This window comes from Variovorax sp. Varisp41 (genome assembly GCF_047325085.1).
Lineage (GTDB): Bacteria > Pseudomonadota > Gammaproteobacteria > Burkholderiales > Burkholderiaceae_C > Variovorax.
This window is the reverse complement of the sequence record NZ_CP168540.1, coordinates 2,212,549-2,270,219: the sequence shown is the minus strand read 5'-3', so window position 1 is coordinate 2,270,219 and position 57,671 is coordinate 2,212,549. Positions and strand designations below refer to the sequence as shown.

The following is a 57,671-nucleotide window of genomic DNA, read 5'->3' as shown; positions in this document are numbered from 1 at the left end:
GCCCGCATGCGGCCAGGGCACGTGACTGATGAGGTTGCGGCGGAACCAGTCGATGGGCCGGTCGGTGGCGAGGCGGTTCACCGCGGTCGGGTTGATGCGGCAGTCGACCGGCCCGGCCATCAGCGTGAGGCTGCGCGGGGTGGCGGGGTTGTCGTCCTCGGCCATGAGCGCGGTGGCGGCCAGCGCGGCCACGCAGGGCTGGCACACCGCGACCATGTGGACGCCGGGGCCGACGGCCTCGAGGAAGGCCATGAGCTGCAGCGTGTAGTCGTCGAGGCCGAAGCGGCCCTGCCACAGCGGCACGTCGCGCGCGTTGTGCCAGTCGGTCAGGTAGACGTCGTGGTCGCGCAGCAGGGTGCGCACGGTTTCGCGCAGCAGGGTGGCGAAATGGCCCGACAACGGTGCAACCAGCAGCACGGGCGGGTGCGTGGGATGGTCGCCGTCCTTCCTGAAATGCAGCAGGGTGCCGAAGGGCGCGCTCAGCGCCACCTCCTCGTGCACCGCGACCTCGTCGCCGTCGACCGGCACGCTGGCGATGCCGTAGGGCGGCCGGCTGTGGGTGAGCCGCATGCGCGAGAACACCTCGCACTGCGCCGCCAGCCGCCGCTGCATGGTGCGCTCGCTGCCGTCCTGCCAGAGCGCGCGCGCCATGTACTGGGAGGCGAGCCGCAGCGGGGAGAGCAGGTCGGCCTGGTTCTGGTAGACGCGGTAGAGCATGGTTGTGGTGCGTTGCAGTGCCAGAGGCAAGTTGCGGGCCAAGGCCGGGCGCACCGGGATGGAACGGGTGGCACAGGGCTTGCACGTCTCAGGCCACCGGCGGCGCTTGCCGGCACCAAGGAGCACACCCGATGGCCAAACCCGTTCTCACCATCAGCAGCAAGAACTACGGCGCCTGGTCGCTGCGCGGCTGGCTGATGTGCAGGCTGGCGGGCCTGGACTTCAGCGAGAAGATCATCCCGCCCGACGACCCGGCCATGAAGGCCGAGATGCTGCTGCTGTCGTCCTCGATGCTGGTGCCCTCGCTGCAGCATGGCTCGGTGAAGGTGTGGGACACGCTGGCGATCGGCGAGTACCTCAACGAGATCAAGCCCAAGGCCGGCCTGCTGCCCGCCGACGTGGCGGCCCGCGCCCACTGCCGCGCGATCTGCGGCGAGATGCATTCGGGCTTCGCGGCCATGCGCGGCGCGCTGCCGATGAACATCAAGGCCCGGTTCAAGAACTTCAAGGTGTGGTCGCGCGCGCAGGCCGACATCGACCGCATCGTGGCGATCTGGCGCGAATGCCTCAAGGCCTACGGCGGCCCCTACCTGTTCGGCGAGCAGCCGGGCATCGCCGACGCGATGTACGCGCCCGTGGTCACCCGCTTCCTGAGCTACGACGTGGCGCTCGACAGCGCCTGCACGGCCTACTGCAAGCGCGTGATGGAACTGCCCGCGATGAAGGAGTGGGTGGCGGCGGCGAAGCAGGAGCCCGACGAGATCGACGAGCTCGACGCGGAGTTCTGATTCAGCCCGGGGGCGGCGCCGGCTCGAAGCCGGCCTGCCGCAGCTTGCGCTCGATGCCCTGCGCGGCCGCCTGCAGGTCGGCCAGGTGCTGCGCCACCATCTCGCGCTCGCTGCGCACCGCGGGCAGCCAGGCGCAGCTGATGCAGCCGACCACGCGTTCGTCGAGCCGCACCGGCACCGAGATGGCGCCGAAGCGGTCGGGCGAATCCATGCTGGTGGCGGTGGGGTCGCGCGACACGTAGCCCTGGGCGCGCGCGTTCGCCACCATGCGGCGCACGTTCTCGGGCCGCCGCGCGTCGCGGTCGACCTGGTGCGGTGAACGCGCGAGCGCCGCGAGAAGCTGGCGCCGTTCGTCCTCGGGGCAGAAGGCGAGGTAGCAGCGCCCGAGCGATGACATCAGCATCGGCGGGCGAAAGCCCAGCACCCGGTAGTTCACGGCCAGCCCGTTGATCGGGCGGTGCGCGTCGAGGATCAGCATCGCGCTGCCGTCGCGCACGCCGAGGTCGGTGGGCCAGGGCACCTTGCGCTGCAGCGTGGCGCGCGGTTGCGCCGCCAGCGCCGACAGCCGCGCGCGCCACTCGACGAGCGGGCCCGGGGCACCGGCGGCCGAGGTCGGCACGTAGCGCTTCTCGAGTTCGTTGCGCTCCACCCAGCCGGCCTGCTGCAGCGTCTTGAGGATGCGCAGCAGCGTGGCCTTCGACAGCCCGGTCTGGCGGCTGAGTTCCGACAGCGTGGCGGCCGAGGAGCGCTGGATCGCGAGCATCACCTCGAGCCCGCGGCGCAGCGCGTCGATGGATTTCACGCCCTGCGCGCCCTGGGTGTCCGACATGCCGCGGCCTTCCGAAGTGGTTCACTCAGTGAAACTATATCTTGGGGCCCCGCGCCCGGCTTCCTACATTGCACTGGCCCCGATCCCGTGGCTCCACGCACAGGCAAGAAAGGAAAGCCCATGATGAATCCACTCCGGCGCCGGACGATGGCGGCCGCGACGCTGTTCTCGGCGCTGAGCGCGTTCGCCGCCACCGCCGAGACCTGGCCCGCGCGGCCGATCACCATCGTCGTGGCCTACCCGGCCGGCGGCGACACCGACGCCATCGCGCGCACCTATGCCGAGAAGCTGTCGCAGCGCGTCGGTCAGCCGGTGCTGATCGACAACCGGCCCGGCGCGAGCGGCATGATCGGCAACGCCTGGGTGGCGAAGGCGCCGGCCGACGGCTACACGCTGCTGTTCACGCCCAGCACCTTCCCGATCGCGCAGCACGTGCTCAAGGCCGGTCCCGGCGTGGCGCACGACGTGGTCAGGGACTTCACGCCGATCGTGAAGACCGGCGACATTCCGCTGCTGCTGGTGACGGCGCCCTCGACCGGCCTGCAGAGCGCGACCCAGCTCGTGGCGGCCGCGAAGGCCGGGCGCGCGCTGACCTACGGCACGCCCGGCGCGGGCTCGCCGATGCACATCGCGGGCGAGCTGTTCAACCGCGACGCCGGCATCGCGCTCGTGCATGCGCCCTATCGCGGCGTGGCGCCGGTGGTCAACGACGCCCTGGGCGGCCATGTGAGCGTGGGCTGGATCACGCCCGGTGCCGTGGCCAGCCACATCGCGGCCGGCAAGCTGCTGCCGCTCGCGGTGGCGCAGCGCCAGCGCGCGGCCCTGCTGCCCACGGTGCCCACGCTGTACGAGCTCGGCTGGCGCGACGTGGACCTGAACGCCTGGATGGGCCTGCTCGGGCCGCGGGCGATGCCCGAGGCGATCGTGCAGGCGCTCAACGCGCACTTCAACGAGATCCTCCGCATGCCCGAGGTGCAGGCGCGCATGGCCACGCTGGGCATCGAGCCGGTGGGCGGCGCACCCGCCGTGCTGGCGCGGCAGATCGCGCAGGACGACCAGCGGTTCGGCCGGCTCGTGCGCGAGTTCGGCATCCGTGCGGATTGACCAGGAAACAGGAGACGACGATGTTGAGCGAAGAGAAGAACCGCCTGCTGACCGAAGTGGGCCCCGGCACGCCGATGGGCGACTACCTGCGCCGCTACTGGCACCCGGTCGCCGGTGCGAGCGAGTTCGACGCGCAGGCGGTCAAGCCGCTGCGCATCCTCGGCGAGGACCTGGTGCTCTACAAGGACCTCGGCGGCCGCTACGGGCTGGTCGACCGGCGCTGCCCGCACCGCAATGCCGACATGGCCTACGGCTACGTCGAGCAGTGCGGGCTGCGCTGCAGCTACCACGGCTGGCAGTACGACGCGGGCGGGCAGTGCGTGCACCAGCCCTTCGAGGAGACGCTGGATCCGGGCGCGCGCATGCGCCGCAACACGCGGATCAAGGCCTACCCGGTGCAGGAGAAGGCCGGCCTGCTGTGGGCCTACATGGGGCCGCAGCCCGCGCCGCTGCTGCCCGACTGGGAGCTGTTCAACTGCGCCAACGGCTTCGCGCAGGCGGTGTTCGCCGAGATCCCGTGCAACTGGTTCCAGTGCCAGGAGAACTCGATCGACCCGGTGCACTTCGAGTGGACGCACAACAACTGGACCACGCGACTGCAGGGCGAGGAAGGCCCGTACGTGCCCACGCACCTGAAGCTCGCGTTCGAGGAGTTCGAGCACGGCTTCGTCTACCGGCGGCTGCGCGGCGGCGAGCGCGAGGACAACCCGATGTGGACCGAGGGGCGCGTCACGCTGTGGCCCAACGGCTTCTTCCTCGGCCATCACTTCGAATGGCGCGTGCCGATCGACGACCACCACACGCTGAGCGTGCTGTGGGTGCTGAGCCGCGTGCCGACCGAGCAGGAGCCCTATGTGCAGGAACGCATTCCGTCGTGGTACGGGCCCACCCGCGATCCGGTCACGGGCCGCTGGATCACCAGCCACGTCGCCAACCAGGACTTCGCCGTCTGGGTGGGGCAGGGTGCCGTCACCGACCGCACGCGCGAGAAGCTCGGCCAGAGCGACAAGGGCATCGTGATGATGCGGCGCCGCTTCTTCGAGGAACTGGAGGCGATGCAGGCCGACCCGGCGCACGAGCCCAAGGGGCTGATCCGCGATCCGCGGAAGAACCGCGACGTGTTCCTGCCCTCGGCCTGTCGCGAGGAGATGGCCAAGGGCCTGCCGCGCCGGGAGCTCGCGGCGCATCCCTTGCTCGGCCCCTATCTCAAGGATTTCTTCGGCCAGGCCGGGCAGCCCGAGGCGGTGCGCGCGGCCTACGAGCAGGCGATCGGGCAGAAGGTGGAGGGTGCGCGCTTCTTCAAGGTGCACGGCGCGGCGGAGGACGCGCCGTCCCGGTCAGTGCCGGAACATCCTTAGGTCGAGCGCGCTCTCGTTGCCCAGCCACATCGCGTGGTCGGTGTGGTCGGCGAGGTCGTTGCCGGTCACGCCGTGCACGAACACGTCGAGGCCGTCGCGGTGGCTGTCGAGCCAGCCGATGACCGCGTCGAACTCGGCCGCGTCGAAGGCGAGCTGGCAGCTCCAGTGCGGATGCGGGCCGACCGGGCGCTCGTGCACCCGGCCCACCACTACCATCAGCTCGCGGCCCGCCTGCTCGCACAGCGCGCGGGCCCGGGCCACGGTGGCGGGGCCGAAATAGACGTGGGCGTGGTACTGCGGGTAGAGGTTCTCGGGGCGGCGCGGCATGGTGGGGCGATTGTGGCGCCGGCGCGGATCACCTGTCGTTGGGAAGGTCGTCGGGCAGGCGGAAGCTGCCGCTGTAGCGGAACACGTCGCCGAACCAGCGGTGGCGCAGCAGCATCCGCATGCTGAAGGCGTCGGGGTCGCGCGGGTCGGGCCGTTCCTCGACGTAGGCCGTGCCCAGCAGCAGGCCCAGCGGCAGCGGGATGCGCAGGCGGCCCAAGCGCCAGACGTAGCCGCGGTCGCGGAACACCAGCGCACCGTCCTCGGCGCTCACCGCCAGGCGCATGCCGATGCCGAAGCGCACGTACTCGATCACCAGCGCGCCGTCGGCCGCGTCGTGCTCCATGTGCGAGCGGAAGTGGAAGGGCGCGCGGCCCGCGAAGCGGAAGATGCGGTCCCAGTAGAGGTGCGGGTCGTCGGGCCGGCAGCGGTAGTGGACCTCGATCGGCACCTCGCGCCCGGTGTAGGGCACGAGGGCGCCGAACAGCCGGCCGAAGGGCATCAGCAGCGCGGCCCAGGGCGCATGGTGGACCTCGTGCATGGTGCCGCGCACGCAGACGTGGTCGTTCGAATGCGGCGCCATGGCGTAGTGGCGGCGGATCGCGTCGCCCAGCCGGTCCCAGGCGGGGCCGAGCGCTTGCTGGAAGACCGGGCGGGTGTCGTGGCTCATGGGCGGATCATGGGGCCGGTGTGCGCATCGGCGGTCGCCGTGGCTTCGCTGCGGGCCTTGTAGAAGCGCAGGATGTGCTCGGAGAAATCGCCGAGCAGGAACTGCGCGAGGCGGTCCGCGTACCAGTTGAAGCGGGTGCTGACGCGCCACGAGACGTCGAGCCGCAGCTCGGTGCCGCCGTCGCGCGGCACGAGCGTGTAGCCCGACTCGCGCAGGTCGAAGTAGTGGCCGCCGATCATCACGTGGTCGTCGAGCGCGCCGGCCGGGAAGGAGTCGGGCGCGAAGCGGTAGCGCCAGCGCACGTGGCGCGCCGGTTCCCACTCGGTGACCAGCTCCTCGAAATGCACCTGCTTCTGCCAGCGCACCATGCGCACGCGGCCCTCGGGCGTCTCCTGGGTCACGCCCGACACCGGCATCGGCACGCCGATGCGGTAGGCCCAGGCATCGCCGAGCTCCTCGGGGCGGATCGCGCCCGCGTTGTTGATCTCGTGCCACACGCGCTCGGGCGGTGCCGCGATGAACAGGGTGCGCGCGGTGGACGAGAGGCGCTCGGGGTTCGGGAACTGCGGCTCGATCGCGCCCAGCACCAATGGCAGCACCGCGAAGCTGTAGAGCGCGGGCTTCGGCCAGTTCGTGACGCGGCAGACCAGCCCCATCGCGAAGCCGCCGAGGCTGCCCATGACGGCGAACACCGGCACGACCACGATCGCGCAGATCAGTCCCTCGATGAAGACGAACAGCGTACCCAGCACGAACAGCGCGGTCGACAGCCAGGGCGCGACCAGGTAGTAGGTCCAGCTGCGGCGCTCGATGCGCTCGGCGACGTAGATCGTGACCGCGCCGCACAGCGCGGGTGCGAGGAAGATGAAGGTGCCCAGCATCGCCGAGTAGCCGTGGCCCGGCGCGCCGCTGAACGCGAGCCGCAGCACGAAGGCGATCGCCGCGCCGGCGAGCATCGGCCAGAACCAGCGAAAGGGCAGGCGGCGCTTCGGCGGATCCCCGGCGGGAGGTGCGGGGCCATCGATCGGAGCCAGTCCGGAGAACCGGGTGTCGTCGTCGGGTTCGTTGCGCATCGGGATCCTTCTCCTCTTCGGTGTGTGTGCGGGTGCGGGCTCAGTCGGCGCGCCGCGTGGCGCTGACCATGCAGTAGTCGAAGTCGCGCCAGAACATGCCCAGCGCGAGCGCGCAGTAGCTGGCCACGATGTGCTTGCGGCGCCAGGGGCTCAGGCGTCCGCGCGCCTTCCAGAGCTCGGCCAGCGTGAAGCGGGTGGCGAGCGCGGGGATGTGCAGCGCGCTCGGCGCGACGCGCCAGCGCAGCGAGCGCACGTCGATGTCCTCGAAGCCATGTTCGCGCAGCGCGGCCACGAAGTCCTCGCGCACGGCCAGGGTCGGCACGGCCCAGCTGTCGGCCCACAGGCGGTGCAGCCAGCGCGCGAGGCGGCCGGGCTCGCGGCGCAGCAGGAAGCCGTCGACCACCACCAGCCGCGCGCCGGGCTTGAGCAGGCGCGCGGCCTCGCGCACGAAGTCGGCCTTGGCGGTGCCCTCGGCATAGCAGGCGCTCTCGAGCGCCCAGGCGCCGTCGGCCTGCGCGGCCGGCAGGCCGGTGCGCGTGTAGTCGGCCTCGAGGTGCGCCATGCGCTCGGCCACGCCGGCCTGCGCATCGAGGCGCGCGGCGATGCGGTTCTGCACCGCCACGTTGGTGACGGTCACGGCATAGAGGCGGCGGTCGTCGCCGACCAGCGTGCGCGCGGTGGCGCCGGCGCCGCAGCCCAGGTCGAGCACGCAGTGGCGGCCGTCGTCCGTGGGGCGCTCGCCGAGCCGCAGCGCGCGGCCGACCTCGCGGTTCATCTCGACCAGCATGCCTTCGCGGCGCAGCGGATTCAGGCCCGCGCGCCAGTAGCCGAAGTGCATGTTGTAGCTGGGGCTCCAGGCGCCGTAGTCGGTGGCGACCTCGGTGAAGTAGTCCTGCGTGTCGGCGCGGCTGACCGGGGCCGGGGCCTCGGCGGTGTGCGGCAGGCGGAAGTCGGGCTGGAAGACGCTGGGCATGCGGTGAACTCCTGGTGGGGGAATGGGGGGCGGACGTCAGAGCCGGCACTGGCCGTCGACGCAGGTGCGCGAGGCCTTCGCGGCCGGGCCGGCGAGCAGGGTCACGAACCAGCCGGGCAGGCGCTGGCGGTTGCGCGCCAGCGCGGCATAGGCGCGGTCGGCCAGCGGCGCGACCAGCGGCAGGTCGAGCAGGGCGCCGCCGCTGGGCAGGCCGACCGCCTCGCGGCAGGCGCGGATCGCGTGCACGCCGACCTGCACGCGGCCGGCCGCATCGACCACGTGGATCGCGGTCATCAGGGCCTCGCGCGGCGCCGGGCCGGCCTCGAAATCCGGCGGAGAGCAGTCGACCAGAACGAGCCGCGCGACCGCGTCGCGCGCCTTCATCGCGCCCATTTCGGCGCTGCACAGGCGGCAGGTCGCGTCGTAGTAGACGGTCAGCGGGTAGGCGATGGCGGTGGAGCGGGACATGGTGTTCTTCGTTCTCGATATTTCTGTCAAAACAGAAATGAATGGGCAAAAAAAGAGCCGGCCTCAGATCATCGGCAGGCTCGCATGGTGGGCGTCGGGATCGTCCTTGCCAGTGGCGGGCGCGGGCGCGTCGCCACGGACGAACTTCTGCACGCTCGCGCCCAGCGTCAGCACCTTGTCGAGCGTGCCGGGCGACAGCCGCAGCATCTCGTCGGCCCAGGTGGCGAGCTTGGCCATCAGGTCCATGGTGGAGCGGATGCGGTCCTGCGCATCGGCCGATTCCTTCTGGAAGTCGGGGCTCGCGACGATCTCGCGCAGCATGCGGATGGTGGGGTCGAACTCGCGTTCCTTGCGCTCGCGCACCACGGTGCGGAACAGCTCCCAGACGTCGACGCTGGTCTCGAAGTAGTCGCGCCGGTCGCCCAGCATGTGGGTGACGCGCACCAGGTTCCAGGCCTGCAGTTCCTTCAGGCTGTTGCTAACGTTGGAGCGCGCCACGCCCAGGGTGTCGGACAGCTCCTCGGCATGGATCGGCTTGCCGTGCACGAACAGCAGCGCATGGATCTGCGAGACGGTGCGGTTGACGCCCCACATGGAGCCCATCTCGCCCCAGTGGAGGACGAACTTGCGTTGGATGTCGGTGAGTTCCATGCGCTGGAGTCTAGGACTTCCGAAATTTCTGTCAAGAAAGAAATTAAAAAATTGCCAAAGGCTGAGCGAATGGTGAAATACTGTATGTTTAAACAGTATCGAGATCGCGAAGGAGTCGCGCCATGCCACCCGCCGCCCACATCCCCATCCATGCCATCAAGGGCCGCGGCGCCGCCACGCGGCTCGCGCACCGCTTCTCGAAGGACGAGCGCGATGCCTTCGACGACGGCTGGGGCACGCTCGAGGAGAACGCAGCTGAAGCCGACGAGCTCGAGCCGCTGGCCACCGAGGTGCGCTTCGAGGACGTGAAGTCGGCCATGAACGAGAACGACTCGCCCGACATCTACTTCGACCGCTCGATCAACCCCTACCGAGGCTGCGAGCATGGCTGCATCTACTGTTTCGCGCGGCCCACGCACAGCTACCTCAACCTCTCGCCGGGGCTGGACTTCGAGACCAAGCTGATCGCCAAGCGCAACCTGGTCGAGGTGCTGCGCCGCGAGCTGGGCCGCAAGAGCTATCGGCCCAGCCACATCGCGATCGGCACGGCCACCGACTGCTACCAGCCGATCGAGCGCGAGCTGCGCATCACGCGCTCGCTGATCGAGCTGCTGTCGGAGGTCAACCACCCCTTCGGGCTGGTGACCAAGTCCAGCGCGATCGAACGCGACCTCGACCTGATCGCGCCGGCCGCCGCGCGCGGCCTGGCGGCGGTGTACGTGACCGTGACCACGCTCGACGGCGAACTCGCGCGCAAGCTCGAGCCGCGCGCCGCGGCGCCGCACCGGCGGCTGCGCACCATCCGCACGCTGGCCGAGGCCGGCGTGCCGGTGGGCGTGAGCGTGGCGCCGCAGATTCCGTTCGTGACCGAGGACATGGAGCAGGTGCTCGAGGCGGCCTGGGAGGCGGGCGCGCGCAGCGCCTTCTACACCATGATCCGGCTGCCCTGGGAGGTGGCGCCGCTGTTCAAGCAGTGGCTGGCGCTGCACTACCCGCAGCGCGCGGATCGCATCATGGCGCGCATCCACGACGTGCGCGGCGGCAAGGACTACGACGCCGACTTCGCCACGCGCATGAAGGGCACTGGCCTGTGGGCCGACCTGCTGCGCCAGCGCTTCGAGAAGGCGACCGCGCGCATCGGCTTCAACCGAGAGCGCATCGCGCTCGACCTCAGCGCTTTTCGGCCACCTGGCGCGCCGGGGCAGGGCAGCCTGTTCTAGATGCGAGCGCGGCGTCCGCGTTGCCGTCGCCGCACCAGTCGCCGCCCAGTGCCTTCACGAGGAACACCGAGGTCAGCAGCCGCTGCCCCTGCAGCTGCGCGGCCTGGCGTTCCACCGTCAGCAGCGACTGCTGCGCGGTGATCACGTCGAGGTAGGTCGAGGCACCGCCCTCGTAGCGGCTGTTGGCCATGTCGAGCACGCGTCTCGCGGCGGCCACGGCCGACTGCGCCTGGGCGGTGGCGCGCTCGAGCGCCGCGAGGCCGTCGATGCCGTCCTGCACCTCCTGCATCGCGGTCAGCACCACGCGGCGGTAGTTGCCGACGGTGGCGTCGTAGCCGGCCTTCGCGAAGTCCACGCCCGCGCGCACGCGGCCGCCGTCGAACAGCACCTGCGTGGCCGACACGCCCACCGACCACAACAGGCTGGGCGCATCGAACAGCGACTCGATCAGCCGGCTGTCGACGCCGACCGTGGGCGCGATCAGGATGCTCGGATAGAAGGCCGCGGTCGCCACGCCGATCTGCGCATTGGCCGCGGCCATCGCGCGCTCGGCCGAGGCCACGTCGGGCCGGCGCTCGAGCACGTCGGAGGGCACGCCCAGCGGCACCGCGGGCGGGCGGATCTCGCGCAGGTCGGTCGCCAGCGCGAACGAGGGCGCGGGCGTGCCGGTCAGCGTGGCGAGCGCATGCTCATACTGCGCGCGCTGCTTCTTGAGCACGTCGACCTGCGTCAGCGTGGTCTCGAGCAGCGCCTGCTGCTGCGCCACGTCGAGGCCCGAGACGGCGCCCAGGTCGTGGCGCGCCGTCACCAGCTCGAGCGCGCGCCGCTGCAGCGCGATCGAGCGCGTCAGCACGTCGAGTTCGATATCGGTCGAGCGCAGGTTGAAATAGCTGCTCGCCACGTCGGCCGACAGCAGCAGCCGCGTGTTGGCGAGGTCGGCCGCCGACTGCTCGGCCGAGGCGGTGGCACCTTCCACGCTGCGCTGCACGCGGCCCGCGAGGTCGAGCTCGTAGCTGGCGTTGAGCGAGAGCGCGAAGTCGTTCTGCACCGTCGACGAATTGGCGGTGTTGTAGTTGGTCAGCGGCCGGTTGGCCGAGATCTTGAGCCGCGAAGCGCGCGTGCCCAGGCCGAGCTGCGGGTACTGCGCGGCCGAGCTCGAGGCCAGCGTGGCGCGCGCCTGCGCGAGCCGCGCGCCGGCGATGGCGAGCGTGGGGCTGCCGGCCACGGCCTGGTCCTGCAGCGCGTCGAGCTGCGGGTCGCCATAGCGCTTCCACCACGGGCCCTTGTCGGCGATGTCGCTGGGCGTGCCTTCGCGCCACGGCGCCTCGAGCTTCCAGCTCACGGGCAGCGGGGTTTCGGGCGCCTTGTAGTCGGGGCCGACCGCACAGCCCGCGGCCAGCATCACGGCGGCGAGCGCGATCGCCGCGAGGGCGGGACGGCGCATGCTCACGCGGGTTCCTTCTTGGCCGCCGCCGGTGCTGCAGCCGGTGCCGCGCCGGGCTTGGCGCCATCGGCCGGCGCATCGGGCGCCACCGCGACCATGTCGCCATCGGCCAGCGAGTCGGAGGGATTGAGCACCATGCGGTCGGTGCCCGCGAGCCCGTCGACCACCTCGACGTTCTCGCCGTAGTTGCGGCCCAAGGTCACGGGGCGCAGGCCGACGCGGCCCTGCGCATCGACCACCGCCACGCGCGTGCCTTCGGCACGGAACAGCAGCGCATTGGCCGGCACCGTGAGCGTGCCGCTCGCGGCCAGCGGCAGCTCGACCTGCACGTAGGCGCCCGGCAGCAGCGCGCCGTCGCGGTTGGGCAGCGAGACCTCGACCTGCATCATGCGCGTCGTGGTGTCGATGGCGCCCGCGGTGCGCGCGACCTGGCCGCTGAACTTCTGGCCGCGCAGCTCGGCCTGCGTCACCACCACCGGCTGGCCGGCCTTCACGAGCTGGGCATAGGCCTGCGGCACGTTGATGTACACGCGCAGCGGATCGGTCTGCGCCAGCACGAACAGCGCGCGGCCCGCGCCGCCGCCGGCACCGGCATCGATCAGGTCGCCGGTGTCGACGTTGCGCCGCGTGATCACGCCGGCAAACGGCGCGACCACGCGCTTGAAGCCCTCGGTCTGCTTCAGCCGCTGCACGTTGGCATCGGCGGCCGCCACGTTGGCGGTGGCCTGCGCGACGGCGCTGCGGCGCTCGTCGAGGTCCTGCTGCGAGACCACGTCCTTCTTGCGCAGGTTCTCCCAGCGCGCCGCCGTGCTCTGCGCGAGCTCGAGGCCCGAGGCCGCCTGGTTGCGCGCGGCGATGGCCTGCGACAGCTGCTGGTCGATCTCGGGCGTCTCGATCTCGGCCAGCAGCTCGCCCTTCTCTACGCGGCTGCCGATGTCCTTGGTCCAGCGCTTGAGGTAGCCGCTGGCGCGCGCCGAGATCGGCGACTGCACGTAGCCCTGCAGCGTGCCCGGCAGCGCCAGCTTCTGGCCCGCCGTGGGCGTGCGCGGCAGCGCGGTCTGCACGTATTGTTTGGCATGCTCGACCGTGCTGGCCTGCAGCTCTCGTGCGTTGGCGATGCGCACGAACACCGTGCGCGCCGCGCCGAGCGCCAGCAGCACGAGCACGATCAGCACCAGCCAGCGGGTGCGCCGCACGATCTGGCGCCGCCGCAGCAGCTCGGGGCCGTCGCCGTCGTCGGCGGCGATGGGGTGGATGGCCAGGGCCGAATGGCGTTGCTCTGTCATGCGCTGTACGGCGCGGGGCCGTTTCCGTGGCGGGCCGCGCGGCCGTGGGAGGGCTCGGCGCGCGGCAGGTACAACAAGTCGAACAAGGTGTCGAAAAGATCGGATGGCGCGGGCATCGCTCAGTGCTCCTGCGCGGTGGCGCCGGCCGGCGGATGGGCGCCGCCGCCGTGCGCGGCGCGCCGGTGCGCGAGCCAGCTGTGCACGCCCGCGTAGACCGCGGGCACGAAGAACAGCGTCGACACCGTCGCGAACAGCAGGCCGCCGATCACGGCGCGGCCCAGCGGCGCGTTCTGCTCGGCGCCTTCGCCGAGGCCCAGCGCCATCGGGATCATGCCGATGATCATGGCCAGCGCCGTCATCAGCACCGGGCGGATGCGGGTGGCGCCGGCCTCGAGCGCGGCCGACAGCGGCGGGATGCCCGCGGCCAGCCGTTCGCGCGCGAAGGACACCATCAGGATCGAGTTGGCCGTGGCCACGCCCATGGTCATGATCGCGCCGGTGAGCGCCGGCACGCTCAGCGTGGTGCCGGTGATGAACAGCATCCAGGCGATGCCCGCCAGCGCGGCGGGCAGGGCGGTGATGATGATCGCGGCGTCGAGCCAGGACTGGAAGGTCACGACGATCAGCAGGTAGACCAGCACGATCGCCATCGCCAGGCCCACGCCCAGGCCGATGAACGAGGACCGCATGGTCTGCACCTGGCCGCGGATGTCGACGCGGCTGCCGCGCGAGAGCTTGGGCCGCATCTCGTCGACCAGCGCCTGCACCTTGCTCGCCACGCTCGCGAGGTCGGTGCCCTGCACGCTGACGTAGACGTCGATCACGGGCGCGATGTTGTAGCGCGACTGGATCGCCGGCTGGCGCGCCGCGCGCGCGTCGACCAGGTTGCCCAGCAGCTGCTGAGCGCCGCCGGGTGCCGCCGCCGCGCCGGCCGCGCCGACCGGGATGTTGAGCAGCGAATCGAGCGAGTCGACGTTGTACTGCGGCGTCTGCACCGCGATGCTGTACACCACGCCGTTCTGCGGATTGAGCCAGTAGGCCGGCGCGGTCTGCGAGCTGCCCGACAGCGCGATCAGCACGTTCTGCCCCACGTTGGAGGCGGTCAGTCCGTACTGCTGCAGCCGCGAGCGATCCATCGTCAGGTCCACCGAGGGTCCGTCGAGGCGCTGGTGCACGTGGGCGTCGACCGCGCCCGGGATCTGCCGGATCGCCTTGGTGAGCTCGGCCGCGCGCGCCGCGTTGCCCGCGATGTCGTTGCCGCTGAACTGCACGTCGATGGCCGCCGGCAGGCCGAAGTTGAGGATCTGCGTGACGATGTCGGCCGGCTGGAAGAAGAACTCGATGCCCGGGAAGCGCTTGGGCAGCTCGGCGCGCAGCGTGGTCACGAACTCCTCGGTCGGCCGGTGGCCGTCCTTCAGCGACATCAGGATCTCGGCGTCGAAGGTGCCGATGGTGCCGGCGTTGCTGTAGGAGAGGTTGATGCCGCTGTTGGGCACGCCGAGGTTGTCGAGGATGGTCTCGAGCTGGTCGGGCGGCACCAGCTCGCGGATCGCGGCCTCGACCTGGTCGGTGAGCCGCGCGGTCTCCTCGATGCGGGTGCCGGTGGGCGCGCGCATGTGCAGCCGGATCTGGCCGGCGTCCACGGTCGGGAAGAAGTCGCGGCCCAGCGCCGGATAGAGCAGGCAGGACAGCAGGCAGAAGCCGAGGAAGACCGCGATGAAGCCGCCGCGGCGCGACAGCAGGGCCGACAGCAGCAGCGTGTAGGCGCGGCGCACGCGCTCGAAGCGGCGGTCGAAGGCGCGGTACACGCGCTGCAGCGCGCTCGGCTTCGCGTTCTCGTCAGGTTGGCCGTGCACGCCGCCCATCAGCAGCATCACCAGCGTGGGCACCAGCGTGCGCGACAGCAGGTAGGAGGCCAGCATCGCGAACACCACGGCCTCGGCCAGCGGCACGAACAGGAAGCGCGCCACGCCCGAGAGGAAGAACATCGGCACGAACACGATGCAGATGCACAGCGTGGAGACGAAGGCCGCGTTGCCGATCTCGCCGGCGCCGACCTCGATCGCCTCCTTGAGCGGCGTGCCCATGTGCAGGTGGCGCTCGATGTTCTCGATGGTCACGATCGCCTGGTCGACCAATATGCCGACCGAGAGCGCGAGCCCGCCCAGGGTCATCAGGTTGAGCGTTTCGCCGAGGCCGTAGAGCACCAGGATCGAGGCCAGGATCGACAGCGGGATGGTCAGGCCGATGATCAGCGTGCTGCGCCAGTTGCCGAGGAACAGCAGCACCATCGCGGCGGTGAGCGCGGCGGCCAGGATGGCTTCGAACACCACGCCCTTGACGGCCGCCTTCACGAACACCGACTGGTCGAACAGCGGCGTGATCTTGATGTCCTGCGGCATGGTCTGCGCCGCCACGGGCAGCATCGCGCGCAGATTGGCCACGATGTCCAGCGTGGAGGCGCCGCCGTTCTTGAGCACCGACAGCAGCACGCCGCGCACGCCGTCCTGGCGCACCACGTTGGTCTGCGGCGAGAAGCCGTCGCGCACGTAGGCCACGTCGCGCACGTAGACGGTGGCGCCGTTCACGGTGCGGATCGGCAGGTCGTTGAGGCCCGCGATCGCGTCGGGCGAGCCGTTCATGCGCACGCCGTACTCGGTGGCGCCGAACTTGGCGGTGCCCGAGGGCAGGATCAGGTTCTGCGTGTTGATCGCATTCACCACGTCCGACGGCGACAGGCCGCGCGCCTGCAGCGCCTGGGTGTCGAGGTCGACCGAGATCAGCCGGTTCTTGCCGCCGTAGGGAAAGGGGATCGCCGCGCCCGGCACCGTGATGAGCTGCGGGCGCAGCTGGTTCACGGTGGCGTCGAACAGCGAGTTCTCTGAGCGCGTCGGGCTCGACAGCGCGAGCTGGATCACCGGCACGCTCGAGGCCGAGTACTTGATCACCAGCGGCGGCGTGATGCCCGGCGGCAGCTGCCGCACCTGGGCCTGCATCGAGGCCACCACCTGCGAGATCGCCATCTCGATGTTGGCGGTGGGCTGGAAGAACACCTTGATGATCGACACGCCCGCCAGCGACTGCGATTCGATGTGCTCGATGTCGCTGACGGTGGTGGTCAGGCCGCGCTCCACCTGGCCCGAGATGCGCTGGCCCATCTCCTGGGCCGGCAGGCCGGTGTAGTTCCAGATGACGGACACCACCGGGATGTTGATCTCCGGAAAGATGTCCGTGGCCATCCGCAAGAGGACGAAGGGCGTGGCCAGCACGATCAGCATCGCCATGACGATGAAGGTGTACGGACGACGCAACGCGAGCTGAACCATGGACGGGTCTCTCTGCTTCCGGCGAAAAAAGGTTTCGCATCATAAGGAAGTAGTTTTAAGTTTGTTTAACTTGGTTACTGAATCCTTTCGATGCGCTTTTCGGGGCGCTTGGGGCGCTTCCGATGGGCAGGGAAGGGCGACGCATGGAGCGTGCCGGGCGGGGCGGTCTTTGCATGCGTCGGCAGCGGGCGCGAGCTGTCGCTGAGGCTGCTCGGCCTGCCGGCGGGAGTCAGCCGGGCGGGTCGAGCGCGAGGCGCAGCCGGCTGACGTTCGGGTTGCCCGCATCGCGCTGCACCTTGAAGCCCAGCTTGCGCGCCAGCGCGATCATTGCGAGGTTGTCGTAGAGCGTGATGTCGGCCAGCTGCCGCACACCCGCATCGCGCGCCGCCGCGATCAGCGCGCGCATCAGTTTCTCCGCCAGTCCGTGGCGCTGCCAGGCATCGGCGATCACCACCGCGAACTCGGCAATGCCGGCCGTCTCCGGCGTGTCGCCGCGCACGTAGCGCACCACGCCCATCTGCTGCCGGGCGCCGTCGACCTCGGTGGTGGCGATCAGCGCGAGCTCGCGCGCGTAGTCGATGTGGGTCATGCGCCAGAGTTCGTCGGGCTGGGGCTTGCGCGGGGACAACAGCCGGTGGTAGCCGGTGCGGTCGGACAGGCCCGCGACGAAGGCGGAGTGCATCGCGAGGTCGTCGGCATGGATCGGGCGGATGCGCACCGCGCGGCCATCGCGAAGCCGCCAGTCTTCGACGAGGTGCGCCGGGTAGGCGACGGGTTCGGCGGGTGCTGCCATCGCCGGCTTTGTGCCACGGCGGCGGGCCGCGGGTCAATTCTGTCGATCCCCGACTGACTCGAGGAACGCCTGGAGCTCTCTAAAAGAGAGCAAACACTCTCTAAAAAACCACGAAGCACGAAGTTGGTGCGTGAACAAGTTAGTAGTTTTTGCGTGTTTTTCGTGTGAAGTCGACGTGAAGAGGGCTCGTGGTGGCGAATCGGCAATCGTATAAAGAATAATTGTTCACTCTTTTGTAGGCGGAAGGCGACGTTGCAACGACGTCTTGCGGATCGCCAGTTGGTTATTCATCTTGGGAAGGCTGAGGTTGTTCATGTCGATCGGTGGTGCATTTCATTTGAATTCGTTGGTCGGACCCGTGGCTCGGCTGACGGTGCGGCTGAGCCTGGGGCTCGGCATGGTCGTGGCGCTGAGTGGAGGAGGCGTGGCCTCGGCGCAGGGCGTGCAGACCGCGCCCGTGGTGGCGGGCGCGGCTCAGGACAAGGGCGTGGCCGTGGTGCTCAAGCAGTCCAAGGTGATCAAGGACCCGCAGGGCAAGGAGCAGTTGGTGGAGGCCGCCTCGGTCAAGCCGGGCGACATCCTGGAATACACGGCGACCTACACCAATCACACGGGTCGCAGCGTCAGCGGCCTGGTGGCCAACCTCCCGATTCCCGAGGGGCTGGAGTACCTGCCCAAGACCGCGAAACCCGGCGCGACGCTGGTCAAGGCGGCGACCAAGGAGGGCGTCTTCGCGGCCGAGCCGCTGACGCGCCAGGTGAACGGCAAGCCGGAACCGGTTCCCTATGCCGAGTACCGCGCGCTGCGCTGGGAGCTGGGCCAGTTGCCCGCCAAGGGCGTGACCGCGGTCACTGCGCGCGCCAAGGTCGAGGAGGTGGTGCCTCCCGCCGCGCCCGTTGCCTCCGCGGTGACGGCCGAGCCAGCCAAGGCCGTGCGCGCCGCACGCTGAGTCCGCGCCGCTGACGGCCCCCGGCCTCGCGTCGCGCCGAGGGCCCGTCCTCTTTCTTTCCCCGTCCGCTTTTTCTTGCCGGTTTCCTTTGCTGGAAATCGCCGGCCGGGGTGCGTTCGTCTTTTTTCAGACCCTTAACCACCGAGGAGAAACCCCGTGATTCCTACCTTGTCAGCCCGTCGCGCCGGCCATGTGCCGCGTGCGTTCTGGGCGGGCGCCGCAGCTCTGACCATGAGCTTCCTGTTCGGAAGCTCCGATGCGCTCGCCGCGGCACCGCCTGCCAACACCATCATCGGCAACCAGGCTTCGGCCACCTACCTCGACCCGAATGGCGCCAGCCAGCTCGCGACCTCGAACCTCGTGCAGACGACGGTGCAGCAGGTCGGCTCGTTCAACCTGGACGGCCGGACCACGGTCACCACGGACGTGATCAACAAGAAGATCGGCGCCGCGGGTGCGATCGTCTATGCGCCCCACGTGCTTACCAACACCGGCAACGGCGCCGACAAGTTCACCATCACGATCGACACGACCACGGCACCGCCGAACGGCTTCTCGAAGATCGAGGTGTTCGCCGATGCCAACGCCGACGGCGTGCCCGACAGCACCAATGCACTGTGCTCGGTCACGCCGGGCGCCGTCTGCACGGTGCCCGCGCAGACGGTCGCGGGCGGCAACGGCACCTTCCCGTTCGTCGTGGCGTACTCGATTCCGAGCACGGCGACGGCGGCCAACTTCACGTCGCCGCAGCCCGCGACCATCAACGCGGTGCCCGCCACGCTCGATCTCTACGAGCTGGCGAACCAGAAGGTGGCCGACGTCGACCACGTGGTGCTCACCACCGATGCGGCCTTCAACGCCTCCAAGAGCCTGAGCGTTCCCGCGGTCAGCTGGGTCGCCAACGGCGGTGTCTGGCCCGCGGCCAGGACCAGCGGTCCGCGTTCGGCGGCCTCCTGCCCGGCAACGATCGCCGGCGCGACGTCGAACGATCCGAACTGCCTCTACACCACCTACACGCTGCGTTTCAACAACACGGGTGGCGCGGCCGGCAAGTTCTACATGGCCGATACCTTGCCGAGCGGCTTCACCTACGTGCCGGGTTCCGCGGTCTGGAGCAACGCGCCCGGTACCGCGCTGGGTGACGGCGCGGGCGGCGATCCGGTCGGCATCGACTTCCTGGCGGACGGCCAGCGGCTGAGCTTCCTGGTGGCCTCGCTGCCCCCGAACGTGACGCAGACCGTGAGCTTCGTGGTGTTGATCAACAGCACCGCCGAAGTCGGTGGAACGACCACGACCAACAAGGCCGAGTACGTTCCGACCAAGGTGCCGGACGGCACGACGACGACCAACCCGCCGACCGATCCGACCACACCGACCAACCCCTCGCCCTTCGAGGTGTCGGGCAGCTACGGCATCGTGCTCGGCTCCACGCACGCCTCGGCGAGCCCGGTCGCGTCGAAGGACGCCACGGCGGGTACGCCGCTCACGACGGATGCCGACCAGACGACCCTGGCCTCCGGCGTCGCGGGCTCCACGGTGAAGTTCCCGCAGACGGTGTTCAACACCGGCAACGCGGACGACACGGTGAACCTCACGGCCGACGTCAGCAAGTTCCCCGCGGGTTCGACCTTCCGCTTCTTCGCCGACGGTGGTTCCGCGCCGCTGATCGACACCAACAACGACGGCATCGTCGACACCGGTCCGATCCGGCCCGGCCAGAGCGTCAGGATCGTGCTGGCGGTCACACTGTCGGCGCCCACGCCGCTGCCGAACGGACCGTTCGAAGCCATCGTTCTCGGTACCTCGAGCAAGGACAGCACCAAGTTCGATGCCACGCGCGACATCCTGACGAGCCTGATCGGCGTGCTGGTCGACCTGACCAATACCCCGACCGGTAACGGCACCTCCGGCAACGCGGGCAACGGCGACGTGGGCACGGGCCCGAGCCCGACCCCGACGACCACGACCACGACGCCGGCCGGTACTCCCGCCGTCTTCAACCTGTTCATCAGGAACAACGACACCAAGGACAACGCCTTCAGCCTCGCGGCGAGCCAGACCAACAACTTCCCGGGCAGCCTGCCCAGCGGCTGGACGGTGAAGTTCGTGGCCGGCGGCACCGCGTGCTCGGCGAGCGGAATGACGACGGTGAACGTGGCTGCCGGCGCGCAGGTGGCGGTCGATGCCTGCGTGACGCCGCCCGCGTCGCAGGCGTCCATCGAGTCTCAGCTGATCTACTTCCAGGTGAAGTCGACGGGCCCGACCTCCACCGGCGCCGTGGCGATCGACACCAAGCTCGACGCGGTGAAGGTGATCGCGGCCGACACCTACGGTGCCACGCTGACGCCGAACAACGAAGGCCAGGTCGCTCCCGGCGGCTCGGTGATCTACGCCCACACGCTGACCATCACCGGCGCGCAGAGCTGCGGCACGCAGTTCAACGTCAAGGCGGTCCTGCCGGCTGCGGACGTGACCGCGGGCTGGACCACCGCGCTGTACATCGACAACAACGGCGACGGCCAGATCGACACCGGCGACACGCTGGTGGGCGCGAACGGCCAGGTCGGCCCCACCGTGGACCTGAGCGGTGGCAAGGCGCACAAGCTGCTCGTCAAGGTGTTCGCACCGGGCGGCGCGACGGCCGGTGCCACCGACACGGCGACGGTCACCGTGACCTTCCCGGACCAGGCGAAGTGCGGTGCGCCCTCGGCGACCGACATCAGCACCGTCATCTCGGGCCAGATGCGCCTGATCAAGCTCCAGGCCAAGGACGAGGAGTGCAAGGGCACCATCGTGCCGAGCTCGTCGGCGGCACTCACGGTGAAGCCGGGCCAGTGCATCGTCTATCGCATCGTCGCGACCAATGAAGGCGCCTCGCCGGTGACCAACATGTCGATCAACGACGCGGTGCCGGCCTATACGAGCCTGACGGCCGCACCGGATGGCGTGCAACCGCAGGATCAGTGCGTTTCCGCGGGCGTGACGCCGGCCTTCGCGCAGGCGAACTACGCCGCGACCCCGACGTCCGTGTCCTGCGGCAGCGCGACCAACACGGTCGCGCCCGGCGGCAAGGCCACGCTGACCTTCTCGGTGAAGGTCAACAAGTAAGCGTCGGCTGAACGATGGGATCGGCGGGCTTCGGCCTGCCGGTTCCTTCTTCCTTCCAAGGCCGTTCGCCTTTCCCTTGCGTCCTCGTGCGAAGGCGCAAGGGAAAGGGAGCCCCTGTTCGTCTCCCATTCTTTTTTCTTCCGGCCCGTTGCCGGGCTTTCCAAGAGTTCACCGCATGTCGTCGACTTCCAAGCTCAGAGGCTCCAGCCTGCGATCGTGGCGCGGATTCGCTGCCGCGCTCGCCGCAGGCGTGGTGTTTCTGCTCGGCGGCATGGCACAGGCGAATGCCGCGGCCGCGCCGGGCGGCACGGTCATCCGCAGCATCGCCACCGGAACGTACGTGCCCGGCGGCATGGCGCAGACCGAGACGATCTCCTCCAACGAGGTGATCGCCACGGTGCTGCCGGTCGAGGCGCTGGTGCTCACGCAGGACCAGACCCTCAGCCGCCCGCCGGGCAGCATCGTCACGCTGAACCACCTGCTGACCAACACGGGCAACGTCGCCTCGAGCTACACGATCGCGCTGGCGAACAACGCGGCCGGCTGCGCCGCCGACACGCTCGACCTGTCGGCGCTGCGCGTGCTGCGTGACGCCAACAACAACGGCGTGTCCGATCCCGTCGACCCGGTGCTCGCGCTCGACAAGCCGGGCGCGCTGACGCTGAAGCCGGGCGAGGCGGCCGCGCTGCTGGTGCAGGGCACGATCCCGATGGTGGCGCGCGGCACGGCCTGCCTCGGGCTGACGGCCACCACGGCGCTGCAGCGCCTGCAGGCCAGCAACCGCGACACCGTCGTCGTGGGCGATGCGGCGGCGCTGAGCCTCGTCAAGTCGGCGAGCTACCCCGGCTTCGTCGTGCCGGGCCAGACGCGCATCGACTTCACGGTGTCGGGCACCAACATCGGCGCGCAGGATGCGAAGCCGAGCGGCATCGTGGCGCCGACCAACACGCCGCTGCTCGTGGACCGCGTGCCGATGGCGCTGGTGTTGATCCGCGACAAGGTGCCCGAAGGCACCCAGTACATCGTGGGCTCGCTGCAGACCGCGGCGGCCGGCGCGATCAAGCTCTATCGCTTGCCGGGCGACGCGGAGTTCAGCTACCGCAAGGAGCGGGCAGAAGACGCCTCGGTCATCGAGGTCGCGATCGGCATTCCCGCGCCGCTGGTGCGCAACGGATCGATCGCGATGCAGTTCGCCGTGAAGGTCGATGCCGCCCCTGGCGACGACATCCGCAACACGGCCCAGGGCCAGTACGACGATGGCACGGGCCCGACGACGGCGCCGTCGAACACGGTGGTGATCGCCACCAGCCAGGCGCGCATCGGCGTGGCGAAGGCCGCCTCGGCGCCGCGGCTCAACCAGGGCGCGGACGGCAAGCCCGACGGCACCGCCAACGTGCGCTTCCGCGTCAACCTGCGCAACTACGGCGCCTCGTGGCTCTACGACGCGCAGGCCACCGACCTCATGGAGGGACCGGGCGAGACCCAGTTCGGCAGCTACACGGCCGCGGCCGTGCCGGCCGCGAACCAGTACACCATCGTGCCGGGCTCGGTCGCCATCGTGCCGGCGCCCAGCGGCAACGGCGGCGGCCTCGTGGCGGTGGCGAACCCCGCGTTTAAAGGCACGGCGAACGCGCAGAAGCTGCTGGCCGAAGGCGCCGTGCTGCCCGCGGGCGCGCAGGTCACGGTCGAGTTCGAGGCGCGCATCAACTTCACGGGCCGCAGCGGCACCCTGCTCAACAGCGTGAAGGCCTCGGGCGCGTTGTCGGCCGGCGGCGCGGCCGGCGCCTTCGACGATTCGATGAATGGCGACAACCCCGACCCCGACGGCGACGGCAATCCCAACAACAACAGCGTGCCCACGCCGGTGTCGACGCAGTTGCCGACGCTGCTGCTGAGCAAGCAGGCCTCGATGGCGCGGCGCGTGGCGCCGGGCGTCTTCGAGCTCGACTACGTGCTCAAGGTCAGCAACACGGGCGCGGCCGCCGCGCCGAACCTGCGGCTGATCGACAACCTCAACTGCAGCTTCGACATGGACAAGGCCGAGGGCCAGGTCGCGTCGTGGGAGCTGGTGGGCCGGCCGAAGGTGGCGGGCGGCCGCCTGGTGGCGGCGCCGGGCTTCACGGGCCGGGCCACCTGCAACCGCGCGCACCACGACAGCGCCGATCCGTTCCAGTTCCCCACCGAGGTCGCGCTGAGCCTCACGGACGGCAGCCGCGCGCTCGAGGCCGGCCAGAGCGAGCAGCTGAGCTTCACCGTGCGGGTCACCGAGAAGCCGGCCGCGATCGGCAGCCGGGTCGCGCTGAACAACAAGGCCTGGGCCGCGGCCTTCGAGCAGAACACGGTCAACGTCACGCCGCGCTCGGTGGTGGCCGCCGCCATGGCCACGGTCCGGTCGCTGCTCGTCGATCCGCAGGGCGTGGTCTACAACGCGCTCACGCGCCAGCCCGTGGCCGGCGCGGTGGCGACCTACGCGCGCCAGTCGTGCAGCAGCGGCGCGACCACGCCGATCACCGCGGCCGAACTCAACGGCGGCACGTCCGGCCTCTACACCTTCAACCCCGACGGCAGCGTCTCGATGAGCACCGGCGCCGACGGCGCCTACCAGTTCCACATGCAGCCGCCGCCGGCCGGCGCGATGTGCAGCTACGGCCTGAAGGTGGCGCCGCCCGCGGGCAGCGGCTACGTCGCGCCGTCGCAGCTCCTCCCCGCGACCGCCGGCAGCTTCGCCAGTTGCGGCGCCGTGGTGCCCAACCCCGCGGCGCCGCAGAACGGCGAGCCCACCACCCATTACCTCCAGCTGCGCACCGGCACCCACACCGACGGCTCGGCCTGCGAGGTCGCGAACAACCACATCCCGCTGGACCCCGGCAACATCCTGGGCCTGGTGCTGCGCAAGGACGGCAGCAAGCGGCAGGCCGAGTTCGGCGACTTCGTCGACTACGCGCTCACCGTCACCAACAAGACCGGCTTTCCCGTCACCGGCGTGAGCTTGAGCGACACGCTGCCGCCGGGCTTCGCCTACGTGGCCAACAGCGCGCGGCTCAATGGCGCCATCGTGCCGAACCCCGCGGGCGGTGCCGGCCCGGGGCTGCGTTTCGACTATCCCGCGCTGGTCATCGCGCCCGACCAGTCGGCCATGGTGCGCTACCGCGTGCGCATCGGCGTCGGCGCGCCGACCGATGGCGACGCGATCAACCGTGCGCGCGCCAGCTCGGGCCCGATCCAGTCGAACCTCGCGAGCTGGACGCTGCGCGTCACCGGCGGCGTGTTCGCCGACGATGCCTTCGCCTTCGGCAAGGTCTACATGGACTGCAAGCGCGACGGCAGGCAGCAGGGCGCCGACGAGATCGGCGTGCCGGGCGTGCGGCTGTACCTGGAGGACGGCACGCACGTCGTGACCGACGTCGAGGGCAAGTGGAGCCTCTACGGCCTGAAGCCGGTGACGCACGTGCTGCGCGTGGACCAGCTCACCTTGCCCGCGGGCGCCCGCCTCGAGATCCTCGACAACCGCAACGCGGGCGCGCCCGAGAGCCGCTTCCTCGACCTCAAGAAGGGCGAGTTCCACAAGGCCAATTTCGTCATCGCCAACTGCGACGACAAGGCGGTGCTCGACGACGTGGCGGCACGGCGCGCCGCGATCGCGGCCAAGCCCGACACCGAGGCCGAAGCCCAGGTGCGGCTGCGCCTCGATCCGGAGGGCCGCGTGGTGCCGGCCGGCGATCTGCGCGGCCTGCCGGCCTCGGGCCAGGCACTGGCCGGCGGCAGCACGGGCACGGTGCAGACCACCTCCGTGCCGCTGATCGCGCTGCCTGCGCCGCCGGCCAACCCGAGCACCTTCGTCGGCGGCGCCGGCGGCTCCATGGGCGGCACGCTCGGCAACCAGCTCGGTGCCAATGCGCCGCTGGGCGGCACGCCGTCGACAAGTCCCGCCGGCAGCCTGTTCGCGCCGGTTGGCGGCACCCCGCCCGCGCGCCCGATCGGGCTGGGCGGCGCGATGCTCGAGCCGCGCAACGTGCCCTTGCTGGCGCCGGCCGCGCCGAGCCCGGTGGAACTCGAAACCCTGCTGCCGAAGATCGAGAACAACGCACTGGGCTTCATCGACCTGAAGGACCGCGACACGGTGGCCGGCACCTCGATCAACGTGCGCGTCAAGGGCAGCGATGGGGCGGGCTTCCGCCTCAGCGTGAACGGCTCCGCGGTGGAGGATCGCCGCGTGGGCAAGAAGTCGCAGCTGCCCTCGAAGAAGCTCGCGGCCTGGGAATACATCGGCGTGACGCTCAAGCCCGGCGCCAACACGCTGCGGCTCGAGGCCGTGGACGGCTTCGGCAACCTGCGCGGCGAAGCGCGGGAGATCACCGTCGTCGCGCCCGACAAGCTCTCGGCGATCGAGCTCGACCTGCCCGCGTCGGCCCAGGCCGACCTGCGCACGCCCGTCGTCGTCACCGTGCGGCTCACGGACGCCGCCGGCGTGCCCGTCACCGCGCGCACCCAACTCACGCTGGAGGCCGACCGCGGTCGCTGGCTCACCGAGGACCTGAACCCCGAGGAACCCGGCACCCAGGTCTTCATGGAAGGCGGCAGCGCCGAGTTCAGGCTGCTGCCGCCCGGCGAGCCCGGCGACGCGCGCATCCGCGTCACGGCCGCGAACCTGGTCAAGGAAGTGCGCCTCGCGCTGACGCCCGAACTGCGCCCGATGATCGGCGTGGGCATCGTCGAAGGCGTGCTCGACTTCACGAAGCGCGGCAAGTTGCCGCTGGGCGCGATGCCGGCCGGCGCGGCCTTCGAGTCGGAGCTCACGGGCCTCGGCAACGAAGGCGGCAGCAGCCGCGCGGGTGGACGCGCCGCCTTCTTCTTCAAGGGCGCGATCAAGGGCGAGTACCTGCTGACCGCGGCCTACGACTCCGACAAGCAGCGCAAGGGCCGCCTGTTCCGCGACATCCGGCCCGACGAGTTCTATCCGATCTACGGCGACTCCTCGGTCAAGGGCTTCGACGCGCAGAGCACGCAGAAGCTCTACGTGCGCATCGACAGGAACCGCTCCTACCTGCTGTACGGCGACTTCACCACCACCAGCAGCACCGAGGTGCGCAACCTGAGCCAGAGCAACCGGTCGCTCACGGGCCTGAAGCACGTCTACGACGACGAGCGCGTGCGCGCCACCAGCTACGCCTCGCGCACCGCGCAGACGCAGCAGGTCGAGGAGTTCCGCGCCGTCGGCACCTCGGGGCCGTACTACCTGAGCGGCAGCAACGGCGAGTTCGTCGAGAACAGCGAGCAGGTCGAGATCGTGGTGCGCGACCGCAACCAGCCGAACATCGTGCTGCAGCGCACGGGGGTCACGCGCTTCGTCGACTACACGGTCGAGCCGCTGACGCGCCGCATCCTGTTCACGCGCGCGATCGCCTCGGTCGACCAGAACCTCAATCCGCAGTCGATCCGCGTCACTTATGAGGTCGACTCGGGCGGGCCGAAGTTCATCGTGGCGGGCGTCGACGTGCAGCTCAAGGTCGCCGAGACCGTGCAGGTCGGCGTGGTGGTCAGCACCGACCGCAACCCCGAGAACAGGCGCAAGCTGCAGGCGGTCACGGGCATTGCGCGCATCGGCGAGAACACCACCGTGGCGGGCGAAGTCGTCAAGACGCAGTCCGATGAGAAGGGCAGCGGCCATGGCGCGCGCATCGAGGCGCGCTACCAGGACGAGAAGCTCGCCGTGGTGGCGCTCGCGACCAAGACCAGCGAGGGCTTCGACAATCCCGGCGCGAGCTCCTCGGCGGGCCGCACCGAGGCTTCGGCGCGTGCCGAGTATCGCGTCGATCCCACGCTGGCCGTGCGCGCCGAGGCGCTCTACAGCAAGGACGCCGCGCAGACGGACGAACGCAAGGGCCTGACCCTGAGCGCGCAGAAGAAGCTCGGCGAGCAGACCGCGGTGGAAGTGGGGCTGCGCCATGGCCAGAGCAACGAGGCGATGGGCTCGAACTCGGGCTTCGACTACGGCCAGATCTCGACCTACAACGCGCAGACGAGCAGCAGCATCGGCGCCAACAGCGTGACCGTGCTGGGCGCGGCCGTGGCCGCCAACGGCGTCGACGCGCAGACCCTGACCACCCTGCGCGCGCGGCTGTCGACGCAACTGCCGTGGGTGCCGAACGCACAGCTCTTCATCGAGGGCGAGCAGGACCTGAAGCACAGCGACAAGCGGGTGCTGGCCATCGGCGGCAACTACGCCGTGACCGACAAGACCCGCGTCTACGGGCGCTACGAACTGATCTCCTCGCTCTACGGCCCCTATGCGCTCGACAGCGCGCGCAACAACAACACCGGCATCGTCGGCATCGAGAGCAACTACATGGAGGGTGGGCGCGTGTACAACGAGTACCGCCTCGCCGATGGTGCCGACGGCCGTGGCGTGCAGGCCGCGATCGGCGTGCGCAACACCGTCAAGCTCACCGAGCGCATCAGCGTGACCGGCGGCATCGAGCACACGCGCAACCTGGGCGGCTACGCCAACAGCGGCAACAACGGCACCGGCTATGCCGGCGGGCTCGGGCAATCGACCGCCGTCACCAGCGGCATCGAGTACATGACCGACCGGCTCAAGACCAGCGGCGTGTTCGAAGTGCGCCGCGGCGACGACGCCAACACGCGGCTGTTGAGCGCGGGCTTCGCCTACAAGCTCGATCCCTCGTGGAGCCTGCTGGCGCGCAGCATCATGAGCAGCAGCCAAGGGCAGGGCACCAACGCCGGCAACGAGCGCCACCTGCAGCGCCACCAGATCGGCGTGGCTTATCGCCCAGTGGACGACGACACCTGGAACGCCCTGGCGCGCTACGAGCGCCGCTCGGAGAACGTGGTGGGGGGGGGCAACGCGGCCGGCGCGCTGCAGGGCAGCAGCGTGTTCGGCGCCGACAACGGCGCCAGCCTGCCGGGCAGGACCAGCGCCGACATCGTCTCGGCCCACCTCAACTACAACCCCGCGCCCGGGCGCGTGGTGATGGCGCGCTACGCGGGCAAGCTCAGCCGCATGAGCGACAGCCTGCTCGCGAGCACGTACTGGGCGCACCTGGTGCAGGCGCGCTACACGCAGGACATCAACCAGGACTGGGACTGGGGTGTGCAGGCCGGCCTGCTCTACGGCAAGGGCGGTGGACTGCAGAAGACCTTCGGCTTCGAGCTCGGCTACCAGGTCTACAAGAACCTGTGGCTGTCGGCGGGCTACAACTTCGTGGGCCTGAACGACCGCGACCTCACGGCCAACGAATACACGAGCAAGGGCGCCTACCTGCGGCTGCGCTTCAAGTTCGACGAGACCACGCTGGGCTTTCCGTCGACGGGCGGGGCCGCTCCCGCACCCGCTGCGAGCCGGGACGCCGGGCGTTCGAACGAGGCGCAGTGAGCCCATGGGCGCTTCTCGGAAGACGTTGTCAACATGGATCAAAGCGCCGGATCGGCTGCGTGTCGATCACGAATCGTTGTTTGGAAACATATGAATTGGCGTTCTGCACGATACCGCGCAAGCACTTCTGAACATGCCGCGATCGCCTCTCGGCAAGTGGAATCGACCGTGCGGCGCATAGGGCGCTGCGGGATGGCCCTGGCCGTGTCTTGCGCGGCCCTTGTCAGATCCGTGGCGGGCGCCTTGCTGCTGATGGTGTTCATGATGTCCGCCACGGTGCAGGCGCACGAGCAGATGGGTCTCACGGATGCGTCGGGCCTTCGGGCGACCATGCCATCCGGTGTCACGGTCACGGTGACGCGGTCGGATCCGGGTTCGCTTTGGGCGCTGCCCAACTACAGGTTCCGCGGCGCTCCAGCTTCAAATTATTCCCCGAGCAGCTTGCCCACGGTCCCCACGAATGGATACGGCGCGTTCTATCTGCTTTCGTACGACCCTTCTTCTCCTTACGGGCCTCGTCAATCGCCCAACCCGAACGCCAGTTTTCCAATGGGGACGGTGACAGTCACCTTCAGCCGCCCTGTGAAGAATCCTCGGCTGCACTTTTCCTATATGGGTTCTTTCTACCCTTGGACCAGGGGGCCCGACAATGTCAATAGGCGCTCGTTTGCCTCTCTGCAATTCGAGCTGATGAACGGAGCGACGGGCGGCAGCGGCGATCTGACCGTGTTCGGCTCCAGCTTGAAGGTCGAAGACGTGAATGGCGCGGCTTCGCAAGGTTTGCGCATACGGCCAGCGAGCAATCGGGCTACCGAGGGCTGCAGTCCTTTTGCAGACAGTGCTGGTTGCGGGACCGTCCTTTTCAACGGCACCTATACGCAACTGACCTTCAAGGTCGACCTCAACAGGACCGCTTGTGACGATGGCTGCTTCATGAGGCCAGACGCAGCGGGAGCGGAAGGTGATCCGGTGCCCTTGCCTCCGGGATTTTCGCCAAGGATTTACGACGAGACCGTGTTTGCGGTCAGTTTCGACGAGGACATCGGCGACGCGCCGGCCAGCTATGGCGGTGCGGGCCATGCCTTGGGCTCGGGGCTCACACTCGGGCCGGATGTGACGCTGGATCAGCCCGCAAAAGTCTATAACGACCTCGTCGCTGCCACCGACCTCTCCGGCCCCGCCGCGGATCGCGACACGGATGACGCATTGCCTGGCGGTCTCGCCAATGTCATCGGCAGCGAAGCCGCCTATGAGATCAAGAACATTCCCGTCAGTGGCAACACGGCCGCCGCCAACCTGTGCGGCTGGATCGATTTCAACCGCGACGGCGTTTTCAACGACGCCACCGAGCGCGCCTGCACCGTGGTGCCCCCAGGTGCCGCGAGCGGCAACCTCCGATTCACCGTGCCTCCCGGTGCGGGCTATGTCGCCGGCAAGTCCTATGTGCGGCTGCGGCTGAGCTATTCCCCCCTGCCCAGTGCCACGGGCGGTGCCGACAGCGGCGAGGTCGAGGACTACCGCATCACGCTGATGCCGCGCGTGCGCCTGGCCAAGAGCCTGGCGCCGGACTCGGATGCAGGCAGGTTCGATCTCGCCATCGACCCCACGATCCGGCCCGATGGCACGACCGGCACGGCGACCCTGGCCGGTGCCGGCCATGGCGGCGCCGTGCCCAGTGCCACCGGTTTCGCGACCGTCGGCTTCGGCGCCCAGATCACCGTCAGCGAAACGGCGGCCGCCGGTACGGCGGGGCGCTATCAGTCGTCGCTGCGTTGCGTCGACCGTGCCGGCAACGCAGTCCTGACCCTCCCGGACGCCATGAGCGGCAAATTCACCGCCATGACCAGTGCCAGTACCAGTGGCAATGACACGCCGGCTACGCAGAAGAATATCGACGAGACCGACATCGTCTGCACCTTTTCCAACACTCGCGCGGCGACTCTCAGCTTCGGAAAGTCCATCGGCAGCGCGGCCGAATCGCCCGCCCCCAGCTTTGGCTTCTCCTTCTCGGGGGTGAGTGGGGCCGTTGATGAAACGATCACGGTTCCTGTGACTCCTCAGCGCTATGGCGCCGGTGCAGAAAACTGGTCGCAGGGGGTTTTGCCGATCATCCCGGGAGCCGATGTGGTGATCACGGAAAAGACGGTTCACGCGGGCTGGCCGCTTTATGCAACTTCCACGGAGGTAGGGGGTGGGTGCAAAGACAATAACGCGGGGGTGGATGGCAACACCAATCCGTTCGATGTGGCGATCAATTGGAAGGTCGAAGGAAACAAGTTCACGCTGGACAAGAAGTACGTTCTTCCGAACTCGGACTTCAAGTGCGCCATCTACAACTACCGGCCTTCCTTCGGATTGATCAATCGCATCGTCGGTGCTCCGTTCGACGCGGGAAAATTCGATCTGAGCTTCTCTGGCGTCAATCTCCAAACTTTCATTGATGGGGGGCCTGCGCCTGCTTCCGTCAAAGACGTCGGTGACGACGGACAGACGGCCCGGCTGGGCATCGATGTCAACACGACGATGAGCTTCAAGGCGGCGGCCGGAACCGGAACCTCCCTGGACAACTATGTCCAGACCTTCTCGTGCGAGGGCTACGAAAAGCTGCCGTCGAGCAACCTGGCCAATCCGTCCAGGGGTGTCTACACCATGACCTCGCCCGCGGCCACCGTCACGGACATCGATGTCCGCGAGAAGATGTGCACGGTGACCCACACCGTCAGGCCGCGCGTGCGCATCGTCAAGAACTCGGTGGGCGGCACCGGCACCTACGACTTCCGACTCACGGGCACGGTGGTCGCGAACGCCACCGACAGCGTGACCACGAGCGAGTCGAACGTGCCCATGCCGTCGAAGACCGCGCACCACCTGGGCACGCCGGGCACGGCCGTCAGCATCACCGAAACCGCGGTGCCCGATGTCACGACGCAGTCGGTCTGCGTGAACGGCGCGAGCCGCACCGTCGTCGGTACCGGCACGGTGGCGCTTTCCGCCGCGGACATGTCGGCCGGCGCGCTCTGGACCTGCACCTTCACCAACACCCATGCCCGCGTCAGCACCATCGTGAGCGGCCGCGTGTTCCTCGACAACGGCACGGGCGGCGGTACGGCCAACGACGGCGTGGCCAACGGCGGCGAAGTTCCGCAGCGCGGCGTGAGCGTGCGCCTGACCGACTGCGCCGCCGCCGTGCATGCGAGCGCGGTCACCGACGCGGCGGGCAACTACACCCTGCCCGTGCCCGACGGCATGGCGAAGGGCGCCGCGATGTGCGTGGAGGAGTTCAACAACCCCGCCGCGCGCGTGTCGACGGGCGCCTCGGTGGGCCGCGTGGCCCTGCCATCGGGGGCCGCGGTGGCCACCGGCACGGACACCTACACCTACACGCGCACCGGCACGCCCGATCGCATCGCGTTCGCGTGGAACGGCGTCGGCCATGCCGAGCTGAACTTCGGCGACGTCGACAACGGCAGCTTCGCCGCCGACGGGGCCAAGACCGGCATGCCCGGCAACAGCGTGACCTATGGCCACGGCTTTGCCGCGGGCACGGCCGGGAAGGTGCGCTTCGGCATCGCGAGCGAGACCGCCACCCCCGATGTCGGCGGCTGGAGCGTGCAGATCTTCGCCGACACGGGCTGCACCGGCAGCCTGCAGCCCGGGGCGGCGCAGCTCTATCCGCCGGCGGGCACGGGCCAGGCGGTGGCCTTCGAGGGCCGGGTGTGCGTGATCGTGAAGCAGTTCATTCCCGCGGCCGCGCCGCTGGGTGCCCGCAACAAGGTGGTGGTGCAGGCCGAGTTCGACTATGCCAACGCCTCCCCGGCGCTCAGCGGCCGCTACACCCTGCAGGACATCACGACCGTGTCCGATGTCGCGCTGGAGCTGCGCAAGGAGGTGCGCAACGTGACCCAAGGGGTCCTGACCTTCGGCCTGAACAACCGGGCCAAGCCGGGCGAAACGCTGGAGTACCGGATCACCTACACCAACAACGGCGATGCGCCGATCCGCAACCTCGCGGTGAACGACACCACGCCGGCCTACACCAGCTTCGTCGGCGCGACGGCGGGGGAGACGCCCGCGACGCTGACGGGATGCATGAAGAACACGCCGGCCAATGCCGCGCCGGCGCCGGCCGTGGCTTGCACCGAGCCACAGCCCGCCGGCAAGGCCGGGCCGGTCGACTGGCGCTTCAACGGCTTCGTGGCGCCGGGCGGATCCGGATCGGTGCTGTTCCAGATCAAGGTGGATTGAGGCGGGCGCCGGCGGTCCGGCGCTCGCAAAGGGCGGTCCTCAGCCGATGACTTCCGGCCACTCCGTGTGGAAGAACTGCCCCTCGGGCTTGTCCACGCGCTCGTAGGTGTGGGCGCCGAAGAAGTCGCGCTGCGCCTGCAGCAGGTTGGCGCTGAGGCGCTCGGTGCGGTAGCTGTCGTAGTAGGCCAGCGAGGCGCTGAAGGCCGGCACCGGGATGCCGTTGCTCACGGCCAGCGCCACCACCTCGCGCCAGTTCTGCTGGGTGCGGTTCAGCAGGTCCTTGAAGAAGGGATCGAGCATCAGGTTGGCCAGCGCCGGATCGGTGCGGAAGGCGTCGGTGATGCGATTGAGGAAGCGCGCGCGGATGATGCAGCCGCCGCGCCAGATCGCCGCGATGCGGCCGAGGTCGAGGCCCCAGCCCTTCTTGTCGCCCATGGTCTTGATGAGGTCGAAGCCCTGGGTGTAGCTGATGACCTTGGAGGCATAGAGCGCGTCGTGCACCTTGGCCACCAGCGCCTTCTTCTCGAGCGAGAGCTCGACCTTCGGGCCCTGCAGCAGCTTGCTCGCGCCCACGCGCGCCTTCTTCTGCGACGACAGCACGCGCGCTTCGACGGCGGCGTTGATGGTGCTGATGACCACCGCGTTCTCGGCCGCGTTGATCAGCGTCCACTGGCCCGTGCCCTTCTGGCCGGCCTTGTCGAGGATCACGTCGACGATCGGCTTGCCCGTTTCCGGGTCCTTCTGTTCGAGCGCCTTGGCGGTGATCTGGATCAGGTAGCTCTGCAGCTCGCCGTCGTTCCACTCGTTGAAGATCGCGGCCATCTCGTCGGTCGTGAAGCCGGCGGCCTTGAACAGGCTGTAGGCCTCGCAGATCAGCTGCATGTCGCCGTACTCGATGCCGTTGTGCACCATCTTCACGTAGTGGCCGGCGCCGCCCGGGCCGATGTGGATCACGCAGGGCTCGCCATCGACCTTGGCCGCGATGCTCTCGAAGATCGGCTTCATCACCTCCCAGGTCGAGGCCGGGCCGCCCGGCATGATCGACGGGCCCTTGCGCGCGCCTTCCTCGCCGCCCGAGACGCCCGCGCCGATGAAGCGCAGGCCCTTGCTCGAGAGGTAGGCGTCGCGGCGCTCGGTGTCGGTGTAGAGGCTGTTGCCGCCGTCGATGACGATGTCGTCCTTGTCGAGCAGCGGGATGAGCTGCTCGATCACCTGGTCGACCGGCGCGCCGGCCTTGACCATGATCTGGATCTTGCGCGGCTTCGCGAGGCTCTGCACGAATTCCTCGAGCGTCTTCGCGCCCACCAGCTTCTTGCCGGGGTTGGCGGCGATGAAGGCCTCGGTGGTGGCTTCGGTGCGGTTGTAGACGCTGACCTGGAAGCCGCGGCTTTCCACGTTCAGCACGAGGTTCTGGCCCATCACGGCCAGCCCGATCAGTCCGAAGTCGCTTTGTTTGGTGGTGGTCATGGCCTGGGTGTTTCCTTCCTGGTGCGCACGCCGACGGCGGCCGGTGCGCGGGGTTGATGCAGCAGGCCATTGTGCCGACCGCCCGCCGGCCGCGCCGTCAGCGGCCGCCTATAACCGGACCGCCTTCCCGGGCGAGCCCGCTTGGCAAGCCTGGCCGGCTTCGGTATGTTGCAGCCGACCCATCCACGGGGAGACCCCTCCATGCCCATCCAGCCCCACGCCGAAGCCCATCGTCCGCCGGCCGCGATCGAGCGCTGGTCCACCGACGCGGTGCCGCCCGCGCAGCGCCTGGACTACTGGGTCGGCGCGGTCTGCGAGGGCTTCCTCGAGATGGAGGTGACCAGCCCGCAGGCGCGGCATTTCGACGCCACGCTCGAATCGGCCCCGCTGGGCACGCCGGAGCTCGGCATCGGCGTCAACCGCGTGCGCGGCAGCGCGCAGGACGTCTACCGCACGCGCCGCGCGATCGAGCGCAGCCGCAGCAACTTCTACTACCTGCTGTGCAAGACCGACACCGCCTGGAGCGTCGAGCAGGAAGGGCGCAGCGCGCGCATGCTGCCGGGCGACGCGGTGCTGGTCGATTCGCGGCGCAGCTATGCCTTCCACTTCGTGCAGTCGGCCGACACCATCTCGCTCGAGCTGCCCACGGCCTGGGTCGAGTCCTGGCTGCCCGACGCGCCGGGCCAGCTCGCCTGCCGCATCGACGGCAGCGCGGGCTGGGGCAGCGTGCTGAGCCGCTTCGTGCAGCAGCTCACGCCCGAGGCCGCGAGCGCGCCGCCGCTGCCGCCGCGCCTCTTGGCCGACCAGCTCGGCGGGCTGCTCGCGCTGGCCACCGGACCGGGCGTGGCCGCGGCGGTGGAGCCGGGCGCGCGCGCCGCGCTGCGCCGGCGCGTGCTCGAGGCCACGCGCGAGCGCCATGCCGAGCCCGGCCTCACGGCCGAGGCGGTGGCGCGCGAGCTCGGTATCTCGCAGCGCAGCCTGCACCGCTGCCTGGCCGACGGTGGCGCTACCTTCGCCGCCACGCTGCTCGACTGCCGCATGCAGGCCGCGCGGCGCATGCTCGGCGACGCGCGCTTCGACCGTCTTGCGGTGGCCGAGATCGGCTTTCGCTGCGGCCTGGCCGATGCCTCGCACTTCGTGCGCCTGTGCCGCCAGCAGCTGGGCGCCACCCCGGGTGCCCTGCGGCTGGCGCGAATCGGCCATCGTGCTGGCGGCTAGCGGCCATCGGCGCGGCGCCGGGCTTCCTACAGTCGCTGCGTTCACCGCACGCAACCCCGCACCCATCGAGGAGACCCCCATGTCCGACACCTATGTCCTGATCCACGGCGCCTGGCACACCGGTGCCGAAATGGAGGCCGTCGCGAACGGCCTGCGCGAGGCCGGCCACACCGTGCACTGCCCCACGCTCGCGGGCAACCGGCCCGGCGACGACCGCGCGAAGATCGGCCTGGCCGACGCGATCGATTCGGCGCTGCAGTACATCGAGGAGAAGAATCTCTCGCAGCTGCGGCTCGTGGGCCACAGCTATGGCGGCATGGTGATCACGGGCGTGGCCGACCGCCTCGCGCAACAGCCGGGCAGGATCGCGCGGCTGGTCTACGTGAATGCCTTCGTGCCGCAGCCCGGCGAGTCGCTCAACGACATGGTGCCGCCGCACTACGTGGCGCTGTTCGATGCGGTGGCGGCCGCAAACAATCAGGCCGTGACCTTGCCGTTCGAGATCTGGCGCGATGCCTTCATCAACGACGCCGACATGGCGCTCGCGCGCTCGGCCTACGAGCAGCTCAACCCGCACCCGTACCGCACCTTCACCGACAAGATCGTGCTGAGCCAGCCCATGGCCGCGCTGCAGGTGGGCAAGTCCTACGTCAACTGCCAGCAGGACATCGCGCTGCCGCACAGCCTGCCCTGGCATCCGCGGCTGTCGGAGCGGCTGGGCCTCTTCAGGCTGGTCGAATGCCCGGGCAGCCACGAGATGTTCTTCTCGAACCCCAAGCGGCTCGCGCAGGCGATCCTCGAGGCGGGGCGCGACTGATCAGTCGCGCGGCAGCAGCGCGTCGAACACGCGGATCGACGCATAGGCATCGTTGGCCGCATAGCGCAGTTGCGCCTCGCTGAGCCGGTGGCTGGCCCAGTTCGAGGTCGTGGCCTTGCGCGACTTCGTGAAGCGCTGGCCGAACACCAGCGCCACGGCGGTCTTCACGCCGACCGAGCGGCGGTAGCCGCGGCGGCGGAACTCGTCGTCGATGTCGTAGACCGCGCGCGGCTCCACCTTGAGCTTCTGGCGGATCAGCGAGAGATCGCTCGAGAGGCCGAAGCCCACCTTCCGCAGCGCCTCGGAACCGATCAGCGCGCCCAGCACCTCGTTGCAGTCGCTGCGATGCAGCTGGAACAGCCACGCGGTCTCGCGCGTGGCGAACTGCACCAGGTGCGGGCCGGTCGAGACCTCGTTCTTGGCGAAGGTGGGCTTGGACTCGGTGTCGAAGCCGACCACGCCCGCGGCCAGCAGCGCGGCGGCCGCGCGCTCGGCATCGTCGCGCGTGGCGACCAGCACGATGTCGTTCAGGCCCAGGCCCTCGAAGGGCTCGAGCAGCGCGATCTCCTCGCGTTCGGGCAGCGGGGGCAGGGGTGTGCGGGTGGTGTTCAACGGGGAGCCGCCTTCCGGGCCGTCTTTGCCGGGACGGTCTTCTTCGCGGCGGTTTTCTTCGCCGCCACCTTCCTGGCGGGCGCCTTCTTCGCCGCCGCCTTCTTCGCGGCGGCCGCCTTGCGCGCCGCCTTCGGCACCGTGCCCGAGCGCAGCGCGGCCTCGAAGGCGCGCCGGCCCCACAGGGCGGCCTCCTCGCGGTCCTCGAACAGCTCGGGCGGCGCCTCGCGGTAGGACATCGGCATCTGCTTGCCCTGGCGCTCGTAGATGAAGGGCGGCAGGTTCAGCCGGTCGAAATGCATGGCGCTTTCGGCATCGGACTTCAGGTAGAGCGTGTCGCGTATCACCAGCGCGAACATGCGGCCCTCGTGGTAGATGCCGAAGCCGCTGAACATGCGGCGGATGTCGATGCGGCCGAAGCGCTCGAAGGTCTCGTGCAGGCTGTCGGCGAAGGCGTTCTTCATGGTGTTCAGGCCGTGATCTCGATGCGGTTGCCGTCGGGGTCGAGCACCACGCTCTCGTAGTAGCCGTCGCCGGTGCGGCGCGGGCCGTCGAGCAGCGGGTAGCCGTCGGCCTGCAGCCGGCGGCTCAGCGCGTCGACCGCTTCCTCCGAGCCCACGCTGATCGCGAGATGGGTCCAGCCCATGCGCTGGGCGCCGGGCTCGGCCGTCACCGGAGAGAGCGTGCTGGTGGTCATGGCCTCGATGCGGGCGCCGTCGCCCAGGCTCAGGAAGCAGGAGGCGAAACCCTTCGCGGGATTGACGTAGCCCTCGCCCGCGGCGGCGCCGAAATAGTCGACGTAGAAGCGCTTGCAGCGTTCGAGGTCGGTGGTCCAGAGGGCGATGTGGTCGATGCGCATGGTGGGGGAGATGGCAGGTGGTTTCAGGCCTTGCGCCAGGGCGCGCGCGCCGGGTACCAGTGGTAGCTGATGCGTTCGCGCCCGCTGGTCGGATGGCGGTCGACCGTGCCGCGCGCGAGGCCGTAGCGTTCGTAGAAGCGCTGGGCCGCGGTGTTGGTGAGCGCCACGTGCAGCCGCCAGCCGGTGGGCATGCGCACGCAGGCCTCGTCGAGCAGCGCCTGGCCCAGGCCCTGGTTGCGCAGGTGCGGATCGACGAACAGCTGCGCCACGTACTCGCGCCGGTCGTGCAGCACCATGAAGGCCAGTGCCTGCGCGTCGCGCTCGGCGATCACCACCTCGGCCGGCGCCACGAACTCGGTGCGCACGCGCTGCAGCCAGTGGGCGATCGGTTCGATCACGGGCGTGCCCGGATGCGAGGCCGCCCAGGCCCGGCGCCAGATGCCGGCGAGCACCATGTTCTCCTCCGCCGCGCCATCGCGCAGTCGCAGGTGGAAGGCGGGCGTCTGGGCGTCGGACATGGCCGTTCGTTCAGCCGCGCAGCACCTGCGCGTGGTGCGCCAGGTGGTCGGCCATGAAGCTCTGGATGAAGTAGTAGCCGTGGTCGTAGCCCGCGTGGCGCCGCAGCGTGAGCGGCTGGCCGGCGGCGAAGCAGGCGGCCTCGAAGGCCTCGGGATGCAGCTGCTCGGCGAGGAATTTGTCGGCCAGGCCCTGGTCGACCAGGATGCCGTGCGGATAGGGCGCCGCGACCTGCGACTGCATCAGCGCGCTGGCATCGTGCGCGAGCCAGGCCGCGCGGTCGTCGCCGGGTTCGCCGAGGTAGCCGCGCAGCGCCTTGTCGCCCCAGGGGCACTGGGTGGGCGCGCAGATCGGCGCGAAGGCAGACAGCGAGAGGAAGCGCCCCGGATGGCGCAGCGCCAGCGTGAGCGCGCCGTGGCCGCCCATCGAGTGGCCGAAGATGCCCAGGCGCGCGGTGTCGATCGCGAACTGGCGGCCCACCAGCGGCAGCAGCTCCTGCACGATCCAGCTCTCCATGCGCCAGTGGGCGGCCCAGGGCGCCTCGGTGGCGTCGAGGTAGAAGCCGGCGCCGATGCCGAAGTCCCAGCTCGCGCTGGCGCCCGGCAGCGCTTCCACGGCCGCGCCGCGCGGGCTGGTGTCGGGTGCGATCAGCGCGAGGCCGAGGCTGGCGGCCATGCGCTGCGCGCCGGCCTTGATCGCGAAGGTCTCCTCGTTGCAGGTCAGGCCCGCGAGGTACAGCAGCGCCGGCACGCGCTCGTTCGCGGCCTGCGGCGGCAGGTAGACCGAGAAGCGCATCGGCAGGCCGATCTCGTGCGAGGCCTGTTCGTAGAAGCCCTGCACGCCGCCGAAGCAGTGGTGCTCGGACAGGGTCTTGAGCAGATCGGTCATGCGGCGCCCCGCACCAGTTCGAGCACCGCGTCGGCGAAGGCGCGCGGCGCCTCCTGCGGCAGGTTGTGGCCCGCGCCCGGCACCAGCCGGTGCGAGCGCGGTCCGCTGAAGCGCGGCGCATGCGCCGATGCGTCGGCCGGCGGTCGCACGCCGTCGTCGATGCCGTCGAAGGTGATCGCGGGCACGCGGATGACCGGCTGCGCGGCCAGCTGGCGATCGATGTCGGCATAGGCCGGATCGCCCGCCACCAGGCCGAAGCGGTGGCGGTACGAATGGATCACCACCTCCACGAAGTCGGGATGGTCGAAGGCCGCGGCGCTGCGCTCGAAGGTGGCGTCGTCGAAGCGCCAGGTCGGCGACCACAGCTTCCACAGCAGCCTGGCGATGGCCTTTCGGTCCTTCTGCAGGCCGGCGCGGCCACGTTCGCTGTGGAAGTAGTACTGGTACCAGAGGCTGTGCTCGTTCTCGGGCGTGTCGGGCTCCATCGCGCGGGCGATGTTCTGGATGTTGTAGCTGTTGAGCGATACCAGTCCCGCGCAGCGCTCGGGCCACAGCGCCGCCACCACGCAGGCGGCGCGGCCGCCCCAGTCGTAGCCGGCGAGCACGGCGCGGTCGATCTTCAGCGCGTCGAGCAGCGCCAGCAGGTCGGCGCCGAAGGCCGCCTGTTCGCCCGAGCGCGGCGTGTCGGCGCTCAGGAAGCGCGTGCCGCCGTAGCCGCGCATGTACGGCACGATGGTGCGGCAGCCCTCGGCCGCGAGCAGCGGCGCGACCTCGGCATAGGTGTGGATGTCGTAGGGGAAGCCGTGCATCAGCAGCACGGGCGGTCCGTCGGCCGGGCCGCTCTCGTGGTAGGCGACCTCGAGCACGCCGGCTTCGATGCGGCGCAGGGGCTCCATGCGTTCCATGGTCGGCACCCGCGGCGTCAGTAGAGCACCACGCCGCGGATCGACTCGCCGCGCTTCATGAGGTCGAAGCCGTCGTTGATCTTCTCGAGCGGCATGGTGTGCGTGATCAGGTCGTCGATGTTGATCTTGCCTTCCATGTACCAGTCGACGATCTTCGGCACGTCGGTGCGGCCGCGCGCGCCGCCGAAGGCCGAGCCTTCCCACTTGCGGCCGGTGACCAGCTGGAACGGGCGGGTGCTGATCTCGGCGCCGGCCTCGGCCACGCCGATGATGATGCTGCGGCCCCAGCCCTTGTGCGTGCACTCGAGCGCCTGGCGCATCACCTTGGTGTTGCCGATGCACTCGAAGCTGTAGTCGGCGCCGCCGTCGGTCAGCTGCACGATGGCGTCGACCACGTTCTCGGTGTCCTTCGGGTTGATGAAGTGCGTCATGCCGAACTTGCGCGCCATGGCTTCGCGCTCGGGGTTCAGGTCGACGCCGATGATCTTGTCGGCGCCCACCATCTTTGCGCCCTGGATCACGTTCAGGCCGATGCCGCCGAGGCCGAACACCACCACGTTGGCGCCGGCTTCCACCTTGGCCGTGAAGATCACCGCGCCGATGCCGGTGGTGACGCCGCAGCCGATGTAGCAGACCTTGTCGAAGGGCGCGTCCTCGCGGATCTTGGCCAGCGAGATCTCGGGCGCGACCGTGTAGTTGCTGAAGGTGGAGGTGCCCATGTAGTGGGCGATGGGCTTGCCGTCGAGGCTGAAGCGGCTGGTGCCGTCGGGCATCAGGCCCTTGCCCTGGGTGCCGCGGATCAGCTGGCACAGGTTGGTCTTGCGCGACAGGCAGAACTTGCACTGGCGGCATTCGGGCGTGTAGAGCGGAATGACGTGGTCGCCCTTCTTGAGCGTGGTGACGCCGGGGCCGACGTCGACCACGATGCCGGCGCCCTCATGGCCGAGGATGGCGGGGAAGATGCCTTCGGGGTCGGCGCCCGAGAGCGTGTAGTAGTCGGTGTGGCAGATGCCGGTAGCCTTGATCTCGACGAGCACTTCGCCGAACCGGGGGCCGTCGAGGTCCACGGTTTCGATGGTCAGGGGGCTCCGGATTTCCAGGCGACGGCGGCTTTGGTTTTCATGGCGTGTTCGGGGGAAAGGGGGGAGGAGGGAAGGAATGGGGGCCGGCAGGCGGCGCGAAGCCCCAAGGATACTCAGGCGGGGCCAGCGGGGAAGATACCCGACATGCCGATGAACCCGGGCAGATGTCGGAAATCCCAGACCCAGTGCCGCAGGGCGGGAAATTCGTCGAGCGAAATGCCGCCTTCGCCGGCCAGCGCCACGTAGGGGAAGCAGGCCAGGTCGGCGATCGTCGGCTCGGCCGCCGCGGCCAGCCAGCGCAGGCCGGCGCTCGCCTGCTCGGCCAGGTGGTCGTCGAGCACGCGGAACACGGCGCGCGCACCGGCGCGGCAGGCCTCGATGTCGAGGTGGCGGTAGCCCAGCGCGTCGTGCAGCCGCGCGGCCGAGGCGGTGCGCGTGATCTCGTCGGCCGTGGCGAGCCACATCGCGACTTGGCCGCGCAGCCTCGGATCGTCGGGGTACCAGCGCCGCTGGGCGTCGTGGCGGCTCGCGAGGTAGACCAGGATCGCCTGCGCATCGCGCAGCACGAAGCCCTCGTCCTCGATCACCGGGATCTGGCCGAGCGGGTTGAGCTGCGCGAGGAACGCGGCCGACTTGTGCGCGCGCCCCGGGTAGAAGTCGACCGGCACGGCCTCGTAGGGAACGGCCAGCCAGGCCAGCAGCTGCCGCACCTTGAAGCAGTTGCCCGAGAGCGGGTAGTCGTGGAGCCTGAGCAGCGTCGTCATGTGGCGGCCCTCGTGCCGAAGCGCATGCCGCGTTCGCGCAGCCAGCGGCGGTAGGTGACGGAGGTGGTGTCGCCGCGCGTCGGCGTCTCGGCGCGGCCTTCGAGCGGCATGCGCTTGAAGGCGTGGTTCTCGAGGATCGGCTTGTCCTGGCCGAAGATCGTGTGCTGGAACGCGATGAGCTCGGCGTCGCTCGACACGTCGTCGAAGTAGGCGAGCACCGTGTGGGCGATCACGTGCTCGTCGTCGAGCGGCTGCAGGAACAGGCCGATCGCGTCCCGTGCCTCGGGCCGCAGGCTCGACTTGTAGAGCATGGCCGAGAAGGGCTGCATCACGCGGTAGGTGTAGCGCACGTCGGCGCCGCTGTCGTGCGCGGCCGAGGCGCGCGGCTGCCAGAAGCGGCAGTCGGTGGCCCAGATCTCGCCGGTGGCGGGCTCGATCGCCACCTCGTACCGGGCGACCTCGGTGTGCGGCACCTTGCCGAGGTAGTCGGCATGCACGAAGGGAAAGTGCGCCATGTCGAGGAAGTTCTCGATCACGCGCAGCCCCGACACCGCGACGCCGATGCCGCCGCAGTCGACGAGGCGGCGCCCGGGCTCGGTGTACTCCGGAAACTCGAACAGCGGGCGCGCGGGCCGGCCGCTGGGGCAGACCCAGAGGTAGCCGTGGCGCGATTGCACGGAAAGCGGCTGCGTGCCGAGCCGGCATTGCGGCGTGCCATCGGCCTCGGCCCACAGCGAGAGCGTGGCGCCGAGCAGGCAGGTGCCGTAGGGCTGCCGCTGCGAGCGGCCGGCGAGCGCGCTCGCGGGGCCGACGACCAGCCAGTCGTCGAGCATGTTGGGGTCGTCGGTGACGAAGGGCATCGTGCTTCCTTCAGGTCTCGGGTTGTTCGATGTCGCCGCGCAGGGTTCGCGCGGCCGCGTGCAGGGTCCTCATGGCCTCGGAGCCCGGGGCGGCCCCGGTCCACAGGTGGATGAAGGCCAGTTGCGGTTGCGCGTCGAGCAGCAGCGCGACGGTCGGCGTGCCGCCGAGCGTGCCGCGCCAGGCGCCCGGGGCGGCGCCGGCCGCGAAGCCCAGCCGTGGGAGTGCCTCGCGCACCTGTCGCGCGCCGGCGCGCAAGGTCAGCGTGCGGCAGAAGTGCCAGCCGGCCGGCACGGCATCGGCCAGTGCCTGCGGCGCGGGCGGCGCCGCGTCGCCCTCGTGCGCCAGGTTCACCCACAGCATGCCCGCCGCGTCGACCGCGCCGAACACCCTGGCGCAGACGTTGCGCGGCGCGGGCATCGCCGGATGGGCGGGAATGCCGACGCACTGCCCGTTGCCCGCGGCGTACTGCCAGCCGTGGTAGGCGCAGGAGAGGCGGTTCTCGACCACCTGGCCGAGCGTGAAGCGCACGCTGCGGTGCGGACAGCGGTTCTCCCAGGCCTGGGCCGCGCCGTCGGCCGAGCGCCAGAGCGCGAGCTCCTGGCCCTCGGCGAAGCCGGCGACGATGTTGGCGCCGGGGCGCAGCCCGGCCGAAGGGGCGACGGGGTGCCAGGGGAAGGCGGTGGAATTCGTCATGGGGTACTCCGTGGGACATGGCATAGCATTCGCCACGCCCGCGCCGACCGTATCGTGTCCCGCCCTCCGATGAAAGCCACATGCCGAGACGCAACTTTTCATTTCTGAAACGGCCGACCCTCGCCGACAGGGAGCGCGCGTGACCGGCATCGACCTGGCGCTGGTGCAGGCCTTCGTGCTCGTCGTGCAAAGCGGCAGCCTCACGCGGGCCGAGAGCCTGTCGGGGGTTTCGAAGGCCACGCTGAGCCGGCAGCTCACGCGGCTGGAGGAACTGCTGGGCGCGCAGCTGCTGATGCGCAGCTCGCGCCGCATCACCGCGACCGAGGCGGGCCGTGCCTTCTTCGTGCGCTGCGAGGACCTGCTCGGCGAGGTCACGGGCCGGCTCGAGACGGCGCGCACCGAGATCCAGGAGATCACCACCGGCGTGTCGGGCAGCCTCTCGCTGCTGTCGGACACCCAGTTCGGCACCTCCTTCGTCTGCCACGTGGTGAAGCTGTTCCTGGAGTCGCATCCCAACGTGCGCTGCCAGCTCGACGTGGCGAGCCGGCCGAACGCGCCGAACATCGGCGACGTGGACTGCTACGTGTGCTCGGAGCCGCCCGACGCGCCGAACCTCGTCGCCAAGCTGCTGGGCCAGCTCAACCACGGCCTCTATGCGAGCCCGCAGTACCTCGAGCGCCAGGGCACGCCGCGCTCGCCCGACGACCTGGCGGCGCACCGCGCGATCGTGATGAAGGAGGCCGCGGGGCCCTCGCAGGTGCTGCTGGTGTCGGGCGCGTCGGGCCGCCATGCCTACCGACCCGAACCCACCTTCGAGACCAACGACCACTGGGTGATGAAGACCTTCTGCATCGACGGCCTGGGCATCGCGCTCCTGCCGGCCTTCTTCGTGCGGCCCGAGCTGGCGCAGGGCGTGCTGGTGCCGGTGATGCCGCAGTGGCAGCCGCAGCCGCGGCGCATCTACTGCGCCTACCAGCGGCAGCGCTACATGGGGCAGAAGCTGCGCGCCTTCGTCGACCTGATGGCGCGCTGCGTGGTCGACATCGACTCGTACAACTACTACGTCGGCTCGTCCGCGGCCCGGCGGGGCAGGGCGGGTGCCAGACCATAATGGCGGCCCGTCCGACGCGTGCTGCCAGCCCGATCCATCATGAAGAAAATCCTCGTCCTCAACGGCCCCAACCTCAACCTCCTGGGAACGCGCGAGCCCGAACAGTACGGCCGCGACACGCTGGCCGACGTGGAGCGCCTGTGCCATGAAACGGGCGCGAAGCTCGGCGTGGCGATCGAGTGCCGCCAGACCAACCACGAAGGCGTGCTGGTCGACTGGATCCAGGAAGCGGGCCGCGAGGTGGCGGCCGGCACCATGCTCGGCGTGGTGATGAACCCGGGGGCCTACACCCACACCTCGATCGCGCTGCACGACGCCATCAAGGGCGCGAGCGTGCCGCTGATCGAGCTGCACATCTCGAACGTGCATGCGCGCGAGGAGTTCCGCCACCGCTCGTACATCTCGCCGGCGGCGCGCGGGATCATCGTGGGGCTGGGCGTGAAGGGCTACACGCTGGCGATCGCCGCGCTCGTGCCCTGAGCCTCGGCTCGGCTAGTACAGCGCCCGCGGCGCCGAGGCCTTCCAGCTGCGGCTGATGCGGCCCTGCGCATCGACGCTCTCGAGGTGCACGTCGAAGCCCCACAGCCGCGCCACGTGCTTGAGCACCTCCTCGGCATCGTCGTGCAGCGGCAGGCTGTTGCGCTGGGTGTGGCGCAGCGTCAGCGAGCGGTCGCCGCGCATATTGACGTTCCAGACCTGGATGTCGGGCTCGCGGCTGCCGAGGTCGTACTGGCGCGACAGCGATTCGCGCAGCGCCTGGTAGCCGCTGTCGTCGTGGATCGCCGAGACCTCGAGCTCGGATTCGCTCTGATGGTCGCGGATCGCGAACAGGCGGAAGTCGCGCATGGTCTTCGGGCTCAGGAACTGGCCCACGAAGCTCTCGTCCTTGAAGTTGCGCATCGCGTAGTCGAGCGTGGCCACCCAGTCGCTGCCCGCGAAGTCGGGGAACCAGCGCCGGTCCTCGTCGGTGGGCTTCTCGCAGATGCGGCGCAGCTCGGTGTACATCGCGAAGCCGAGCGCATAGGGGTTGATGCCGCTATAGGCGCGGTGGCCCACCGGCGGCTGGAAGATCACGCCGGTGTGCGAGCTCAGCCACTCCATCATGAAGCCGTCGTCGAGCTGGCCGCGGTCGTACATGGTGTTGAGCAGCGTGTAGTGCCAGAAGGTGGCCCAGCCCTCGTTCATGACCTGGGTCTGGCGCTGCGGATAGAAGTACTGCGCGATCTTGCGCACGATGCGCACCACCTCGCGCTGCCAGGGCTCGAGCAGCGCGGCGTTTTTCTCGATGAAGTAGAGCAGGTTCTCCTGCGGCTCGAGCGGAAAGCGCGGCGCCGATTCCGAGCCGGCGTTCTGCTCGCTGCGCCGCGGCAGCGTGCGCCAGAGGTCGTTGACCTGCTGCTGCATGTGGCGCTCGCGCTCGGCGCGCTGGGCGCTCTCCTGCGCCAGCGAGCGCTTCTGCGGCCGGCGGTAGCGGTCCACGCCGTAGTTCATCAGCGCATGGCAGGAGTCGAGCAGCTTCTCGACCTCGTCCACGCCATGGCGCTCCTCGCATTCGGCGATGTAGTGCCGCGCATAGACCAGGTAGTCGATGATCGAGGACGCATCGGTCCACATGCGGAACAGGTAGTTGCCCTTGAAGAAGCTGTTGTGGCCATAGGCCGCGTGCGCGATCACCAGGGCCTGCATGGCCATGGTGTTCTCTTCCATCAGGTAGGCGATGCAGGGATCGGAGTTGATCACGATCTCGTAGGCCAGCCCCATGTGGCCGCGGCGGTAGTTCTTCTCGGTGGCGATGAACTGCTTGCCGTACGACCAGTGCCTGTAGATCATCGGCATGCCCACGCTGGCGTAGGCATCCATCATCTGCTCGGCCGTGATGATCTCGAGCTGGTTCGGGTAGACGTCGAGGCCGTAGCCGCGCGCGGTGCGCGCGATCTCGGTGTGGTAGCGCTCGATCAGGTCGAAGGTCCAGTCCGAGGGGCTCGGCAAGCGCTCGAGCTTGCCTTGCGGGATGGTGGCGGCGGTCGGCAGCGGCGGTGCCGAAGGAGGGCGATCGGCGGAGGTCATGCGCTGGCTCCTTCCTTCTTGAACAGGTCGCGGAACACAGGATAGATGTCGCTCGCCTCGGACACCTTGCGCATCGCGAAGTTGGGCTCGATGCCTTCGAGCTGCGCGTATTCCTGCCACAGGTTCTGCTCGGTCTCGGCCACCTGCACGTAGGCGTAGTAGCGCACCTTCGGCAGGATGTTCTCCTCGAGCAGCTGGCGGCAGCGCCCGCTGTCCTGGTGCCAGTTGTCGCCGTCGCTGGCCTGCGCGCCGTAGATGTTCCATTCGCCGCTGGGGTAGCGCGCGCGCACGATCTCGTCCATCAGCACCAGCGCGCTCGACACCACGGTGCCGCCGGTCTCGGTGGCGTGGAAGAACTCGTCCTCGCTGACCTCCTGCGCCTGCGTGTGATGGCGCAGGAACACCAGGTCGATGGTCTCGTAGTGCCGCGTGAGGAACATGTACAGCAGCATGAAGAAGCGCTTGGCCATGTCCTTGCGCGCCTCGTCCATCGAGCCCGAGACGTCCATGAGGCAGAACATCACGGCCTTGGCGCTGGGCACCGGCGTCTTCACGCGGTTGCGGTAGCGCAGGTCGATCGGATCGATGTAGGGCACGTGGCGCGCGGTGCGGCGCAACTCCTCGATGCGTGCCTCGGTCTCGGCGATCTCGTTCTGGATGAAGGGCTGCGTGGCCTGCGGATGCGCCTTCAGGTGCAGCAGGTGCGCCTCGAGCCGGCGCAGTTCCTTGCGCGGTTCGCCGCCGAGCGCGATGCGCCGGGCCAGCGCGCCGCGCATCGAGCGCACCACGTGCAGGTTGTTGGGCGTGCCGTCGCTGGTGAAGCCCGCGCGGTGGCTCTTCCATTCGGGCACGTCGGCGATCTGCGTGCGGATCAGGTGCGGCAGCGCGAGGTCGTCGAAGAACACGCGCATGAACTCCTCGCGCGTGAGGTGGAACACGAAGTCGTCGTTGCCCTCGCCGCTGTCGCTGGCCTCGCCGCTGCCCGAGCTGCCGCCCTGGCCGCCCTCGGGGCGCTTGATGCGGTCGCCGCGCACGTACTCCTGGTTGCCCGGGTGCACGTACTCGCGGTCGCCGCCGCGCGCATGGCCGAACACCGGCTCCGACACATCGTGGCGCGGCAGCGTCACATCCTCGCCCTGTTCCAGTTCGCGGATGTTGCGGCCGCTCACGGCTCGCCGTACCGCCTCCTGGATCTGGCCGCGGTAGCGCCGGAGAAAGCGCTCGCGGTTGCCGATGGACTTGTTCTTGCCCGAGAGCCGGCGGTCGATGATCTGCTGCAGGATGGCCACGATGGTTTCAAAGCTCCTTGCAAAACGATGGGCGTTGGCGTGCTCCGTTGGCGGTGCGCGCTACGAGCTCTTGCGCACGCGCAGGTACCACTCGCACAGCAGGCGCACCTGCTTGGCGGTGTAGCCCTTCTCGACCATGCGCGTGACGAAGTCCTCGTGCTTCTTCTGCTCGTCGGCGCTGCTCTTGGTGTTGAAGCTGATCACCGGCAGCAGCTCCTCGGTGTTGGAGAACATCTTCTTCTCGATCACCGCGCGCAGCTTCTCGTAGCTGGTCCAGGCGGGGTTGCGGCCGTTGTTGCCGGCCCGCGCGCGCAGCACGAAGTTGACGATCTCGTTGCGGAAGTCCTTCGGGTTGCCGATGCCGGCCGGCCGCTCGATCTTCTCGAGCTCGGCGTTGAGCGAGGCGCGGTCGAAGACCTCGCCGGTGTCCACGTCGCGGAACTCCTGGTCCTGGATCCAGTAGTCGGCGTAGGTCACGTAGCGGTCGAAGATGTTCTGGCCGTACTCGCTGTAGCTCTCGAGGTAGGCGGTCTGGATCTCCTTGCCGATGAACTCGGCATAGCGCGGCGCCAGCAGCTCCTTGATGTAGCTGATGTACTTCTGCTCGACCTCCTGCGGGAACTGCTCGCGCTCGATCTGCTGCTCGAGCACGTACATCAGGTGCACCGGGTTGGCGGCCACCTCGGAGCTGTCGAAGTTGAAGACCTTGGAGATGATCTTGAAGGCGAAGCGCGTGGAGACGCCGCTCATGCCCTCGTCGACGCCCGCGTAGTCGCGGTACTCCTGGATCGACTTGGCCTTGGGGTCGGTGTCCTTGAGGTTGTCGCCGTCGTAGACCTGCGACTTGCTGAAGATGCTCGAGTTCTCGGGTTCCTTGAGCCGCGTGAGCACCGACAGCTGCGCCATCATGCGCAGGGTTCCGGGCGCGCAGGGCGCCTGGGCCAGCGAGGAGTTGCGCACCAGCTTCTCGTAGATCTTGATCTCCTCGGACACGCGCAGGCAGTAGGGCACCTTGACGATGTAGATCCGGTCGAGGAAAGCCTCGTTGTTCTTGTTGTTGCGGAAAGCCTTCCACTCGCTCTCGTTGCTGTGGGCCAGCACGATGCCGTCGAACGGTATCGCGCCGAAACCCTCGGTGCCCTTGAAGTTGCTTTCCTGCGTGGCGGTCAGAAGCGGGTGCAGCACCTTGATCGGCGCCTTGAACATCTCAACGAACTCCAGGAGACCCTGGTTCGCGAGGCACAGGCCGCCCGAATAGGCGTAGGCGTCCGGGTCGTCCTGGGCATAGGTCTCGAGCTTGCGGATGTCGACCTTGCCGACCAGCGAGGAGATGTCCTGGTTGTTCTCGTCGCCGGGCTCGGTCTTGGCCACCGCGATCTGGCGCAGCACCGAGGGGTAGCGCTTCACCACCTTGAACTGGCGGATGTCGCCGCCGTACTCCTCGAGCCGCTTGACGGCCCAGGGCGAGAGGATGCGCTGCAGGTAGCGGCGCGGGATGTTGTATTCCTTCTCGAGGATCTCGCCGTCCTCGGCCGCGTCGAACAGGCCGAGCGGCGATTCGTTCACCGGCGAACCCTGGATCGCGTAGAAGGGCACGTGCTCCATGAGCTGCTTGAGGCGCTCGGCGATCGAGCTCTTGCCGCCGCCGACCGGGCCCAGCAGGTAGAGGATCTGCTTCTTTTCCTCCAGCCCCTGCGCGGCGTGGCGGAAATAGGACACCACCTGCTCGATGGCCTCCTCCATGCCGTAGAACTCCTTGAACGCCGGGTAGATCTTGATGACCTTGTTGGCGAAGATGCGCGAAAGGCGGGAGTCGTTGCGGGTGTCGACCAGTTCGGGGTCGCCGATGGCCTTGAGCATGCGCTCGGAAGCCGTGGCGTAGGCCATCGGATCCCGTTTGCAGAGTTCCAGGTAGTCCTGCAGTGAAAGGACCTCTTCGCGAGTGCGCTCGTAACGCGCTGCAAAGTTGCTGATCACATCCATGGTCACGCCTCCGTCAAGTCAGCGGGCCTTTAAAGCCCGAAATCCTGCAGTCCGAAAGCGTCGCATCTTTTGAAAAAGGTGTGGCCGCCCAGGGCTGCATGCCTTGGAAAACTCCCTTAAACACAATCTGCACAATCAGCATAAAGCAAAGAGTGCACCCGGGAAATAGTTGTTAATTCAGAACCACAGTCACGAGTAAAGTTCAACAAAAAAATCGTGCACGAGTTTGCGAATTCCAGCTAAATTCCCAGGTTCCGCAAACCGGTTCGGGTAAACCAGTCTGCCAGTGAAAATACCTATGGCAATCGACATATGCGTCCTTTGCGTGTTTTAACGGCAAGCACCTCCTATTGAGCCCGTTGACTCAAAAAAACAACGCTGTCCTTCAATAACGCGGCAGCTTCGGTTTGGGTTTATTGCTCATTCAAAAAAAATCTAAAAGCAATCTGCGCGCCATCTTTTGATGAGCGCGGCGCGCGCCGCGGCGTGGGAAAGCGCGCCAGCTGCGAGTCGGAGGGAAGCGGAAGAAGGCGCCGTTGTGGTGCGTGGCACCGAAGGCGTTCGAGGGGCACCGTTCGCGTGCGTGGCCGCAAACAAAAGGCCGCAGGGGGCCTCGAGGCCGTGGCGCACCCCTCGTGCGCCACGGTTCAGCACGGCAGGGCCGTGCGTTTCGTCCTCAGCTGAAGAATTCCTTGGCCTTGTCGAACCAGCCCTTGTCGGTGGGGCTGTGCTTCTCGCCGCCCTTCTTGAGCGACTCGTCGAGTTCCTTCAGCAGCTTGCGCTGGTGCTCGGTGAGCTTGACCGGGGTCTCGACGCGCACGTGGCAGTAGAGGTCGCCCGGGTAGCTCGAGCGCACGCCCTTGATGCCCTTGCCGCGCAGGCGGAACTGCTTGCCGCTCTGCGTGCCGTCGGGAATGTCGATGGCCGCGTTGCCCTTGAGCGTGGGCACGTTGATCTCGCCGCCGAGCGCCGCGGTGGTGACGCTGACCGGCACCACGCAGTGCAGGTCGTCGCCGTCGCGCTCGAACAGCTCGTGCTTCTTGAGCCGGATCTCGATGTAGAGGTCGCCGGGCGGCCCGCCGTTGGTGCCGGGCTCGCCGTTGCCGGTGCTGCGGATGCGCATGCCGTCGTCGATGCCGGCCGGGATCTTCACTTCCAGCGTCTTGTTGTTCTTGATCTTGCCCTGGCCATGGCAGGTCGCGCAGGGCTCGGGAATGATCTTGCCGCTGCCGTGGCAGGTCGGGCAGGTCTGCTGCACGCTGAAGAAGCCCTGGCGCATCTGCACCGCGCCCGCGCCGTGGCAGGTGGTGCAGGTGATCGGCTTGGTGCCCGGCTTCGCGCCGGTGCCCTTGCAGGTGCCGCAGTCGTCCCAGCTCGGGATGCGGATCTGGGCTTCCTTGCCCTCGGCCGCTTCCTCGAGCGTGATCTCCATCGCGTAGCTCAGGTCGCTGCCGCGGAACACCTGGCGGCCACCGCCGGCACGGCCGCGGCCACCGCCGCCGAACACGTCGCCGAAGATGTCGCCGAAGGCTTCCGCGAAGCCGCCGAAGCCTTCCGCGCCCGGGCCGCCGCGCATGTTGGGATCGACGCCGGCGTGGCCGTACTGGTCGTAGGCCGCGCGCTTCTGGCCGTCCGACAGCATTTCATAGGCTTCCTTCACCTCCTTGAACTTGGCCTCGGCGTCCTTGCTGGTGTCGCCGTGGTTGCGGTCCGGGTGGTGCTTCATCGCGAGCTTGCGATAAGCCTTCTTGATTTCGTCGTCGCTCGCGTTCTTGGGAACGCCGAGGGTTTCGTAGTAGTCGCGTTTGGTGGCCATGGCAGGTTCGGTCGGGCGGCGGGGCGGTCTTCGGGTCTTCTTCTGGAAACGGGTATCGATCGAAGCGAGAAAGGCTGGAGCACCCTTTCAGGTGTTCCAGCCCCGTTCGACCGAGCGGACGCTCAGTCCTTCTTCTTGACTTCCTTGACCTCGGCGTCGACCACGTTGTCGTCGGCCGGGGCGCTGCTCGCAGCTTCCGCGCCAGCCGAGGCACCCGGGCCGCCGGCGGCACCGGCCGCGGCCTGCGCGTCGGCGTACATCTTCTCGCCGAGCTTCTGGCTCGCGGTCATCAGCGTGTTGGTCTTCTCTTCGATCGCGGCCTTGTCCTCGCCCTTGACCACGTCCTCGAGTTCCTTGATCGCGGTCTCGATCTTTTCCTTCTCGCCGGCGTCCAGGCTGTCGCCGTGCTCGCCCAGCGACTTGCGCACGCTGTGGACCATGGCCTCGCCCTGGTTGCGCGCCTGCACCAGCTCGACCTTCTTCTTGTCCTCGGCCGCGTTGAGCTCGGCGTCCTTCACCATGTTCTGGATCTCGTCCTCCGACAGGCCCGAGTTCGCCTTGATGGTGATCTTGTTTTCCTTGCCGGTGCCCTTGTCCTTGGCGCCGACGTGCAGGATGCCGTTGGCGTCGATGTCGAAGCTCACCTCGATCTGCGGCGTGCCGCGCGATGCCGGCGGGATGCCCTCGAGGTTGAACTCGCCGAGCAGCTTGTTGCCCGCGGCCACTTCGCGTTCGCCCTGGAACACCTTGATCGTCACGGCCGGCTGGTTGTCTTCCGCGGTCGAGAAGGTCTGCGCGAACTTGGTCGGGATCGTGGTGTTCTTCGTGATCATCTTGGTCATCACGCCACCCATGGTCTCGATGCCCAGCGACAGCGGGGTCACGTCGAGCAGCAGCACGTCCTTGCGGTCGCCCGAGAGCACCTGGCCCTGGATGGCGGCGCCGACGGCCACGGCCTCGTCGGGGTTCACGTCCTTGCGCGGGTCCTTGCCGAAGAAGGCCTTGACCTTGTCCTGCACCTTGGGCATGCGGGTCATGCCGCCGACCAGGATCACGTCGTTGATGTCGCTCACGCTGATGCCGGCATCCTTGATGGCCAGGCGGCAGGGCGCGATGGTGCGCTCGATCAGCTCGTCGACCAGGCTCTCGAGCTTGGCGCGCGTGAGCTTGATGTTCAGGTGCTTCGGACCGGTGGCATCGGCCGTGATGTAGGGCAGGTTGACGTCGGTCTGGGCGCTGTTCGACAGCTCGATCTTGGCCTTCTCTGCGGCTTCCTTCAGGCGCTGCAGCGCGAGCACGTCCTTGCTGAGGTCGACGCCCTGTTCCTTTTTGAACTCGCCGATGATGTAGTCGATGATGCGCTGGTCGAAGTCCTCGCCGCCGAGGAAGGTGTCGCCGTTGGTCGACAGCACTTCGAACTGCTTCTCGCCGTCCACGTCGGCGATCTCGATGATCGAGACGTCGAAGGTGCCGCCGCCGAGGTCGTACACGGCGATCTTGCGGTCGCCCTTGTCCTGCTTGTCGAGGCCGAAGGCCAGCGCCGCGGCGGTGGGTTCGTTGATGATGCGCTTGACGTCGAGGCCCGCGATGCGGCCGGCGTCCTTGGTGGCCTGGCGCTGGGCGTCGTTGAAGTAGGCCGGCACCGTGATCACGGCTTCGGTCACGGCTTCGCCGAGGTAGTCTTCGGCGGTCTTCTTCATCTTGCGCAGGATGTCGGCGCTGACCTGCTGCGGGGCCATCTTCTTGCCGCGCACTTCCACCCATGCGTCGCCGTTGTCGGCCTTGGCGATGGTGTAGGGCATCAGGTCGATGTCCTTCTGGACTTCCTTTTCCTCGAACTTGCGGCCGATCAGGCGCTTGATCGCGTACAGCGTGTTCTTGGGGTTGGTGACGGCCTGGCGCTTGGCCGAGGCACCGACCAGCACTTCACCGTCTTCCTGGTACGCGACGATCGAAGGCGTGGTGCGCGCGCCTTCCGAGTTCTCGATCACGCGCGTGGTGTTGCCTTCCATGATCGACACGCACGAGTTGGTGGTGCCGAGGTCGATGCCGATGATCTTTGCCATGTTCTGTACTCCTGAAACCTGAAAAATATGTTGTTATGAACTTGTGGATAACCCGGGTCTATTCAAGGGAAGAAACGGGGTTTTCCTGTGGAATTCGTGTGGATGGGGAAGGGGGGCGAGGCGGCTTACTTCGGAGCGCTGACGGTGACCAGCGCGGGGCGCAGCACGCGCTCGGCGATGGTGTAGCCCTTCTGCAGCACGCCCACCACGGTGTTCGGTTCCTGGTCGGCGGGCACCACCGAGATCGCCTGATGCTGGTGCGGATCGAACTTGCTGCCGGGGGCCGGCGCGATCTCGATCACCTTGTTGCGCTCGAGCGCGCTCTTGAGCTGGCGCAGCGTGGCTTCGGCGCCTTCGCGGATCTGCTCGGGGGTGGCGTCCTTGACGGCGAGACCGGCCTCGAGGCTGTCGGTCACCGGCAGCAGGCTCTCGGCGAAGGCTTCGACCGCGAACTTGCGGGCCTTGGAAATCTCGTCGTCGGCGCGGCGACGGGCGTTCTGCACGTCGGCCTGCGCGCGCAGGTACTGGTCGGCCAGTTCGGCGTTCTTGGCCTGCAGCGCGGCGAGCTCGCCCTGGGCCGCGGCCAGCGCGTCCGCCTCGTTGGCGGCTTGCGCGGCCTCCAGCTCTTCAGGGCTGGGTTCGCCGTGCAGGGTTTGCGAATTCGGGGCGGATTGTTGCGGATCGGACATCTTTGGAAGCGGATTGATCGATGGGCTGGAAACAAACGATTGCGGGCCAGTTGGGGCCCTCCGGAGGCTTTTCAAGCGAAAAAATGCGGCCGAAAAGGCCGCATGGGCATGAAAGATGGCCCCCGAGCTCCCTCACTTCGTGAGGTCGCTGCCCCCCGAGGGGGCGTTTTCCATCTTGGGGCGGCCCGGCGATGAAAAAGGCCCTTCGCAGGGCCTTCGAGCCGAGGGCCCGCCGCTCGATCAGTGGGTGTCGAGCAGCTCGACGTCGAACTTCAGGGTGGCGTTCGGCGGGATCACGCCGCCGGCGCCGCGGGCACCGTAGCCCAGCGAGGCCGGGATGATCAGCGTGCGCTGGCCGCCGATCTTCATGCCGGCCACGCCTTCGTCCCAGCCCTTGATGACCTGGCCGGCGCCGAGCGAGAACGCGAACGGGTCGTTGCGGTCGCGGCTCGAGTCGAACTTGGCGCCCTGCACGCCGTCGTTGTAGAGCCAGCCGGTGTAGTGCACGTGCACGTGGTGGCCGGGCTTGGCTTCCGCGCCGTCGCCGACGACGGTGTCTTCGTATTGCAGGCCGGAGGGAGTGGTGGGCATGGTGAACGCTCCTTGCGTCGGTATGTGTTCGCGAGATGAAAGAAAAGGCATCGATCCGGGGATCGAAGGCGCGGAGTTTACCGAGGCCGGAGTACGGCGCTTGCCGGACGGGGCGCCGCCGGGTTCAGTCCGAGATCGGCGGCGGGATCGGCGAGGAGGGCGGAGAGGGCGGTGGTGAGGAGGGCGCGGGCAGCGGCGGCGTGGGCGGTTGTGGCCCGGGCGCGGCCGTCGGCGTCGCGGCCGCGGGCACCGCGGCGGCCGGTTGCGCCGCCGCCTTCTTGGCCTGGCCGAGCTGCCACTTGCTCGCGAAGGCCTGCAGGTCGGACAGCCGCTTGAGCAGGTCCTGGCCGCTGAGCGTGAGGCTGTAGCCGTCGCCGCCGTGGCTCACCACGCCGGCTTCGCGCAGTTCCTTGATCCGGGTGTTGAGGGTGTTGGGAGTGATGCCGCCGACGCTGTCCTGCAGCAGCCGGAAGGTCTGGGCATGGCCGTCGCGCAGGGCCCAGAGCACACGCAGCGCATAGCGGGCCTCGAGCAGCGCGAGCAACTGGCTGATGGCTGCGTTTTCCTTGGAACTCATCGTCATCATCTCCTCTGCGATCTGTGCTGCGCGGGAGGCCGGCTGGTGGGCAGTGCCTCGGCCTCGCTCTTTTTTGATGGTTGGCGGACCGCTCTCCGGCCTTCGCTCCGGCCGGGGACTATAGCTCAAATGATTACGATGCTACTAGTTTTATAGCTATGGGCGTACGCTGCATGCGGCTCCAGAGACAAAGCGTCACATCTTCGAAAAATTCGCCATGGCTTCGCCCAGCCGGATGGGGCGCGTGGGCGCCCATTCGGAATTGAAGGCCACCGCGGGCGCGGGGAACAGCATGACGACGGTCGAGCCGAGCAAGAAACGGCCCATCTCCTCGCCCTTGCGCAGTTCGATCCGACGGTCGTCGTAGCGCCATTCGCGCAGCTCGCCCCCGCGCGGCGGGTTGACCACGCCGTGCCACACGGTCGCCATGCTGCCGACGATGGTGGCGCCGACCAGCACCAGCACGAAGGGGCCATGGGCCGATTCGAAGACGCAGACCACGCGCTCGTTGCGCGCGAACAGGCCCGGCACGCCGCGCGCGGTGGTCGGGTTGACCGAGAACAGCTCGCCCGGCACGTGGATCATGCGCAGCAGCCGCCCGTCGCAGGGCATGTGGATGCGGTGGTAGTCGCGCGGGCTCAGGTACAGCGTGGCGAAGCTGCCGTGCGCGAACTGCGCCGCGAGCGCCGCGTCGCCGCCCACCAGGGCCGTGGTGCTGTAGTTGTGGCCCTTGGCCTGGAAGATCTGGTCGCCCTCGATCGCACCGAACTGGCTGATCGCACCATCGACGGGACAGATCAGGTCGGTGTCGGCGAGCGGGCGCACGCCGGGCTTGAGCTCGCGCGTGAAGAACTGGTTGAAGCTCTTGTAGTGCGCGATATCGGGTTCGAGCGCCTCGTTCATGTCGACGCCGTATTTGTCGACGAAGCGCCGGATGATCCAGGTGGTGACCGCTCCCCGTTCCTTGCCCGCGACCCAGCCGGCGAAATTGGTCAGTGCCTGCTTGGGGAACAGGTATTGGGGCAGGACAGCGGAGCGATCAGACACGTGCGGAGCTTCTGGTTCTTGGATGGGAGGGGCATTCTATAAAGCGGGCCCGGCCCGGGGCGTAGGAAACTTCCCTCGGGATTTCGCGGGGGCGAATTGCGCGGAATTTCCCGGCCGCGGCCGCCGGGCGCTTTTCCGCTACTCGGCCTTGATCCCCGCCGCCTTGATCACCTGCGCCCATTTCTCGACCTCGGCCTTCTGGAAGGCCGCGATCTGCGCCGTGCCCAGGTCCGCGGGCTCCATGCCGAAGCCCTTGAGCTTGTCCTGCATCTCCGGGGTCGCGAGGATGGTGCGGATCTCCGTGTGCAGCCGCTGCACCACCGGCGCGGGCGTGCCCGCGGGCACGAAGATCGCCTGCCACGACACCACCTCGAAGTCCTGCAGCCCCGCGATGCCCGACTCGGCCACCGTCGGCACCTCGGGCATCGAGGCCAGCCGCTTCGCCGAGGTGACGGCGATCGCGCGCAGCTTGCCGCTCTGGATGTGCGGGCCGGCCACCACCGTGGTGTCGAACATCATGTCGACCTGGCCGCCGATCACGTCCTGGATCGCCGGGCCGCTGCCCTTGTAGGGGATGTGCGTGAACTTCACGCCCGACTTGTAGGCCAGCAGTTCCAGCGCCAGGTGCTGCGAGGTGCCGGTGCCGGCCGAGGCCGACGAGAGCCCGCCGGCCTTGGCCTTGCTGGCCTCGAGCACGTCCTTGAGCGTCTTGTGCGGGCTCGCCTGGTTCACCACCAGCACCACCGGGTTGGTGCCGATCAGCGTGACCGGCGCGAAGGATTTCTGCGGGTCGTAGCCGATCTTTGGGTAAAGGCTCACGTTGATCGCGTGCGAGCTGATGGTGCCGCCCACCAGCGTGTAGCCGTCGGGCGCGGCGCGCGCGCCGATCTCCGAGCCGACGCTGCCGCCGGCCCCGCCCTTGTTGTCGATGATGACGCTGGTGTGGAGCACCGGGCCGAGCTTCTGGCCGATCAACCGGCCCAGCACGTCGGTGGTGCCGCCGGCCGGGAAGGGCACGAGGTAGGTGATGGCCTTGC

43 protein-coding genes and 2 pseudogenes (2 of these 45 only partly in view) are annotated in these 57,671 nt (G+C 68.9%); 12 read left to right on the top strand and 33 right to left on the bottom strand.

Annotated features, from left to right (window positions below):
* Positions 1-717 carry the 5' portion of a polyhydroxyalkanoate depolymerase gene (locus ACEN9J_RS10690; protein WP_057592441.1) on the bottom strand. 504 nt of this gene lie to the left of the window's left edge, so only the first 717 of its 1,221 coding nucleotides appear in the window; the start codon lies at positions 715-717; the stop codon falls past the left edge of the window.
* 131 nt (positions 718-848) lie between these two features.
* Here ACEN9J_RS10690 and ACEN9J_RS10685 point away from each other — a divergent pair, with 131 nt between their 5' ends.
* Positions 849-1,505, top strand: a complete 657-nt coding sequence (locus ACEN9J_RS10685) for a glutathione S-transferase (RefSeq protein ID WP_057592442.1) — start codon at positions 849-851, stop codon at positions 1,503-1,505.
* A gap of 1 nt (position 1,506) precedes the next feature.
* On the opposite strand, the gene ACEN9J_RS10680 is transcribed toward ACEN9J_RS10685, so the two are convergent.
* Positions 1,507-2,334: a helix-turn-helix domain-containing protein gene (locus ACEN9J_RS10680; RefSeq protein WP_093343200.1), complete on the bottom strand. Its 828-nt coding sequence runs from the start codon at positions 2,332-2,334 to the stop codon at positions 1,507-1,509.
* Positions 2,335-2,457: 123 nt separating this feature from the next.
* On the opposite strand from ACEN9J_RS10680, the gene ACEN9J_RS10675 reads away from it, so the two are divergent.
* Positions 2,458-3,438 (top strand): Bug family tripartite tricarboxylate transporter substrate binding protein, encoded by a 981-nt coding sequence (locus tag ACEN9J_RS10675; protein ID WP_413764559.1) that lies wholly within the window; start codon positions 2,458-2,460, stop codon positions 3,436-3,438.
* A 20-nt stretch (positions 3,439-3,458) separates the two neighbouring features.
* Entirely contained in the window at positions 3,459-4,796 is a 1,338-nt protein-coding gene (locus tag ACEN9J_RS10670; protein WP_057592444.1) for an aromatic ring-hydroxylating dioxygenase subunit alpha, read from the top strand.
* On the opposite strand, the gene ACEN9J_RS10665 is transcribed toward ACEN9J_RS10670, so the two are convergent.
* From ACEN9J_RS10665 to ACEN9J_RS10640, 6 genes are all read right to left on the bottom strand, one after another.
* Positions 4,776-5,123 (bottom strand): DOPA 4,5-dioxygenase family protein, encoded by a 348-nt coding sequence (locus ACEN9J_RS10665; RefSeq protein WP_261210471.1) that lies wholly within the window; start codon positions 5,121-5,123, stop codon positions 4,776-4,778. The two genes, ACEN9J_RS10670 and ACEN9J_RS10665, sit on opposite strands and share 21 nt — an antisense overlap.
* Positions 5,124-5,151: 28 nt before the next feature.
* On the bottom strand, positions 5,152-5,790 hold the full coding sequence (locus ACEN9J_RS10660) for a DUF4166 domain-containing protein (RefSeq protein WP_413764016.1): 639 nt from the start codon (positions 5,788-5,790) through the stop codon (positions 5,152-5,154).
* On the bottom strand, positions 5,787-6,863 hold the full coding sequence (locus tag ACEN9J_RS10655) for an SRPBCC domain-containing protein (RefSeq protein ID WP_413764015.1): 1,077 nt from the start codon (positions 6,861-6,863) through the stop codon (positions 5,787-5,789). Before ACEN9J_RS10655 ends, ACEN9J_RS10660 begins: the two co-directional genes overlap by 4 nt.
* Positions 6,864-6,903: 40 nt before the next feature.
* The gene (locus ACEN9J_RS10650) at positions 6,904-7,836 is read right to left on the bottom strand and encodes an SAM-dependent methyltransferase (RefSeq protein WP_413764014.1); all 933 of its coding nucleotides are present in this window, start codon (positions 7,834-7,836) and stop codon (positions 6,904-6,906) included.
* A 36-nt stretch (positions 7,837-7,872) separates the two neighbouring features.
* Positions 7,873-8,304 (bottom strand): thiol-disulfide oxidoreductase DCC family protein, encoded by a 432-nt coding sequence (locus ACEN9J_RS10645; RefSeq protein ID WP_413764013.1) that lies wholly within the window; start codon positions 8,302-8,304, stop codon positions 7,873-7,875.
* A gap of 63 nt (positions 8,305-8,367) precedes the next feature.
* Entirely contained in the window at positions 8,368-8,955 is a 588-nt protein-coding gene (locus ACEN9J_RS10640; protein WP_413764012.1) for a GbsR/MarR family transcriptional regulator, read from the bottom strand.
* A gap of 122 nt (positions 8,956-9,077) precedes the next feature.
* Here ACEN9J_RS10640 and ACEN9J_RS10635 point away from each other — a divergent pair, with 122 nt between their 5' ends.
* Positions 9,078-10,175, top strand: a complete 1,098-nt coding sequence (locus ACEN9J_RS10635) for a PA0069 family radical SAM protein (RefSeq protein ID WP_261210477.1) — start codon at positions 9,078-9,080, stop codon at positions 10,173-10,175.
* Here the strand turns inward: ACEN9J_RS10635 and ACEN9J_RS10630 are convergent.
* The 4 genes from ACEN9J_RS10630 to ACEN9J_RS10615 form a co-directional block, all read right to left on the bottom strand.
* Positions 10,126-11,619: an efflux transporter outer membrane subunit gene (locus ACEN9J_RS10630; protein ID WP_413764011.1), complete on the bottom strand. Its 1,494-nt coding sequence runs from the start codon at positions 11,617-11,619 to the stop codon at positions 10,126-10,128. The genes ACEN9J_RS10635 and ACEN9J_RS10630 overlap by 50 nt on opposite strands.
* Positions 11,620-11,621: 2 nt before the next feature.
* A complete protein-coding gene (locus tag ACEN9J_RS10625) occupies positions 11,622-12,905 on the bottom strand; it encodes an efflux RND transporter periplasmic adaptor subunit (protein ID WP_296724941.1) in 1,284 nt (427 codons plus the stop codon).
* 119 nt (positions 12,906-13,024) lie between these two features.
* Complete coding sequence (locus ACEN9J_RS10620) at positions 13,025-16,231, bottom strand: efflux RND transporter permease subunit (RefSeq protein ID WP_413764010.1); 3,207 nt, start codon at positions 16,229-16,231, stop codon at positions 13,025-13,027.
* A 229-nt stretch (positions 16,232-16,460) separates the two neighbouring features.
* Positions 16,461-17,024 carry a GNAT family N-acetyltransferase gene (locus tag ACEN9J_RS10615; protein ID WP_261210481.1) on the bottom strand — a complete coding sequence of 188 codons (564 nt, stop codon included), beginning with the start codon at positions 17,022-17,024 and terminating at the stop codon, positions 16,461-16,463.
* A 358-nt stretch (positions 17,025-17,382) separates the two neighbouring features.
* Here ACEN9J_RS10615 and ACEN9J_RS10610 point away from each other — a divergent pair, with 358 nt between their 5' ends.
* The 4 genes from ACEN9J_RS10610 to ACEN9J_RS10595 all read left to right on the top strand — a co-directional run bounded on the left by ACEN9J_RS10610 (position 17,383) and on the right by ACEN9J_RS10595 (position 32,719).
* Complete coding sequence (locus ACEN9J_RS10610; protein WP_413764009.1) at positions 17,383-17,973, top strand: hypothetical protein; 591 nt, start codon at positions 17,383-17,385, stop codon at positions 17,971-17,973.
* A gap of 231 nt (positions 17,974-18,204) precedes the next feature.
* The gene (locus ACEN9J_RS10605) at positions 18,205-21,081 is read left to right on the top strand and encodes a hypothetical protein (RefSeq protein ID WP_413764008.1); all 2,877 of its coding nucleotides are present in this window, start codon (positions 18,205-18,207) and stop codon (positions 21,079-21,081) included.
* Positions 21,082-21,256: 175 nt separating this feature from the next.
* Entirely contained in the window at positions 21,257-28,474 is a 7,218-nt protein-coding gene (locus ACEN9J_RS10600) for a hypothetical protein (RefSeq protein ID WP_413764007.1), read from the top strand.
* A 192-nt stretch (positions 28,475-28,666) separates the two neighbouring features.
* On the top strand, positions 28,667-32,719 hold the full coding sequence (locus ACEN9J_RS10595; RefSeq protein WP_413764006.1) for a GEVED domain-containing protein: 4,053 nt from the start codon (positions 28,667-28,669) through the stop codon (positions 32,717-32,719).
* A gap of 39 nt (positions 32,720-32,758) precedes the next feature.
* Here the strand turns inward: ACEN9J_RS10595 and gnd are convergent, their stop codons facing one another.
* Complete coding sequence (gene gnd / locus ACEN9J_RS10590; protein ID WP_057592460.1) at positions 32,759-34,186, bottom strand: decarboxylating NADP(+)-dependent phosphogluconate dehydrogenase; 1,428 nt, start codon at positions 34,184-34,186, stop codon at positions 32,759-32,761.
* 201 nt (positions 34,187-34,387) lie between these two features.
* Here gnd and ACEN9J_RS10585 point away from each other — a divergent pair, with 201 nt between their 5' ends.
* Both ACEN9J_RS10585 and ACEN9J_RS10580 read left to right on the top strand, forming a co-directional pair.
* Positions 34,388-35,404 (top strand): helix-turn-helix domain-containing protein, encoded by a 1,017-nt coding sequence (locus ACEN9J_RS10585; RefSeq protein WP_057598129.1) that lies wholly within the window; start codon positions 34,388-34,390, stop codon positions 35,402-35,404.
* A gap of 79 nt (positions 35,405-35,483) precedes the next feature.
* Positions 35,484-36,221, top strand: coding sequence for an alpha/beta fold hydrolase (locus ACEN9J_RS10580; protein ID WP_261210486.1), 738 nt, complete (start codon positions 35,484-35,486; stop codon positions 36,219-36,221).
* Here ACEN9J_RS10580 and ACEN9J_RS10575 read toward each other — a convergent pair whose 3' ends face one another.
* The 10 genes and pseudogenes from ACEN9J_RS10575 to ACEN9J_RS10530 all read right to left on the bottom strand — a co-directional run bounded on the left by ACEN9J_RS10575 (position 36,222) and on the right by ACEN9J_RS10530 (position 43,398).
* On the bottom strand, positions 36,222-36,833 hold the full coding sequence (locus tag ACEN9J_RS10575) for a 3'-5' exonuclease (protein ID WP_057594529.1): 612 nt from the start codon (positions 36,831-36,833) through the stop codon (positions 36,222-36,224).
* Positions 36,830-37,294: a TfoX/Sxy family protein gene (locus ACEN9J_RS10570; RefSeq protein ID WP_413764005.1), complete on the bottom strand. Its 465-nt coding sequence runs from the start codon at positions 37,292-37,294 to the stop codon at positions 36,830-36,832. The genes ACEN9J_RS10575 and ACEN9J_RS10570 overlap by 4 nt, the downstream gene beginning before the upstream one ends.
* A gap of 5 nt (positions 37,295-37,299) precedes the next feature.
* Entirely contained in the window at positions 37,300-37,689 is a 390-nt protein-coding gene (locus ACEN9J_RS10565; RefSeq protein WP_261210488.1) for a VOC family protein, read from the bottom strand.
* A gap of 23 nt (positions 37,690-37,712) precedes the next feature.
* A complete protein-coding gene (locus tag ACEN9J_RS10560) occupies positions 37,713-38,207 on the bottom strand; it encodes a GNAT family N-acetyltransferase (RefSeq protein ID WP_093343159.1) in 495 nt (164 codons plus the stop codon).
* Between the two features lie 10 nt (positions 38,208-38,217).
* Positions 38,218-39,093, bottom strand: a complete 876-nt coding sequence (gene fghA / locus ACEN9J_RS10555) for an S-formylglutathione hydrolase (RefSeq protein WP_057594525.1) — start codon at positions 39,091-39,093, stop codon at positions 38,218-38,220.
* Positions 39,090-39,998, bottom strand: a complete 909-nt coding sequence (locus ACEN9J_RS10550; protein ID WP_413764004.1) for an alpha/beta fold hydrolase — start codon at positions 39,996-39,998, stop codon at positions 39,090-39,092. Before ACEN9J_RS10550 ends, fghA begins: the two co-directional genes overlap by 4 nt.
* A gap of 17 nt (positions 39,999-40,015) precedes the next feature.
* Positions 40,016-41,121: pseudogene (locus ACEN9J_RS10545) on the bottom strand (S-(hydroxymethyl)glutathione dehydrogenase/class III alcohol dehydrogenase).
* A gap of 72 nt (positions 41,122-41,193) precedes the next feature.
* Entirely contained in the window at positions 41,194-41,844 is a 651-nt protein-coding gene (locus tag ACEN9J_RS10540) for a glutathione S-transferase family protein (RefSeq protein WP_413764003.1), read from the bottom strand.
* A complete protein-coding gene (locus tag ACEN9J_RS10535; protein WP_413764002.1) occupies positions 41,841-42,704 on the bottom strand; it encodes an aromatic ring-hydroxylating dioxygenase subunit alpha in 864 nt (287 codons plus the stop codon). The genes ACEN9J_RS10540 and ACEN9J_RS10535 overlap by 4 nt, the downstream gene beginning before the upstream one ends.
* A gap of 10 nt (positions 42,705-42,714) precedes the next feature.
* Positions 42,715-43,398 carry a Rieske 2Fe-2S domain-containing protein gene (locus tag ACEN9J_RS10530; RefSeq protein WP_413764001.1) on the bottom strand — a complete coding sequence of 228 codons (684 nt, stop codon included), beginning with the start codon at positions 43,396-43,398 and terminating at the stop codon, positions 42,715-42,717.
* Positions 43,399-43,537: 139 nt separating this feature from the next.
* On the opposite strand from ACEN9J_RS10530, the gene ACEN9J_RS10525 reads away from it, so the two are divergent.
* Positions 43,538-44,509 (top strand): LysR family transcriptional regulator, encoded by a 972-nt coding sequence (locus tag ACEN9J_RS10525; RefSeq protein WP_413764000.1) that lies wholly within the window; start codon positions 43,538-43,540, stop codon positions 44,507-44,509.
* Positions 44,510-44,548: 39 nt separating this feature from the next.
* Positions 44,549-44,989 carry a type II 3-dehydroquinate dehydratase gene (gene aroQ, locus ACEN9J_RS10520; RefSeq protein WP_057594519.1) on the top strand — a complete coding sequence of 147 codons (441 nt, stop codon included), beginning with the start codon at positions 44,549-44,551 and terminating at the stop codon, positions 44,987-44,989.
* A 12-nt stretch (positions 44,990-45,001) separates the two neighbouring features.
* Here the strand turns inward: aroQ and ACEN9J_RS10515 are convergent, their stop codons facing one another.
* The 10 genes and pseudogenes from ACEN9J_RS10515 to ACEN9J_RS10470 form a co-directional block, all read right to left on the bottom strand.
* On the bottom strand, positions 45,002-46,576 hold the full coding sequence (locus ACEN9J_RS10515; RefSeq protein ID WP_413763999.1) for a SpoVR family protein: 1,575 nt from the start codon (positions 46,574-46,576) through the stop codon (positions 45,002-45,004).
* A complete protein-coding gene (locus ACEN9J_RS10510) occupies positions 46,573-47,865 on the bottom strand; it encodes a YeaH/YhbH family protein (RefSeq protein ID WP_413763998.1) in 1,293 nt (430 codons plus the stop codon). The genes ACEN9J_RS10515 and ACEN9J_RS10510 overlap by 4 nt, the downstream gene beginning before the upstream one ends.
* A 60-nt stretch (positions 47,866-47,925) precedes the next feature.
* Positions 47,926-49,848, bottom strand: coding sequence for a PrkA family serine protein kinase (locus tag ACEN9J_RS10505; RefSeq protein ID WP_057594516.1), 1,923 nt, complete (start codon positions 49,846-49,848; stop codon positions 47,926-47,928).
* Positions 49,849-50,524: 676 nt separating this feature from the next.
* Complete coding sequence (gene dnaJ / locus ACEN9J_RS10500; protein WP_057594515.1) at positions 50,525-51,664, bottom strand: molecular chaperone DnaJ; 1,140 nt, start codon at positions 51,662-51,664, stop codon at positions 50,525-50,527.
* Positions 51,665-51,786: 122 nt separating this feature from the next.
* On the bottom strand, positions 51,787-53,730 hold the full coding sequence (gene dnaK, locus ACEN9J_RS10495) for a molecular chaperone DnaK (RefSeq protein WP_057594514.1): 1,944 nt from the start codon (positions 53,728-53,730) through the stop codon (positions 51,787-51,789).
* A gap of 125 nt (positions 53,731-53,855) precedes the next feature.
* The gene (gene grpE / locus ACEN9J_RS10490; protein ID WP_057594513.1) at positions 53,856-54,419 is read right to left on the bottom strand and encodes a nucleotide exchange factor GrpE; all 564 of its coding nucleotides are present in this window, start codon (positions 54,417-54,419) and stop codon (positions 53,856-53,858) included.
* Between the two features lie 240 nt (positions 54,420-54,659).
* A complete protein-coding gene (locus ACEN9J_RS10485) occupies positions 54,660-55,010 on the bottom strand; it encodes an FKBP-type peptidyl-prolyl cis-trans isomerase (RefSeq protein ID WP_057594512.1) in 351 nt (116 codons plus the stop codon).
* Positions 55,011-55,284: 274 nt separating this feature from the next.
* Positions 55,285-55,587 (bottom strand): annotated as a pseudogene (locus ACEN9J_RS10480) (winged helix-turn-helix transcriptional regulator); the annotation flags it as partial.
* A gap of 195 nt (positions 55,588-55,782) precedes the next feature.
* Positions 55,783-56,634 carry an archaetidylserine decarboxylase gene (asd, locus tag ACEN9J_RS10475; protein WP_413763997.1) on the bottom strand — a complete coding sequence of 284 codons (852 nt, stop codon included), beginning with the start codon at positions 56,632-56,634 and terminating at the stop codon, positions 55,783-55,785.
* Positions 56,635-56,772: 138 nt separating this feature from the next.
* Positions 56,773-57,671, bottom strand: the 3' portion of a protein-coding gene (locus ACEN9J_RS10470) for a Bug family tripartite tricarboxylate transporter substrate binding protein (protein ID WP_057594533.1). It continues 91 nt past the right edge of the window; 899 of the gene's 990 nt are visible here — the last part of the coding sequence; the start codon falls outside the window, past its right edge; it ends in the stop codon at positions 56,773-56,775.

Coding starts and splice junctions, on each gene's coding strand:
- ACEN9J_RS10670 (WP_057592444.1), top strand. CDS start 3,459: ATGTTGAGCGAAGAGAAGAACCGCCTGCTGACCGAAGTGGGCCCCGGC.
- ACEN9J_RS10655 (WP_413764015.1), bottom strand. CDS start 6,863: ATGCGCAACGAACCCGACGACGACACCCGGTTCTCCGGACTGGCTCCG.
- aroQ (WP_057594519.1), top strand. CDS start 44,549: ATGAAGAAAATCCTCGTCCTCAACGGCCCCAACCTCAACCTCCTGGGA.
- ACEN9J_RS10560 (WP_093343159.1), bottom strand. CDS start 38,207: ATGTCCGACGCCCAGACGCCCGCCTTCCACCTGCGACTGCGCGATGGC.
- ACEN9J_RS10640 (WP_413764012.1), bottom strand. CDS start 8,955: ATGGAACTCACCGACATCCAACGCAAGTTCGTCCTCCACTGGGGCGAG.
- ACEN9J_RS10485 (WP_057594512.1), bottom strand. CDS start 55,010: ATGCCCACCACTCCCTCCGGCCTGCAATACGAAGACACCGTCGTCGGC.
- ACEN9J_RS10630 (WP_413764011.1), bottom strand. CDS start 11,619: ATGCGCCGTCCCGCCCTCGCGGCGATCGCGCTCGCCGCCGTGATGCTG.
- ACEN9J_RS10570 (WP_413764005.1), bottom strand. CDS start 37,294: ATGAAGAACGCCTTCGCCGACAGCCTGCACGAGACCTTCGAGCGCTTC.
- ACEN9J_RS10605 (WP_413764008.1), top strand. CDS start 18,205: ATGAGCTTCCTGTTCGGAAGCTCCGATGCGCTCGCCGCGGCACCGCCT.
- ACEN9J_RS10660 (WP_413764016.1), bottom strand. CDS start 5,790: ATGAGCCACGACACCCGCCCGGTCTTCCAGCAAGCGCTCGGCCCCGCC.
- ACEN9J_RS10615 (WP_261210481.1), bottom strand. CDS start 17,024: ATGGCAGCACCCGCCGAACCCGTCGCCTACCCGGCGCACCTCGTCGAA.
- ACEN9J_RS10650 (WP_413764014.1), bottom strand. CDS start 7,836: ATGCCCAGCGTCTTCCAGCCCGACTTCCGCCTGCCGCACACCGCCGAG.
- ACEN9J_RS10620 (WP_413764010.1), bottom strand. CDS start 16,231: ATGGTTCAGCTCGCGTTGCGTCGTCCGTACACCTTCATCGTCATGGCG.
- ACEN9J_RS10600 (WP_413764007.1), top strand. CDS start 21,257: ATGTCGTCGACTTCCAAGCTCAGAGGCTCCAGCCTGCGATCGTGGCGC.
- ACEN9J_RS10685 (WP_057592442.1), top strand. CDS start 849: ATGGCCAAACCCGTTCTCACCATCAGCAGCAAGAACTACGGCGCCTGG.
- ACEN9J_RS10550 (WP_413764004.1), bottom strand. CDS start 39,998: ATGGAACGCATGGAGCCCCTGCGCCGCATCGAAGCCGGCGTGCTCGAG.
- ACEN9J_RS10635 (WP_261210477.1), top strand. CDS start 9,078: ATGCCACCCGCCGCCCACATCCCCATCCATGCCATCAAGGGCCGCGGC.
- ACEN9J_RS10535 (WP_413764002.1), bottom strand. CDS start 42,704: ATGCCCTTCGTCACCGACGACCCCAACATGCTCGACGACTGGCTGGTC.
- ACEN9J_RS10625 (WP_296724941.1), bottom strand. CDS start 12,905: ATGACAGAGCAACGCCATTCGGCCCTGGCCATCCACCCCATCGCCGCC.
- ACEN9J_RS10665 (WP_261210471.1), bottom strand. CDS start 5,123: ATGCCGCGCCGCCCCGAGAACCTCTACCCGCAGTACCACGCCCACGTC.
- grpE (WP_057594513.1), bottom strand. CDS start 54,419: ATGTCCGATCCGCAACAATCCGCCCCGAATTCGCAAACCCTGCACGGC.
- ACEN9J_RS10585 (WP_057598129.1), top strand. CDS start 34,388: ATGCCCATCCAGCCCCACGCCGAAGCCCATCGTCCGCCGGCCGCGATC.
- ACEN9J_RS10675 (WP_413764559.1), top strand. CDS start 2,458: ATGAATCCACTCCGGCGCCGGACGATGGCGGCCGCGACGCTGTTCTCG.
- ACEN9J_RS10515 (WP_413763999.1), bottom strand. CDS start 46,576: ATGACCTCCGCCGATCGCCCTCCTTCGGCACCGCCGCTGCCGACCGCC.
- dnaJ (WP_057594515.1), bottom strand. CDS start 51,664: ATGGCCACCAAACGCGACTACTACGAAACCCTCGGCGTTCCCAAGAAC.
- gnd (WP_057592460.1), bottom strand. CDS start 34,186: ATGACCACCACCAAACAAAGCGACTTCGGACTGATCGGGCTGGCCGTG.
- ACEN9J_RS10595 (WP_413764006.1), top strand. CDS start 28,667: ATGGCCCTGGCCGTGTCTTGCGCGGCCCTTGTCAGATCCGTGGCGGGC.
- fghA (WP_057594525.1), bottom strand. CDS start 39,093: ATGACCGATCTGCTCAAGACCCTGTCCGAGCACCACTGCTTCGGCGGC.
- ACEN9J_RS10540 (WP_413764003.1), bottom strand. CDS start 41,844: ATGACGACGCTGCTCAGGCTCCACGACTACCCGCTCTCGGGCAACTGC.
- ACEN9J_RS10680 (WP_093343200.1), bottom strand. CDS start 2,334: ATGTCGGACACCCAGGGCGCGCAGGGCGTGAAATCCATCGACGCGCTG.
- ACEN9J_RS10645 (WP_413764013.1), bottom strand. CDS start 8,304: ATGTCCCGCTCCACCGCCATCGCCTACCCGCTGACCGTCTACTACGAC.
- ACEN9J_RS10565 (WP_261210488.1), bottom strand. CDS start 37,689: ATGCGCATCGACCACATCGCCCTCTGGACCACCGACCTCGAACGCTGC.
- ACEN9J_RS10505 (WP_057594516.1), bottom strand. CDS start 49,848: ATGGATGTGATCAGCAACTTTGCAGCGCGTTACGAGCGCACTCGCGAA.
- ACEN9J_RS10580 (WP_261210486.1), top strand. CDS start 35,484: ATGTCCGACACCTATGTCCTGATCCACGGCGCCTGGCACACCGGTGCC.
- dnaK (WP_057594514.1), bottom strand. CDS start 53,730: ATGGCAAAGATCATCGGCATCGACCTCGGCACCACCAACTCGTGCGTG.
- ACEN9J_RS10530 (WP_413764001.1), bottom strand. CDS start 43,398: ATGACGAATTCCACCGCCTTCCCCTGGCACCCCGTCGCCCCTTCGGCC.